Below are 57,671 nucleotides of genomic sequence, written 5' to 3' on the forward strand. Positions count from 1 at the left end.
GCAGCCTGCGGGACAACGGATAGTGAACTTCGCCAAAGTGGTTATAGCGCATCTTATATTCAAGGTTTTCATGATGGACGCCATAGCGGCATGCAAGAGGCGGGCAATGATTATGAAGATTACATCAAAGATCAGTTACGCTTTGACAATGATGCAGATTACCAGCGCGGTTGGCTTGCTGGTGAAGCAGAAGGCCAGCAACTGCAATCCCAAGCGCACGCCGTGGGCGAAGGGATTGCAACGGGTCTATCTGAGCCTGCGTCCGCTTCTTTTGATGCAGATAAAGCGGCAAAAGAAGTGCTCCATGGGATTGATACATCGACGCTGAAAAATTTAGAGTAAAGATGTGACATATCAAATGCTATTTGCGTGTCTTGCTATTTATGTGCCTTACTATTTGTGTGTCAGACTCAGGCTCTTGAATGTGATAAAGACGCGGCGCATTACAGGACGTTTTGCAGTTACACACGCGGCTTACGCCAATTTGGCTTAATCCGCCACAGCTCCCTTGAATGGGGGCACGCTTAAATATCACGCCAATGGCCATCGAGACCAAAATCAGCGTAAATAGGATGGCCACAATCACATAGATCACTTTGCTCTCCTTGAATATTTATCTGTCCTGACTAAAGTGAGCGGTTCACTGCACGCTCCAATGCACCGCATTTTTGCATATCGGCAGCGAGCTGCTTTCGTGAAATGCATCGGGCTGTGGGTCTAATCGTTACTTGTTCGATGACTTGCCCAAGGGCTTGAACAATTGCTTGTTTAGGGGCTTGATCAACTGCAATGTTTTTGCGTGGCTTAACTTTGTTTGATTTGTTGAAAGCGGCGCGCTTAATAAGCTAGGCGCAGGCTTGCTATCATGATGACAACCACCACAGCTTGAATGGCCCGCTTGATGTTTTTTGGGGATGCGCCCCTCGCTAGCATCTTGAAAAGGCACAAAGGTTGTTTCAAGCAGCCCCCAGTAAGGCACTTTCTGAGCCACTTGTACCACTTCAATGCCAGCTGCCAATAGTTTGCCGAGGGCACGCTGGCCAATATTGCGCACATAAAGGCGCTGAACGCCTTGGGCTTTGAGGGCTTCAATCAGCTTTTTTTTACCCGCGCAGTTCATCTCGCCATTTTGGGCGTGGGTCAATCGTGTGATGGTTTGCTGTTTGGCATTCACCTGTCCTTGCAGCACTGCAATTTCAGGGGCGCGCATAAAGTGATTGGCAATCATATCGCCTTGAATGGGCATTGCGACGATCATTGTTCATTCTCCATCTCTTGGTTGAGCATCAATGCTTGGCCATGGACTAAGCATTGCGCCACTTTGTATCTAGCACTTGCGACAATATTTCCAAATGTCTGTCGTGATACTTGCATCTGCGCTGCCGCGTCTAATTGACTCAATCCTTCTAAATCCGCAAGTCGAAGTGCTTCAAACTCTTCAGGTAGCAGTTGCACCTGAGTCAGCGAATGGGTTGGAACCCCATTGGGTTTAAAGCAGCTGTAGGGTGCACGGCCACAAATGCGGCGGCTTATCTTTGGTCGAGCCATATTTAGGTCCATTATCGGGTTCATTTTTAGCATATGCCAATAATTGTGATTTGGCAATTATTGGCATATGCTAAAAACAAATAAGGATATTGAAATGCGCAGCTATGCTTGCGCAGCGCATATGGCGGTGATTCACCAAGGTAAATCTCTGTAAGTGAATCGCATAAATGATAGGAATAACGACATTCAAATGCAGGTTAGAAATTGCTTAAGCGTGCATAGGGAATCAGGGAGGCGAGGTGTTCACCAAGATCAATGATGACGCGAAGACATGTGCGGCATTAGCACATCGCTATTGCTATGTGTGTGGCCAGAAGAATTGCGCCGCTGACGCATTGCAGCTGCGATTTAAGCGAGTCGATGAGCGCAGTGTAAGTGCCGCGTTTCAGCTGACCCATGCGCACCAAGGTTATAGCGGGCTTGCGCATGGCGGTATGATTGCCAGTGTACTGGATGGCGCCATGACCCACTGCCTTTTTGTCCAGCACATTCAAGCTTTAACGGCTGAGCTAACGGTTCGCTACCATCAGCCGTGGCCTATTGAACTTCAAGGCTGTGTCTGTGCCACCGTTGATAAGGCGCGCCATGGCGTATATTGGTTACACGCCAAAATGACTGCAGATGGCGTGTGTTACGCTAGCGCGCATGCAAAATTTATCGCGCCGAATCCTTTGGTGGAAGTGATTTAGTGTGGCGTTGAATGCGCTGCACCGTTTATTGTCATCCCTAAACCACCGCCTATGGCGGTGGTGATTATTGCTCAATTAGGCATTGCTCGGTTTATCTTTGTTAGATTGGTCATGGCTCGATCGATCATCGAAATATTGACCTTTGAGTGCAGGGCCATAGAGATATTGGCAGCTGAGCGGATAAAAGCCCAATTGACGCAGTGAGCGACAACGATTTTGCATTGGCTGGCGATGGAAAATAATGCCGATGCTCATCAATAGCATGATCAATAAAAACAGGGTGAGCGCAAATAGATAGATGATCATCGTGACTCTCCTATTGATTGCCTTGTTATTTAGAGCTGAATCACCTGATCTTAGTTCATTAAAAATGATTTGGTCGCCGTGTTTGAGCTGACCCTCTGTGCATAGGGCAGCCGGCTCGCGCGAATATTTGCCGGTAACGCGAACAGATATGTCACTCAAATCGCAGGGGATTTTGAGTGACATATTGAAGAAAATCGCAATGGATGATTGGGCTTTTAGGCGAATAATTTTGCGCAAGCGCAATGATATTCAGCAGAAAAACTTAGCGCCTTTCAATGGCTTTGAGTGCCCCAATTTGCTTGAGATGACGAATTTGAGCGTGACTCAGCAGTAGCGTTTCGCTGTCATAGTAGCTGCTCGTATTGGTTTTCCCTTTGCGAATATCTTGGCGAACGCCTTGTACTTTTTCAAAAACCATATTGCCGAGCGCAAACTCATATTGATGATCATCGATATGGACGATGCGCATCGCGGCATATTTATAGGTTCCCTGCACGGCTTCTTGGCCAAGTCCGGATGTAATATCCACGATATAGATATCATGCAGTGCGGGTGCGGCTAGGTATTGTGCTTGATCCAGTTCTTCTTGATGGCCGATATGCACCATACCGGCAACTAAGCAGCAGAGTAAAATAAGCCCCGTAAAAAGGGGCAGGACGCGCCGTTTAGGAAAGAGCATAGGCTTGAGCTGATGACTGATTTCATCAGGAACATCGCGGCCAATCAGGGTGTATTTGCAATGAAGACACTCAAGTCCCACTTGTCTTGCGGTCATCCAAGTTGGAATGGCATAAATATGAAAATAGCGTAATAAACCAAAGCTTTGATGCTGCTGCTTGCCACAATGTGGGCAGGTGACACAATCCACGGCAGGCCCTGCGACCGTTTTCCCCTTGGTGCCAAAGAAAATCATATAAATCCTTTTTATTCATATGGTTAAGTTGTTTGCAGGGATGATGGCAAAAGGATGCAAAGGTTGCGAGACAAAGATCGTGGTTACAAAAAGATACAATCACTTCTTCTGATTCGATCGCATCTTTATATAAAACAACATCTTATCGAATTTTGCGCAGCGCATTCTTATCCATAAGACAAAGTCATTGTTACCCACAAATTAGACCAAGTGACAGGTTGGAAGCTTCTAGACTTGGAGCAATAGCCCAAGTAGGAGAGTGATATGATCAGTCAAGGCCAAGCGATCCCCGCCGCATCGCTGTATCAATTAACCGACAATGGGATTGAGGCGCATGCTACGCAGGCGCTGTTTGCCAATCATAAAACAGTGCTTTTTGCCGTTCCCGGTGCCTTTACGCCAACCTGTTCGGATGATCATCTACCAAGCTACATCATCTATGCCGATGCCCTCAAAGCCAAAGGGGTGACGCAAATTATCTGTGTATCAGTTAACGATCCTTTTGTGATGAAAGCCTGGGGTAAATCGCAAAACACTGAGGCATTAACCTTGCTGGCTGATGGCAGCGCGGATTTTACCAAAGCGTTAGGGCTTGAGATGGACACCGGTTCATTTGGTGGCATTCGTTCACAGCGCTATGCCATGGTGATCGATGATGGCGTGGTCAGTCAGTTATTTGTTGAGGAACCAGAACAATATGAAGTGAGCTCGGCGCAATCGGTGCTGGCGCATTTATAAGCGATAACGGCTGATGGCGACAAACAGAACAAGACAGGTGTTGCGATACCTTTGTTGATATTGTTGGTTGATAGCTTTATCGATATAGCGTTATTGATATAGAAGCCGCGTGATGCGAGGTAAAACGCTTCACGCGGGCTTTGAATCAGGCATAGAGTTTTTAGGACGAGGTCGTTAGAATAGCCGCCCTTGATTTGACCAATAAGCTTGCTTGCTATGCCTGATAATAACGATCCGCAATTTCATCGCTTTGAAAGCGCAATTGATGCCATTGCGCTGCCTTTACGATTTACCTATCCCTTCTATTATCAGCCGCATGCTTTAAGTGAACTTGCTGCCGCGCAGTTACAGCGCTATTTAACGACCCAGCAAGATTGGCAACACAATTTTGGCCTAAACACTGAAGATGATTTAAGCAGTGCGATTGGCAAAATGTTTGGTGTGCTGGTGGTTGAAAATCAGCATGGTGAACTGGGCTTTTTACAAGGGTTTTCGGGCAAGCTTGCCAATCAAAATTTGCACTCAGGCTTTGTGCCGCCTGTGTTTGATATGTTGGTGGAAGATAGCTTCTTTTTACCCGAGCAAACACAAATTAATGCGCTGACCGCCGAGATGGCCGCCATTCAACAGGATGCGACCTTTATCGCTTTAAAAGCGGCACTTGCGCAGGCGCAAAATGAATACGCACAAGCGCTCGCGGCGCATAAACAGGTGATGCAGCAAAATCGCCAGCAGCGTAAAACGCTGCGCCAGCAAGCCGCGCAAACGCCCAGTGAAAGCACCAGTGAGCTGCTTAAACAGCTTAGCCAAGAAAGTGTGCATGACAAGCTTGCGCTGCGCGATTTGAAATTGCATTGGGATGCATTGATTGCCGAGCTTGAGCTGCAAACTGAGGGCTATCAGGCAAAATTTGCAGCGCTAAAAACAGAGCGCGCTGCACGCTCCCATGACTTGCAGCATCATCTTTTTGCGCAGTATCGATTCCTTAATGCCAAGGGCAAGATGTGCGATCTCAATGAGCTGTTCGCCGATTCTGCTTTGGGTACCATTCCAGCTGGCGCTGGTGAGTGCGCGGCGCCGAAGTTGCTGCAATATGCGTATCAACAGGGTTATCGCCCCATTGCCATGGCTGAGTTTTGGTGGGGGCGCTCGCCAAAATCGGAAATTCGACGCCATGGTCAGTTTTATCCTTCCTGTCAGGGCAAATGTAAGCCGATTTTGACCCATATGCTTGAAGGGCTTGAGGTTGATGACAACCCGCTCGCCCATCATTGCAGCGATGATTTTGAAGTGGAAATTGTCTATGCCGATGCGCATATGGCGGTGGTCAACAAACCCGCTGAGTTTCTCTCTGTGCCGGGTAAAACGATCACAGATTCCGTCTATAGCCGTATGCAAGCACGTTTTCCTGAAGCCACGGGGCCATTAATTGTGCACCGTTTGGATATGTCGACGTCTGGTTTGATGGTGATTGCCTTATCGGAGCGTGCAAACAAGCATTTGCAGCAGCAATTTATTCAGCGCAGCGCAGAAAAACGTTATTGCGCCTTGGTTGAAGGTGAGGTGGAAGGCGAGCAAGGCACCATTACTTTGCCGCTTCGTGGCGATCTTTATGACAGGCCAAGGCAGCTGGTTTGTTTTGAGCATGGAAAACCGGCAGAAACCTATTGGCAGGTGATTGCCCGTACGAACAACCGCACTAAGTTATGGCTTTATCCTAAAACAGGCCGTACCCACCAGCTTCGTGTGCATTGTGCCCATCCTATGGGGCTTAATTTACCCATGGTGGGCGACGATCTTTACGGGGTAAAAGCCGAGCGACTCTATCTGCATGCAGAATTGCTTGTTCTGAATCATCCCATCAGCCAAGAGCGCATGACCTTTGAGGCGCCTGCTCCGTTCTAACGTCAGCGTCGTTCTCTATGAGCGTCTGATTAACCGGTCGTCACGGCTTGGTTTACTCTGGCTTGGCATTGATATAAAGCTCATCTTTGATGAAATTTGGAGATGAGCTTTTTTGATGGTTTTTTTAAATGGTGATTCTTTGTGTAGCACGACGTTTAGTCCGTTTATTGACGATGATTTACGCAACTTTACACCGACACTAATCAATCTTTACATCAAGTAACTATATGATGGGCATGAAATAAATGAATCGTCTGCTTTTTATTTAGGGCTGATGATCCTGTTTGTTATTTGGATGATATCAATGGCTCAAAGGATGAAGCCATCTATCAATGGAGTTGATCATGAAGTTGAAAACCCGCATCGTCGGATGCCTTCTAAGCGTTTTTTTGGTCGGTTGTGATAGCGAGCAGCCACCACTGGAGGGGGTCTATCGCAACCTAGAAACACCAGGGATCTATTTTTTTATTGAGAAGCAAAATGGTGAGTATTTTGCACAGTGGCCTTTTTCGCGTGACCCCATTTATATCAATAAAAATTCTTCACCGATTATTGTTGCGCCTCACGGGACGATTCGCATCGACTTTGTCGATGAGAATCGGGTCGATCTGATTTTAGAAGGTCGTCGATATCCGTATATGCGCGAAAATAAAGCGGGCGATCCGCTAGAGATTTTGTTCGATAATCCAGAAGTCATTAATATCGCGCAGCTTTCTCAATGTGATTTGGATTACAGCACGCAACCGCTAGCCAATGTGGCGCCACATCCTGAGAAAATTGATGCGTTAGTGAAAACCATTTCGCAAAGACAATCGCCGTATCAACAAGTGAATAGCTTGCTGATTTTGAAAGGCGACAAGTTGGTCAGTGAAAATTATTTCAGAGGTTGGCATCGTCAATTGCCGCATCAGGTGCAATCTGTGTCGAAGTCCGTGACGGCACTGCTGTTTGGTATGGCGCAAAAAGAGGGGCATTTTAGTGATATGAATGAGCCCATCGCCAATTATTTACCAAGCTATCAGGCACATTTTTCTGGCGATAAGCGTAACATTACCCTCGATCATCTATTAAGTATGCGTGCAGGACTGGCTTGGAACGAGACGCAGCTAAGTTATAACGATCCACAAAATGATCGCTCTATTGAATCGACCAGTGCGGATGGCATGGACTACACCTTATCAAAACCGCTTCAGCACGCGCCTGGCGACGCTTTTTATTACAATGGTGGTTTAGTCACCATCACCGGCGAGATTATTGCCAAGGCCACCGAAGAAGATAATGTTGCTGATTATGCGAAATATGGACCGATGACCGAGCTTTGCCTTAAAAATGCTTATTGGCTGTTGCAATCGGATCGCTATCCTAATGCCGCTGGTGGACTCTTCCTTCGTCCTATCGATATGGTCAAATTGGGACAATTAGTCCGGGATGATGGTCAGTGGCAGGGGCAAACCTTAATTCAGCCATCATGGCTTAAACAAGCGCTTAGCGGCAAAGTGGACAAGGCTCTAGGGGATCTTGACTATGGTTATTATTGGTGGAAAGACAGCTTCACCTACCAAGGCCAAAGTTATGAAATCGATTTGGCATGGGGCTGGGGAGAGCAGCACATTGCGGTGGTAAAAGCGCTTGATTTAGTCGTGGTGCAAACCGCGCAAAACTTTCAGCAAGCGCCAAGTTTTGAAACCATGCTTAAGGAAAAAATTCTGCCAGCTTTTATTGAAGAACAAGTTGGCGAGAAGCATTAGAGCATGCTGCATTTGATATCCGTAAAAAGAGAGCCTTGGCTCTCTTTTTTTATGCGGCGAGTTTTCGCAGATTGCGTATGTGATGAGCTTATCGTTCCCCGGTGTCGATGGCTAAAGACGATGATTGAAAGCGCGCTTTGCCGCTTTGTCTCACACTCTTTAGATTTTTTGCGCTTGAATTGTGAACCTGAAGTGAAAATGCGCTTGGCGCACGTCTTTTTAAACATCATCCCGTTACACTGATTTTCATCGCTAGAGATTTGAGGGAACAAGATGGCAATGAATCAATTGAGTGACAAGGATGTATATCGCCAAGCGCCATTAACCTTAGTGACTGAAAAAACGACTAAAAACATAGAGCCGCTCAGTGAAATTATCGGTCAGGACAGAGCCAAGCAGGCAGTGGCATTTGCGATGTCGATGCCCGATCGTGGTTATAACATTTACGCTGTAGGCGACAATGGATTAGGCAAGCGCACTATGATTTTGCGCTATCTCAATCGCCTAAAATCCAATGGGAATGGTCGATATGATTGGTGTTATGTCTCCAATTTTGCAGTGTCTCGTGAGCCCAGTTTATTGAAATTGCCTGCAGGGATGGCGCAGACATTTAAAAAAGATGTGGAAAATTGGATCGCCAAGTTGGTGAAAACCTTGCCCATCGCCTTTGAGAATGAGCGGTATTATCACAGTACCGAGCAGCTTAAAGCCCAGCTATCGGAGCAGCAGGCCGAAGCGGTCGCAACAGTGAGCCAGCAAGCAAAAATTGCGGGTGTTGCACTGAGCATGACCAATGAGGGCGAATATCAATTTGTGGCGATGAATGGCGAAGAGCCGCACACCGAAGAGAGCTTTATGGCGCTTTCTAGTAAGGAACGAGCGGCCATAGAGTCTTGCATTAGCAAGCTTGAGCTTCAACTGCGCGCAGTGATCCGTGAAATGACACAGTGGGAGCAAGATTATAGTGATGAGATGCAGCGCATCAACGAGCAAACTGCACAAGTAGTGGTGCAAGCGCAGCTCACAAAGTTGCTGAAAAAATATCAAGATCACGACAATCTGGTGGCCCACCTGCAAGCAGTAGAAGCAGATATCTATGAAAATCTAGAGATTTTCCTTGATGACAGCGATGCACAAACAGAGCTGTCCTACGCCACACTGGATAAAAGCCTGCCGCGCCGTTACCAAATCAATGTGATGGTTGCCCATGATAAAGATGAGATGCCCATCGTGGTCGAGGAGAACCCCAACTATCCCGCGCTCTTTGGCTATATCGAGAATGCTACTTACAAAGGCACGGTGTTTACTGACTTTTCGTTGATTCGCAGCGGCAGTTTGCACCGAGCCAATGGTGGTGTGCTGCTGATGGATGCGGTCAAAGTGCTTGAGCGCCCCTATGTGTGGGATGGCTTAAAGCGAGCGCTGCGCGCCAATGCGATCAATATGAATGCGCTTGAGCGCGAAGTCAGTTTGTCGGGCGGGATCTCTCTTGAGCCGCAACCTATGCCGCTCAACGTCAAGATTATCCTCTTTGGTGATTATCACACCTACCGATTGCTGCAGCAGTACGATGCCGAGTTTACTGAGCTGTTTCGAATCACCGCTGATTTTGAAGAGGAGATGGTTCGCAATGATGAAACCGAGCGGAGTTATGCGCGTTTTATTGCACGCATTTTACAAGAGAGTGAGATGCTGCATTGCGATCGCCCAGCCATGGCTCGTGTGATTGAGTACAGCGCGCGCCAAGCGCAAAATCAAAATCGTTTGTCGCTACACTCTGGCGATATTGCCAATCTATTACGTGAAGCCAACTATCAGGCAAAAGAAGCGGGCGCGACCAAAATTGGTGCCGGCCATGTGGAAAAGGCACTGGCCACCAAAGAGTATCGTGTCAGTCGTGTGCGCGATTCGGTGCTAGATGGCTTTCGTGACGGTGTCACTTTAATTGATATCAAAGGTGAGGTGGTTGGCCAGGTCAATGCGCTGGCGGTCATGGCCACTAATGATCATAGCTTTGGTATGCCTAATCGTATTACAGCCACAGTGGCCCATGGTGAAGGCGAGTTTTTAGATATTGAGCGCAAAGCCAGATTGGGCGGTCAGATCCACTCCAAAGGGGTGATGATTCTCTCGGCCTATCTCAGTGCGCTCTTTGGACAGCATCAAACGATGCCGCTGAAAACGCATCTCACTTTTGAGCAGTCCTACGGCGGCGTTGATGGTGATAGCGCCTCAATGGCTGAGCTATGTGCCATTGTTTCTGCAATGTCAGGTATTCCAGTGGCGCAACATTTTGCGATCACAGGCTCAATGAATCAGTTTGGTGAAGCGCAGCCCATTGGTGGGGTCAATGAAAAAATTGAAGGCTTCTTTGATGTCTGTACCCTGAAAGGGCCGATGGCGAATCAAGGCGTCATAATTCCGCGCAGTAACCAGCAGCATCTGATGTTACGAAAAGATGTGGTAAGTGCCATTGAGCGCGGTGAGTTCCACATTTATGTCGTTGATCATGTCACGGATGCCATTGCGCTATTACTCCAGCGTCCAGCAGGTTTAGAGCAGCATGATGAGCAAATCAGCTTTGCCAAGGGCAGTGTTTATGCGTGCATTGCCGAAAAGTTTGAGCAGCGCTGGCAGTGGCTCGCGCAACATGCAATACACAAAGCGTCGTCGTGTTGATGGTTTACTAATATGTAGCGCGTTCACCTGAAGGTTCGTTACAGGTGTTCAAACTTGGTGTTTAAAATGGATAAAGCCCGCGAAAGCGGGCTTTTTGATGAGGTAGCCTGGCTTATTTCACTTTATTGAGAATCAGCAATAGCAGTTTGATTCTCTGTTTGAGCGGTGATGGCACGGCGTCCAATTGGTCACTCCATTGCAGCGCTTGCCAAGGTTTAAAGCGGCTTGCGACTTTTGTTTTTTCATCCGCTTTGTCCTTTGGCGCAGGTTTTGCCAACGCGGCAATCTCTATATTGGCACCTAAATAAGGGGCGATGCAGTGACTCAGCGATTGGCCTTGTAGGCCTTCAAGTGCGCGGTTGATGTCATCATTGCCGCGAGATTGCATCAATGCAATGAGCAGCTGGCCGCCGACACTTTGTTCATCAATTTGTGTCACCAAAAGTGCGCGCTCATTGGCGTTGAGACTTTTCACATCGCTTAACGCAGAAGCTGAAAGCGGTTGATGAATATTCTGAAATTGCGCAACAAGCTGATTCAGTTTGTGTGCTTGTTGAGGATTAATGCCAAATCCTGCGTTGAGATATGTAATGCTGTTCATGGCAACCCAACCGTGTTGCGTGCTGACTGAGTGATTTATCAGAATACAGAATCAATGGCTGAATTCAATGAATTCTGTACTGAATCGTGAGACTTAAGCAAAGATCGCCCATTTGGGCGATCTTTTTGAGGGGATTGAGTCAATTATCGACTATTTTTTCAGCGCGTTGGCTTGTTGCAGCTGCAAACGTAGATAGTAATCCTGCATTAGACGGTAATCTTCAGCGGGGTTATTACCTTGATAAGGTATGGTTTGCATTTGTGATTCGATGGCTTGTACATAGTCAGGTAGCGCGCCATGGCTTTGTTGCCATGGGTAGAGCGTTTTCGCATTTTGACTGTTATAAGCACCGCGTGCATCCATGCTGCGAATATTGTTATAGCCCATTTGCTCATAATGCGCTGGGGTCAGCATATTTTTACCGCCCAGACTCATATAGTCAGCATCAGACAGGCTCATGGCATAGAGAGTAGGGAAAATATCTCGGTGTGAGCCAATACGCGTCGCATCATATTTAAAGGGCACCTGCGCCAAAATTTGCTGCGGCACATAAAGATAAAATGGCACCATCATGGAGAGTGCAAATTCATCTTTCGCCTCGATATTCAGATAACGGACCCGGTGATCGCCAGATGCCGCAATGATGGTGCGCTGACCTAAATCACTGGCTTTGATATCCGAAATAAACTGGCCGAGAGCGTTGTTTGCATACTGATAGGCTTGCAATAGATTGGTGCCCTCATCACTCAACGCGCCCAGACGTTCATTTAATCGCGCACTCACCTGCACTGGTTTTGCATGATAGTTTTTCGGTGCGCGATAGGGTGAATGGTTGGTGACCGTCAGTACATAGATAAAGGTCGGTTGGGTCGCCTCAGATAAAATCTTCTCTGCTAATGCAAAAGCATAGGCATCGGGCGCACCCCATGTATCTTTCAGCTCACGCGCCTCAGGAAAATTTTGATAGATAGTGTTTTCATCAAGCACCTGATCAAAGCCCTGATAGGGTAGATAATTGGCGATATTGCGCCACATCCCATTGCCTGCGGTAATAAATACTGTGTGATAGCCTGCACGTTTGTAAGGTAGAACGGCAGCACTTGGCAGCGCGACTTTTTGCATGCTTGAGTGGCTAATAGTGGGCACATTGCTGTGCACCAGCATGGCCATCAAGCTATCGATGGTGGCGGAAGTGCCAGCCATAAATTTGGTGAACACAAAGTCAGACTCAAAATGCGGACGCAGTGCGCCAAGCAAGTCATTGTTTGGCATCTTGTCTTCAATGAGGACGTTGGTGCCCATCCCTTCCATGAGCGCCATCACCACATGTGGCTTGTGCGTTTCCAAATAGCTATTTTTGGCTGTATGAAACTCAGGGGTTGGCTGGCCTAGTACGCGCTCAAAATGTTGGGTGACAGTTGCTGGATCGACTGGCGCAAATTTGAACTGTTTTTTATAGTCAGTTTTTGCCCAGTCTAGCGCCATAAAGGCATTCGGCGTCACGATATTGAACGGCTTGTAATCAGACACCATGGCGGCGTAGCGATTGAGGGGAAAGGTTCCCCAAGAGCCGCGCGCAAGTGTGATATAGCCCAGTAATGATACAACGACTACGACAGTGGTTAGCCAGGTACGATAGGGACGAGTCTGAGTCGGTGCTCGATTCAGCGTTTTTTTCGCGCATCGATACCCCAGATAACCCCATAGCATGCTGACTAAAACGCAGCGAATGATGGGGTAGTCTTCCCAAGCATTGGTAAGTACAGCACTGGTGTCATCATCAAAGAGCCCAAAGACAAAGAGATCAATGTGATTACCGTAGGTCACGTAATAGTAAAAGTTCGCCAGCGCCATGCCGACCAATAAAAAGAGGATCACGCCTGCGTAATAGGGTGTGATTTTTTTGACCCAATGAAAAGCGCGATCAAATGCCGCGCAGCCCAGCGCCGCGAGAAAGAGTGGTGCAAAGCCAATGCTGATCACTTTGAGGTCAAAGCGTGTGCCCATCCAGAATGTTCTGGCGAGATCGACGCCTCGACCAAGGAGCTGATCACTCTCAGTAATTTGTGTCAAAAATAAAAATCGGCCAATCAATAAGGACAGCGTTGAAAACGCAATTAGCCAAAATAAGGTGCGTAGAAATACGCGGATATTTTTAGAAAACATGAACAATACCAATTCAAATCGCATCGACCTGCTGTGCGAAACGCTGCTACCTTGCCCTGAGTTGAACAAGACTGCAATTTTTTGATGAATAAAATTGAATAAGCGTAAAAAATGAGCGGAATTTGCGACGGTTGTTGCTAATTTTATGTGCTGATATCGCCCACTTGTCTCATGGCAGTTTGTTACCTTTTTCACAAATTGACGTCATGGTGATAACGTCGCGTTTGAATCTTTGATTGTGGCTTCCTGTGGTGATGCATAAAAAGGAGCAAGTTATGCCCTACATTCACCATGAGATGCAGTGAAAATGACTGTTGCCCTAAGCGCTACACTGAGGTGGTCACAGTCATTGTTGATTTGTCTTGGTTATCTTTTGTGCTAGCGTAGAGAGATAGTATCTACCTATTCATTTACACGAGACGATTTAGTTGAACCCATCGATGTCCATTTCACGCCTGCATGTACACGTCCTGATGGTCGTGGCCCTGCTCGTGGTCGTGATCTACGCGTCGCCGTAGTGGGTTGAACTGAGCAGTATCTCAAACCCCCTTCGGTGACACGCCGAAGGGGGTTTTTTTATGGTCAAGGAGAACACCATGAAATTATCTGGGGCAGAAATATTAGTACAGTTATTGATGGCGCAAGGCGTCGAAACCGTGGCAGGGATCCCCGGTGGCGCGAATCTGCCGATTTATGATGCGCTGTCAAAAACGCCCATTCGTCATATTTTGACGCGCCATGAACAAGGCGCTGGCTTTATTGCGCAGGGAATGGCTCGCGTCACTAGCCGCCCGCATGTGTGTATGGCTTGCTCAGGCCCTGGCGCAACCAATTTGGTGACTGCGGTGGCTGATGCCTATATGGACTCAGTGCCACTGATTGCGATCACAGGGCAAGTGGCCAGTGCGTTAATTGGCACTGATGCCTTTCAAGAGATTGATACCTTTGGTGTGATGCTGCCGATTACCAAACACAACTATTTGATTCGTGATATTCGCGAGCTCTTCACTGTGGTACCAGAAGCCTTTGCATTGGCGCAAAGTGGTCGTCCAGGCCCAGTTTCCATTGATATTCCTAAAGATATTCAGCTGCAGCAAATTGAAGTGACGCACTGGCCGAGCGTTTTACCTATGCCGCCATTGCCGCAGCCTTCTTTGCCACACCTGCATCAATTTGCAGCTTATCTGCGTCGTGCTAAGCGCCCCATGGTGATGGTTGGCGGCGGTGTGATTCAAAGCGGTGCGTCTGATGCTGCGCGCCAATTTATCGAATATATCGATGCACCCGTTGTGAGTACATTTATGGGGCTGGGGGGGATTGAGAGTCGCAATTCACGTCATTTGGGTATGTTGGGGATGCATGGCTCGCGTGCAAGCACTGAGCTTATGGCGGAATGTGATTTGCTGATTGCGCTGGGCGTTCGCTTTGACGATCGCGCTACAGGACGTATCGCTGAATTTTGCCCGCAAGCTCAGGTGGTGCATGTTGACATTGATGCCAGTGAGCACGACAAAATTAAAGTGGTGGATTTGCCGATATTGGCAGATGTTGGTGCGACGTTGACTGGTGTGATGGCGCATATAGAGCCGTTAAATCATTCAGAATGGATGGAAAGCGTATATCAGCGCGCGCAAACTGCAGGCTTACATCGCTTGGGTGAGGGGGATTGCCATCGCCCATTGGGACTGATTGAAGCCATTGCTGAACTTGCGCCCGATGCCTATATCGTGACGGATGTGGGTCAGCATCAAATGTGGACGGCGCAATATTTTCCCTTTATTAAACCGCGTCAATGGGTGAGTTCTGGCGGCGCTGGAACCATGGGCTTTGGTTTGCCCGCTGCTATTGGTGTGGCGCTGGCGAAGCCCAATGCCACTGTTGTCTGCATTAGCGGCGATGGCTCTATCATGATGAATGTACAAGAGCTGGCGACGCTGGCTGAGCTGCAACTGAATATTAAAATTGTGGTCATGGATAATCAGCACTTGGGGCTTGTACGTCAGCAGCAATCATTGTTTTACAACCAAAATTTCACGGCGGTGAAATTTGCTGGGGTTGATTTTAAAGCTTTGGGTATGGCCATGGGTATTCAATCAGAGCGATTGGATCAGCAAAATGGTCAAGCCACCTTGGCTTCTTTGCTGGGTTGCAAAGGACCTGCATTGATACAAGCACCCATTGATCCCAATGAGATGGTTTTACCTATGGTTCCTCCGGGCGGCGCGAACCATGAATTAATTGAGGAGGCACGCGCATGAGCCAGTCGAATACAAGTCATTCAATGCATGATGATCAAACTGTGATTTTAAAGCTCACGGTTCGTAACCACCCAGGGGTGATGTCCCATGTTATCGGTTTATTTGCACGACGAGCCTATAACGTAGAAGGCATTTTATGTGTGCCTGAGCACGATGGCTTGACCAGTCAAATGTGGTTGTTGGTGCATGCGCAGGAAAAACTCGACCAAATTGTGGCGCAAACGAAAAAGTTGGTGGATGTGTTGTCGATTACGGTCCATGCGGGCCAGCTGGCTCAGTTTCAACAACTGTCTCGCTCTCTAAGCATTTAATAACTTAAAAAACATGTAGATAGTCTTTTATTTTAGGCTCAAAAAAAACGAGACGAGTGTAGCGAAAAAGTTGCAGATACGTTGCTATTCTCGTCTCGCTATGATGAGATTGCCTTAATTCATCGACAGGTGTTTTCTCAATGCAGCATCGAGCCTATCGCGACTATCACATTATTTTAACCTTTTTCACGGCTGTTATTTTTGTCTTCTTTGCCTATTTTGCAGAGAGGCAAGTCGTTGAATTTGAATTGCAATCCGATCTTAATCGGGTGGTTCGTTATATTGCTGATAACCGTCGTCGCGATCTTGAACTGATTGAGCAAGTGCATCAGTACGCCAAAACAGATCCATGCCCAGAATCCCTGCAAGCCTTTTTGAACCAGAAATCTGACGAAATTTATTACGCCATTGAAGTGGGCGTGATGGATATGAATGGTCGAATTCTTTGTCGCAGTGAGCCCATTGTCGAAACACCGCCTTTTCATCAGTGGCGGGTGTTTAAAAATGCCAAGGGATATATTCAAGGGATGACTGCGCTTCCTAAATCAGGTCAGATGGGGCAGGTGGTGCTTGGTCGCGCTTACCCGCAAGATGGGATTCAAGTGTATACCTTAATGCACAATGCACTTGAATATGATCGCTGGTGGTCCTTTGATTATGCAGGTAATGGTGGCGTGTATATATTTGTGGGTAAAAACAAACTGCTGAGCGCGCAAACAGGTGATGTGCCCTATGCCAGTGTGGCCAATGGTTTGGTCGTCGTCTTTCAAGATAAAACCGGCTTTTATGATATCCACATCGCGGTAAATGAAGATTACATCAAAGAGCACAGTGGCTTTTTCTTTTGGCCTGCTTTGATTTTATCGATTATCCTGATGTCGGCCATTATGTTGGGCTATTGGCTGCGCAATAGTTCGCTATTTCGCCCCTTAGATGATCCGCTGGATAGTTCACTCGACAGCGCACTTGATAGCGCGATGGATGATGATTATCTCTATGATGCACTGCAACAGACCAAAAAAATCGACAGATAATAGGTCAGCTATCTCGACGCTAGTAATGAGATGAATTCTCAATTATGATTCGTTATCGATAATTATTCCTATTTATGAATGTCAAAACTGTTTCTCATTGGCTTTTCCCACCAAGACACCACATCTTTATTACCGACACTGCAACTTTGCTTTGAGGTCACTTGCCTTGAGCTGCAAGAAGCCAGCTTACATACGACACTCGCAACATGTGCAAAGCAGCAACCCATCGCTGTGCTTTTAAATATGCAGCATGCCGCTGCATCAGCGTTACTAAAACGTTTATCTCACTGTTATCGTTTACCCATTTGCGCAGTTGTTCGCGCAAGTTCTCGAGATTTGTATTTAGCCTATCGGCAAGGTGCCGATCATGTGGTGTACGCTGAGCATGATGGAACTGAGCTGCTGTGCCGGCTAGATGCCATGATCCGCGCTCGCACTCAGCCTTCAACTGGGTGTCAAAGAGTAGCAGAGGCCACCCGAACGACCTATTGGCACCAGCAGTTGCATCATTTCACGCAAACCGAACAAGCATTACTGACACACTTAGCGCGTTATGCAAATCAAGTGGTAAGCAAGCAAGATCTGTATGCCGCAGTCTTTCAGCGTGAATTAGCAGCGCATGATCGTAGCCTTGATGCGCATATCAGTAATATTCGTAAGAAGATCACATCGCAGGGACTTTGTAAGCGTTTGATTAAAACGATACGCGGTGTCGGTTACAGCTACATCAACTAACAAATATGTAACATAAGTAAAGAATGCAAAAAACATTCAAACGATAACGCGTATCATTTACTCTGCTGCTGAATTTTTTATGGACAAATTTTCAGTGGTTTAGAGAGAAAGAAGATGTTTAAAAAACACCCGTTATCAGCCTTATTATCCCTGCTATTGGTGACACCTGAAGGGCATGTATTTGCCAATGAACACGATGCAGTGGTCGTGACTGGGCAGACGACCAAATATGTCAGTGAAAACCAAACGAGCATGCGCATGGACGCAGCGCCGCTTGAGACGCCAAATCAGGTGACAGTAATTGATCACGCCGTGATTGAAGAGCAGCGTGCCATGACCCTTGGTGATGTACTGAAAAATGATTCAAGCATTAGTAACGATAGTTACCAGCGAAATCGTCAGGCATTTACTTTGCGCGGTTTTCCACTTGGCAGTGACAGTGGTTTTCTTCGCGATGGCAAGCAGCATTGGTCGCATTATCGCCAGCCCATTGAAATTCTAGAAAGTGTTGAAGTGCTCAAAGGGCCTGCAGGTTTGCTGTATGGGAAATCGTCGCCCGCAGGTTTGGTCAATATGGTGACCAAAAAACCAACGGCAGAAACCCAAGTTCAAGTAAGCCAAGATGTGGGGCAAAACAATTTATCGCGCACCATTGTGGATGTTAGCGGCGCTTTAAATGATGACCAAAGCCTACGCGGCCGTGCCATTGTGTCGAAACACCACGAAGAAAATTGGCGCAAATATGCCGATGGTCAAAGTGCTAATACTGACCGTTTTGTCGGCGCTTTGATGCTTGAATATGATCTCAATGAGAATGTGACGGTTTCAGCGCATTATGACAAAACGGATGATCGGGGCAATGTAGATAGCGGCTCTCCGCTTGATGCCAATGGCGATCCGATTTGGCGCGATAAAATTTTGGATGCCTCTTGGTCTGAAATCCACAATGTGGTGGAGAACTATGGTCTAGGTCTACGTGCTAGCTTACCGGCAAACTGGTCGCTCAATACGGGTTACAACTTCCAAGATTTTAACCGCCGAGATACTGAAAGTTTCTACAAACTCAATGCTGACTCGCAAGCCACAGGGATTTATCAAACCATGGGTTACGATCGCAAAGATAACTGGCAGTTCCAAACCGCTTTTGCCGATTTTACCAATGATTTTGATGCGTTGGGTGTTAATCATCAGGTGCTCATTGGTGCCAACTGGCTTAATTATTACTATCACAGACAAGATGCGAAAACGGCCTATACCGACACGCAACTTGGCCAACCCATTGCTAAACCGAATGTTCACTACAGCACCGGCAAAATTCGTGAATATGAGCGTGACTCATACGGCATTTATGCGCAGAACTTAATGACGTTGACGCCAGCATGGCAGGTATTGGCAGGGGTTCGTGTGGATTATGAAGATGAGCAAACCAAGGGGCGGGAATACCATCAAACCCATGTGCTTCCAAAAGCCGCGGTGATTTATCATCCAGCAGAAAATGGTTCAATTTACCTGACTTATTCTGAAAGTTTTCAGCCGCAGTCGCCAGTGGATGATGTCACCGATCTGAATAACGGCAAAGCGCTTGATCCGGTCAAGGGTGAGCTTTATGAAATTGGCAGTAAATGGGAGCTGATGGATAATCGCCTGCTGCTTTCAGGCTCGGTGTTCCAAATTACCGAAAAGAACTCAAAGATTGTTGAGGACTATACCTGTACAACGCCAGGTTGCACCATTGATCAAAAAACCACGCAGGCTGGTAAACGTGAGCACAAGGGCGTGGAATTTGCTGCCACGGGCCAAATCACGGATGCATTCTCTGTGTTTGGTAGTGCGACTTACTTAGATGCTGAATATGTGAAAACTGAAGATCCAGCCTTAGAAGGGAAACGTCCGACGGATGTGCCAGAATGGTCCGCTTCAATCTGGACGGGTTATGATTTTATGCAAGGTACCATGGTGAACGTCGGCGCTATTTATGTTGGCGAGCGCTTTGCCGATGATGCGAATACTATTCGTAAAGATGCCTATATCCGCTTTGATCTCGCCTTATCGCATCATCTTCGTTACGACCAAGATTTAGATATCTACATGCAAGCGACCGTTGAAAATCTCTTTGATGTTGATTATCTCGGTGGTACTGGCGGCCATGGTTCAAATGCTGCTGGCGCTTCGGGAACTGAGGTAGGCGCGCCGCGTCAATTCTTAGCGACATTACAGCTCAAATACTAAGTTGTATTCCGATAGATAAATCGATAGAAAATCCGAAATATAAAAGAGCGCATAAGCGCTCTTTTTTTGTCACGGTTTATTCATCCTCAATGAGGTGAACAGTTTATTCGTAAACCTGCGTTTCTAAAATTTCCATGCCATATTTCGTTCCTTTGATTTCCATATAGCCGTTGGAGGAGTTGAGCATCATCCAATCATTGAGTGGCTTTGCTTCATCGCCCATGGCTTCAAGAGGAGCCATCAGCTTTGCTTCATGAATGGCAAAGGAGAAGTAACCATTTTTATCTTGGGCGGACTCTTTCGCTAGCTGCTTAGCTTGTTTGCTGCCATTTTTACCTGCGTAAAATACGATATGATCGCCAGCAAACTCTGCATATACATCGTTTTGAATGAACGGCTTGATCATCGGCAAATGTTCACTGATGTTGGTGGTTTTACCCGTTTGCAGCGGTAGCATCACGCCAAGCATGGGGTTGATATCGAGAATTTGCTGGTAAAAACCCTGAATATTTATGCTTGAAAGCGAGATAATGGCATCAATTTCAACGCCTTCAATTTCATTTTGTGAGTTAAATGAAACCTGGTAGTTAAATAGTGCGCCGGCAACGCCGCGCAAATCTGCAAACAGCGCTAGTGCCTCCGTATCTTTATCGAAATCTTGCTGCGCTTTGATTTCTGCGTGTCCTTTTTGAAAGGATTGCGCAATAGCGCAGCTAAATTTTGGTGTTGTAACCGCCTGGCCATAGGCATCATAGAAATCCATAAATGCATTGATATCTAAACCAAAGCCAATGGCGAGTGGGTGGAACTGCTGGGTATAGCTTGGGATAAATCCCTGCATGGATTGAAAATAGGGCGCTAGCGTCGGATGAGAGCTTTCAACAATCAAGCGAGCCTGACTTTGAATTGGCTGGCTATCGCTGTAATCAAAGGTCATCACAGTTTTTGGCCATTTTGCGAAGATCGCATGCAACTCATTTTGACAAGCGGTCGATTCAATTAGCGCAAAATCCTGCACATCATGCTCATTGCCATAGTGGCGAACCAAGGTTTGAATATCTTGATTGAGCTGATTTTTCGTTTTGCCCGTGAGTGCATCCACGATGCCGAGGTGATCAATATAGCCAAGCGATTGGCTATCGAGTGCAAATTGGTTTTCGATTTGTTCAAGGCGCTGGCTTGATAACAAGCTATTTGTTGGTGCTTGTTGCTGCAATACCATGGGCAACTGAGATGGTAGAAGCGCGCTTTCTAGGGTCATGGTGACCATGTTGGGCGCAAGATGGATGATTAAGTCGAGATCATCGTTTTGGCTACCTTGATAGACAGCGTAGCGACGTACTTGGGTATCACCAACAACTTCCTTGGTGTGTTGATACTGACTTTTTTCTTCCGCGTCATCCAAAAACTTCGCAAATGCTACGGCGTCTTCAATTTCAAATTTTAAGACGGGCTGTGCGCCAATCAGATAGAAGTAGCTTCGTGTTTCATCGGCAAGACCAAGGGTGGCCATAAATTGGTCGGTATGGTGGCTGTTTTCAAGTAATTGATTGGCAAGTTCAACGACAAATCGTTGCCCCCCTTTCGCAGGCACATCGTGATTGAGCATTTGCTTAAATTGCTCTAAATCTACGGTTTGTAGCTTATGGATATATTGGTTGAATAGGGCTTTACTTGGCGTTGGTTCAAATTGCCCGATAAAGAGGACGGTATCTGCGGGCACATAGCTTAAAATCTGCTGCTTTTGTTGTTCGCTTTGATTTGTAGCGCAGCCTGAAAGCGTTAGTAGGCCGGAAAAAATGGACGCGGCGATAAGATTTTTTTTCACGGAAATTCCCTATTCATCTAATAAATCATTGGCTTATGTTGTGCTTGATTCTATCAATAAGGCGCAAGTGTTTGAATCGAAAAGGGAAAAAACCTGATTCATTGTGAGGAAGTGTGAGCAAAGCAACATGGCATTGCAAATGGGTGGTGAAAAAAAAGCCGATGCAATGCATCGGCTTTTCAATATCAAAGTCACAATTAGTATTGCGCTTTGGTATCCATTTCAATACCACGTTCGGTGATTTTTAGATCCGCAGAGCCCTTGTACTTATAAGCTTCAAGCATTTGTAGCTCATCTGGAAGCTCTTGGCCTTGTGCTTTGACTGCTTTGATTGCTGGTGCAAGCAATGCATCGTAGTCCATACCAACGCCCATGAATGCGTTGTTTTGATCCACTTTTTCTTTGCTGAGTGCATCGGCAGTTTTTTCACCTTTATCACCTGCGTAGAACACAATGTGGTGACCTTTCAGTGCCACATAGATATCGTTGCTGATGGTGCTGCGTAGGTCAGGCATCGCTTCGCTAAGGTTGGTTGCTTTACCATCTTCAGAGATTGGGATCATCATCTGAATCATTGGTTGGAAGCCAGCGATGGTGTTGTAAAGCGCCATTGGATCTTCAGCAGAGATTGCAAAGAGACCGTCTAGGGTAAATTGCTCTGGGTCGCCCCATGAGTTCACAGTTACATCATAATCAAACAAACCAAAGCTAATACCTTTCAGACCGCTCAACATGCCAGCCATGCCTAGTGCGCTAGTATCTGTGGTTGCGATATCACTTTGCATTGTTGCCAATATAGGACACTTGAATTGTGGTGAAACAAGCTCTTTCAGGACACCGTTGGCGCCTGATGCAAGGTTACCTACATCAAGACCTAGGCCAAGAGATAGCGCGTTAGGTTCGGTTACGTATGCAGGGACATAGCCTTGAATTTTGCCGAGCGCGTCAACCATAGCTTTGTTCTTACTATCGATCACCATAGTGGTGTTGGCTGCAACTTTGTCGCCATCCACTTGATAGTCGAAGCCAAAGATAGTTTGAGGCCAGTTTTTAGCAATGCCATTGAATTCAGAGGCACATTGCTCAGTTTGCATCATTTCAAGCATGGCGTTGAATGATGGATCCTGCGCTTTTGATGCTAGCATCGCAATTTGTTTGCCTAGACGATTGCTATCTTTTTTGGTCAAGGCTTCAATCAGTGCGACGTGGTTGATAAAGCCAACGCCTTCACCGCTAAGTTTGAACTCTTTGACAAGTGCTTCAATTTTGCCTGATTCAGCCAGTGATTGGTTTGGTTTTTCTAGACCAAGCGCCACTGCCAGTGAGTTGTCAGCACCTGCATCAAGGGCGATGGTCGCCATGCCATCTTTCACAAGGATGGCAACATCTAGGCTAGTGCCATCTTCATCTTTGACGATGTTGTAGTTACGGTACTCAACATCGTTGATTTTCTTCATGGTGTGCGTATAGGCACTTGTTTTTTCAGCTTTGTCGAAGAAAGCCCAGAATGCATTAGCGTCTTTTACTTCCATTTTCATGACTGGCAATGCGCCAACGGTATAGAAGTAGCTGCGACCTTCATCAGGTAGACCGAGTGATTTGATAAATGCATCTGGATCTTTGAGATTCTCGACTGTTTCAATCAACAGCTCAGTTGCAAAGCGCTCGCCACCCGTGGCGGCTTGTGCTTCTTGCTTCAGTTCAGCAATTGCCGCATCCATCGATGGGCCTTGGAATTGAACCGCATAAGATTCAAGTGTTTTCTTTGTTGGTGCAGGTTCAAACTGTCCGAAAAATAGGGCGGTTTGGGCTGGAACATAAGCCAATACATCAGCGCCCTGAGCGACTGCATCGGATTTATTTGAATCACAAGCGGTGATGGTAAAGCAAGCTGCGGCAATGGCACCTGCTAGAATAGTCTTTTTCACAGACCCTCTCCTTAATTGGGGGAAAATTCAATCAAATCATGATTTTAATGATACTTTAGCTATGCTGCAATGAGCCAATCGTTTCCCTTTGCAAATATCCTGCTAAATGTGACATGCATCTCATTGCATTTTGCGCCTCAGTGACGGCAGATGCCAGTGCAAAAGGGAGCAAACTCTCACTTCTTTATGATGTTCACCGCAGGATTACTTGATTCTGTGCTTTAGCAATAATAGTGATAAAAAATAATGGCTGAGTTTTATTCAATCTCTTTTCAGCCTCTTTTGACTAGGGATAATGGTTCATGCTTCGACAACTATAGGATTGGATGGATGAATCGCAAAGCTGCAAAAATTGTGCTTTTCTCGACGCTCTTTGGCGCTCTGGTGATTGGTGGTGCGCTGAGTTATGGATTTTTCAATCAAGGGCTTGATCGCGAAACGCGCTTAGCGCTTATTGCTCAATTAAAGCAGCAAGTTGATGACACCATTACTGTGGTTGCAAGTGCTAGAGATGAGCAGCAATTGCCACGTCTTGCCAATCAAGCGATGGTGCTCGGGTCAGGTCTTAATGTTGATCTGGTCAATGGTTATCCATCCCGAGAGTCGATTGTTTCCCTGCTTCGTGAGATAAAAGCGCCATCGAATGCAGCAACATCGGCGCAAAAGTGGGGCACTGATTACGATGTGAACCTAGAGCGTAAGATGGTGCAATTTGTTGTCGATAAAAAAGCTGATAGCACTTATTGTTACATTAAGTATTTTGAAGCGCGCCCCTATGTCGCGCCCATTGTTGTTGTCGATACCAAAGGCTGTTAACGGCGAAAGCCCAAACGCTGTTCAACATCTCGAAAAGCAAAAAATCGCATCATGGATGCGATTTTTTTGTGTCTGTTATCAATGCAAGTCGCCACAGTTGCTGAGGGCATTCACACAAATAACAGGTATAAAAAAAGCGTGCTAAGCACGCTTTTTATCTACTTTAATTCAGAGAATTAAAGTGCAACAACGTTTGCAGCTTGTGGGCCTTTTTGACCTTGTTCGATGTCAAAAGCAACCTTTTGACCTTCTGCTAGGGTTTTGAAGCCTTCAGTTTGGATTGCGCTGAAGTGTACGAATACATCGGCACCGCCGTTGTCTTGTACGATGAAGCCAAAACCTTTTGATTCGTTGAAAAATTTAACTGTACCAGTTGCTTTAGACATGATTGTCTCCTGAATATTCATCTAAGTTATGCGCTGTGCGCGAATTAGCCGAGGTATTTATGAAGCTAACGAGAACAAAGACGTCAGGCTGTAAGCAAGAGGTCAGATGGTAGTACCAAACGTTCAAAAATTATCTTTGCCATAAATTAGACCAAAAAGGCTGAGCCGATACTAGCACAGCACCAGACTTGGTAAAGCTTTATTTCGCTTAATTCGCTTATTTTTGATTGTTGCTCACGGACTGCTTACGCAGTATTCGACATTTGTCATTCTCTTTAGGTGTTTTTGCGTGATTGTTTCAAGCCGACATGAAACCTAGCGCACAATATCTTGTGGGTGTTGCCAGTTAAAAATGGTCCACTCATATTGCTCAGCGTGCAGGGCAAGTGTGGGCTCTGGATTGACGGCAAAGGGTCTGTCCATTTTTTTTAACCAATCAAGGTGTGCGGCTGATTCGCTATAGCCTGATGTTGAAATATTGGCATTGGGTTGCGCCGCCAACCATAATTTGAGCATTAAGGCTTTTTGTTCGTAGTTTTTGCTTTGCTCATATAAGCGGCCAGTATATTGCCCTTGCTCGCTTTGTAGCTCTGGTGCAAGTGTTAGCGCATTAGGAATGTGGCTGACGATTGCGTCAACAACAACGTTAGGCAGACTGCTAAGGATCACGATGAGATCGCCGCGGCGTTGGTGCCAGTGAATACGTGTGATGGCATCGGGTAAAAATCCTTGCGGAAAATACTGATGGCTTAATTTTTTGGCAAGCGCGATAAGGGTCGCGACATTTTGACCTTTGAGCGCAGCTGCTTGCGCTTCAATATGATGGGCGGTATCGCCAGGGATATGCGCATGCGCGACTAAGTAGTCGTGCCACAACTGATGTAGTGGGTGAATACTGAGGGTCTGGTCGAGGTCAAAAAATGCAATGTGCTGATGGTTTATCTTGGTCATCGGTTCTCTATATCATCTTATTTATCATTCATATGCAGCTTAGTTGCTATCGATGACGATTCGGTGACGCTTTGGTGTCGGTTATATGTCATCTACCTCTCATTTATTGATAAAATTCACAATGTATAGCAAAGATGAGACAGAGTTCCCCTTTTTCACAATGCGCATCATCTATAAGGTATAAAGGTCGTCTGGACGATTTTATAGTTGGAGTGCCCCTGTTTTATGTCGAACTGTGCCCATACCCAAATGGCAGATATACACGAGATGAATAGCCAGATGGAGCTGTTTAGTGTGTTTCAGCCTATTTTGGACCATCATTTTAATGTGATGGGGTATGAAGCATTGCTGCGCGGTCGCATTGAAAATCAGGTGTTTCTGCCTTCCTCTATCTTATATAACCAATCTCATTCCTACGATATTGCGCTTGAGCTCAAAGCCATCGCTCTGCACCTTGCCAATTTTGCAGCGCAAAAAAGCCCAGCAGTACTCTTTATCAATGTCAGTCCTGAGTGCCTGTTACATGGCTTTGATACCATGATGACACACTTATCCTATGCAATTGCACAGGGTAGTATCCAAGCAAAGCAAATCGTCCTTGAGGTGCTCGAGCATGCCGTATGCTGTGAAGAGCTACTTTGTATGCGCTTGAGTCAGTTAAAAGACGCAGGATTTCGCATCGCGCAAGATGATTTTGGTAGCGCTGATTCCAATCAGGCACGCGCGCTTCGCCTTGTGCCTGATGTCATTAAGCTTGATCAATCATTGTTGGTTGCGGCGAGGCAAGGGGATTCCAGTTTGCTTGAGGCCGCTGCAAGTGCGGCTAAACAGATCAACGCACAAGTATTGATCGAAGGTGTGGAAAGCCACGCTGATGTGATGCTACTCAAACAGTTCAAAATAGATTTTTGGCAAGGTTACTGGTTCGGTAAACCGACACCTCTTCTTGTTGTCCCTTCTCAAATGTGATCTTTATCTGTTGTCGATTTGACCACATTTCACGGATCCTTCAGTAAAGTCTCTGGTTGCAAAGGCTTTTATTCATCAATGCCATTTTTTCATTTGCATTCGTTTCATCGATGAAATGAGGAAGCAAAATCACGATCGCTTCAAGATTACGCGGTTGTTTTTAATTCATGATCTCGATCAATGTTTTCTCCGCTATTTTTTCGCTTAATACCCCACATCTTGTATTCGGCACTAAAATAAATAACAACATTTAGTGTTTGACAAGAAGCCAGCCATTTTGATAAAGGAGCCTTAAAGTGAAGCCTGTAGTGATTAAACGCGATGGATATCGTGTGCCTTTTGATACGTCACGCATTCGTGATGCAGTTCTTGCTGCTGCAAAACCTTTTGACGCACTGGATGCGGAATACGCGCAGACGGTTGCGGATCTTCTACAGGCGAAGTTTAGTGGTGCCCATGAAGTTGAGATCCATCAGATCCAGCGAGCCGTTGAAGAACAACTGATGGCTGGCCCACATCATCAAGTGGCGCGTGCTTATATTGAATATCGTCACGATCGTGATGTGATTCGCGAGAAAAAAAGTCGCTTAAACAATGATATTCAAGGCTTGGTTGAGCAAAGTGATGCTGAGATCTTGAATGAAAATGCCAATAAAGACAGTAAAGTGATTCCTACTCAGCGTGATTTGCTGGCAGGTATTGTGGCGAAGCACTACGCAACCACACATATGTTGCCTCGTGATATCGTGCGTGCGCACCAAATCGGTGACATTCACTATCACGATTTGGATTACTCTCCTTTCTTCCCAATGTTCAACTGTATGTTGATCGACCTGCGTGGCATGTTAACCCATGGCTTTAAAATGGGTAACGCAGAGATTGATACACCGCGCTCTATTTCGACGGCTACAGCCGTGACTGCGCAGATTATTGCTCAAGTTGCTAGCCACATCTATGGCGGGACCACGATCAACCGTATTGACGAAATTCTTGAGCCATACGTCAAGGTGAGCTACGAGAAGCACCTTGAAGTGGCGCAAGAGTGGGGCATTGCAGATGCAGAAGCCTTTGCTTTGTCACGCACTGAAAAAGAGTGTTATGACGCATTCCAATCCTTGGAATATGAAGTGAACACCCTGCACACCGCAAACGGTCAAACCCCATTTGTGACCTTTGGTTTTGGCCTAGGTACCAGCTGGGAATCTCGTTTGATTCAGCAGTCCATTTTGCGTAATCGTATTGCTGGCTTGGGCAAAAACCGTAAAACAGCGGTCTTCCCTAAATTGGTTTTTGCCATTAAAGATGGCGTGAACCATAAAGCGGGTGATGTGAACTATGACATCAAGCAACTAGCACTTGAGTGTGCAACCAAGCGTATGTACCCAGATATTCTCAACTACGAACGCGTTGTTGAAGTGACTGGTTCATTTAAAACCCCTATGGGTTGTCGCAGCTTCTTGGGTGTTTATGAAGATGAACATGGCGAGCAAATTCACGATGGTCGTAACAACCTTGGTGTTGTGAGCTTGAACTTGCCACGTATCGCGATTCGCGCCAAAGGCGATGAAGCCAAGTTCTTTGAACTGCTTGAAGATCGTCTTGAGCTTTCTTATCGCGCATTGCAAACCCGTATCGATCGCCTCGAAGGGGTGAAAGCTCGTGTGGCGCCAATCCTTTATATGGAAGGTGCCTGTGGTGTTCGTTTGAAAGCGGATGACAATGTGTCTGAAATCTTCAAAAACGGCCGCGCTTCGATTTCATTGGGCTACATCGGCTTGCATGAAACCATTAATGCGCTGTACGGCACTGAGACACATGTGTATGACTCACAAGAGCTACGCCAAAAAGCGCAAGCTATTGTTCAGCGTCTGCGTGACGCCACCGAGCGCTGGAAAAAAGAAACGGGTTATGGCTTTAGCCTTTACAGCACACCAAGTGAAAACCTATGTAGCCGTTTCTGTAAGCTTGATGCCACTGAATTTGGCGTTATTCCAGGGGTGACAGACAAAGGTTACTATACCAATAGCTTCCACTTGGATGTTGAAAAGAAAGTAAACCCATACGACAAGCTTGATTTTGAGCAAGCCTATCCATGGATCGCCAATGGTGGTTTTATTTGCTACGGCGAATATCCAAATATGCAAAACAACATCGAAGCCTTGGAAGATGTGTGGGATTACTCATTTGAGCGCGTGCCTTACTACGGTACCAATACGCCAATCGATGAGTGTTACGAATGTGGTTTTAATGGCGAGTTTGATTGCACCAGTAAAGGCTTTACTTGCCCAAGCTGTGGTAACCATGACTCATCAAAAGTGTCTGTGACTCGTCGAGTCTGTGGCTATCTGGGTAGTCCTGATGCGCGTCCGTTTAACTTCGGTAAGCAAGAAGAAGTGAAACGTCGCGTGAAGCATCTATAGGTTCGATTGTGAATTACCATCAATATTATCCAATTGATGTCGTCAACGGTGAGGGGACGCGCTGTACCCTCTTTGTTGCTGGTTGCGAACATCAATGTCGTGGTTGTTATAATCAATCCACTTGGCGTTTAGATTCAGGTGTGTTGTTTGATAAGGCGATGGAAGATCAAATTATCGCCGATTTAAATGACACACGCATTAAGCGCCGAGGCTTGTCCTTATCGGGCGGCGATCCGCTCCATCCTGCCAATGTGGCGGACGTGATGCGCCTTGTCCTTCGTGTGCGTCAAGAATGTCCGGGCAAAGATATTTGGCTGTGGACGGGCTACACCCGTGGTCAACTCACGCCAGCACAGCAAGCTGTGGTTGCCCACGTGGATGTGATGATTGATGGTAAATTTGAAAAGGATCTTGCAGATCCGCGTTTGAAATGGCGTGGTAGCAGTAACCAAGTGATTCATCGTTTGGCTGATGAGCGAATTGAAATTCGCCAAATCGATGTAAGTTAAGTCCTTAGCGCCCTTCTATTGATAATCACGCAAGTTGATCAAAACGCAGCCAATGGCTGCGTTTTTTATGTGTAAAACAAGCGTCAAAGTCTCGCGAAAATATTGATTATTTAGTCGAAATATGTCGTTAAATGCGATAAAAAGCCGGTTAAATCATCAAATCCTAAAAATTTAACTTCCTGTTTTAACAGCACATAGCAGATTGCAAGGACGCTGTGTTTGTTTCCTGTCAATTAATGTGAATCGGTGAGTTTACTTCATCACATTGTGGAATATTTCCGTGTTACAGATTTTGTTGTTGAGCGATGGGGAAGTTTCACTTTTGTTCAATCCTCGAAATAAACCCTTCGACATAAAATCTCGATGATCACGAAAGTGATCACTCGCACAGTTTGATTCTTTCAGACAAGGAACAACAAAGGATGAAAAAACTAACCAAAGTCGTGATGATGCCGACCGTTTTGGCGCTCAGCATTAACGCGGCAATGATCGCAACCGCGCATGCCGGTGAGATCCAATCATCAGCGACCGTGATCGGCGCTGAATCGCAGTGGTGGAACAACTACACCATTGATATCGCAAATGTGGCTAGCACAAGTGGCACGCCTGGCGCGATTGATATGACTGGCACCACTATTACTTTTAATTCTGACGTACCACTGACCACGCCTGCGTGGAAAGCGGACGGTCTAAGCTATCCCAAACTAAGTTTCACTAGCAAAGCAAGTGGCGCTGGCTATGTGAACGTATTGGAAATTGGCTTTGATGCAGGGAGCTGGATCAAGACCGACCTGCCTGAAGGCGGTGCAATCACACTAACCTTTGGTGTCAGCGGCCAAATTGGTATAGATACCGTCAATCAGTCACTCAATGTTCAGGTGCCATCACTGCCGTCAGGTGAAGCGCCAACCGTTACTGTGAGCAATCCGCAAGCGGGCAGCATCTATAACCGCGGTGATGTGATTGCTCTTGCTGCTGATGCCGCAGATAAAGATGGTCAGGTCGCAAAAGTTGAGTTTTTCGCCAACGCACAAAAAGTGGGTGAAGATCTAACTGCGCCATATACCCTAGATTGGACTGCGAATTTAGAAGGCGCGGTTGCAATTACTGCAAAGGCAACTGACGATTCGGGCATGTCAGCAACCTCTGCTGAAGTCGCGATTAGCGTGAAAGCGGTACCGTTGCCACCATTGGCGCCTGAAGTGGCCATCCTTTCTCCGAAAGATGGGCAAACTGTGTTTAATAGTGGCGCAGTGCAAATTACCGCCAATGCGACTGACAAAAATGACGATCTCAAGCAGGTTGAATTCTTTGTTGATGGGCTTTCAGTGGGCGTTGTAACGCAAGCACCATTTGTTGCGAACTGGCAGCCAGCAGCCTTGGGGCAAGCGGTGATCACCGTAACGGCCACCGATGCTGGCGGTCTTTCCACCACAGTCAATGCAACCGTTGATGTCAAAGAAGCCGGTCAAGGCAATCTGACCTGTGATATCAAGCAGGTATATCGCGCTGATGGTTCTGAGTGTATGGGTGATGATCACCCGCGTCGTATCATCGGTTACTTTACATCTTGGCGTCATGGCCAAAACGGTTTGCCTTCATACCTTGTGGGCGACTTACCATGGGATAAACTCACCCATATCAACTACGCCTTTGCGAGCGTGAATCCAACTACCAATATAATTCAGGTGGATGACACTGCAACCAAGATGACTTGGGAAGGTGTACCGGGCGCAGAAATGGACCCAAGCTTTAGCTATAAAGGCCATTTCAACTTGCTGTCGAAGTATAAGAAACAGTACCCAGATGTGAAGACGCTGATCTCTGTGGGTGGCTGGGCTGAGAGCCGTGGCTTCTATAGCATGACCACTGATATTGGTACCTGTGGCGTGAACATGGCCGGTATTGAAACCTTTAACGCCTCTGCCGTTGAGTTTATTCGCCAGTACGGCTTTGACGGTGTGGATATCGATTATGAATATCCAACCTCAATGACCGGCGCGGGTAACCCAAATGACTTTGATATTTCAGATAAATGTCGTGGTCAGTTGTGGTCTAACTACATGGTGATGATGGAAGATCTGCGCGTTAAATTGGACGCTGCTGGTAAGCAAGATGGTCGCAAGTATATGTTGACTATCGCTGCACCTGCTTCTGGTTACCTGCTTCGTGGTATGGAAGATATGGCCATGGGCGATGTGCTCGATTATGTGAACATCATGTCCTATGACTTGCATGGCGCATGGAACGAATATGTTGGTCCACAAGCGGCACTCTTTGACGATGGCAAAGATGGTGAGCTTGCCGCGGCGGGTGTGTATAGCACAGCGCAGTACCAAAATATTGGTTACTTGAACGTTGCATGGGCTTATCACTACTTCCGCGGTGCCTTTAACCCAAGCCAAATCAACATCGGTGTGCCTTATTACACCCGTGGTTGGCAGGGCGTTTCTGGTGGTACCAACGGCATGTGGGGTAGTTCAGTGCTGCCAGCGCAAGCTGAGTGCCAGCCAGGTACTGGTGTCAACACGCCATGTGGTTGGGGCGCAACTGGTATCGATAACATCTGGCATGACAAAGATGCACAAGGCCGTGAAATGGGGGCAGGTTCAATGCCAATGTGGCATGCCATGAACCTTGCTAATGCCACCAAGTTGGGTATTAACGTCATGCCAAGCTATGGTCCAGAGTGGGGGCTTGATGCCAACAATCCAGATCATGTACTGCAGGGTGAATACCAACGTCATTGGGATGATGCAACAAAATCTGCATGGCTATGGAATGCAACGAAGAAAGTATTCCTAAGCATTGAAGATGCAGATTCATTGATGCCGAAATTGGATTACATCATTGATAATGGCATCGGCGGTATGATGGTTTGGGAAATGGCTGGTGATTACGGCTTTGATCCTGTGGCCAACGAATATACCTTTGGTACCACGATGACTGATTTGGCGTACAACAGCTTCTTGCAAGCAACGCCAATGGATATGAAGCACAACGATCTCCCAGCACCAACGCAAGTAATTGATTTGGATATTTATACCACTGAATGGCCAGCTGGCGATCAGAACTATCCAATCAATCCGAAAGTGGTATTTAAGAACAATTCAGCCGTGGCGATCCCAGGTGGTTCTACGATTGAGTTCTTGATGCCAACTTCAACGGGCGATCTGGTCTCTGACTGGAATGGTGCAGGCATCAAAGTGGTTGAAAGCGGTCATACTGGTTCAAACTTCTACGCAACTGGTCCGAAGAAGATGTTCCACAAGGTGGCAATCACCTTGAAGAGCTATAACTCGATTCCAGCGGGCGGTGAGTTCTCATTTGATATGGTTTACTACGTACCTGTATCGCAAGTGATTGTTTCACCTCGCGTGGTGATGAACGGCCAAACTTATGGCATTAAGTCAGAGTTTCCGGCATTGCCTGAAGTGAAATAAGAAATGAAACAAAAAGTGATGAATTTGTCATCACGATCTTGAAAAGAGGGGTCTAGCCCCTCTTTTTTTAACATACTCATTTTTAAGATTAATTTTTGCGCATACAATACACAGCTCGGATAAATTCACACAATGTTGACACGATTGTAGATTCCCCTGATAGACTTCGGCCATGCGTAAAATCTTCACACTGATGCTCTGTTTTATCCCCCATATCGCCTTTGCTTCGATGCCTGAACGGGTCAAGTTGTACTGGCAGGATCTGGGACGTACGGATGCAATCGCTTACTATGATTTAAGGGATATCCAAAGCCAATATCCAGTGGCTTTGCTTGACCCTGCGATGATCTATCCGCAGACATCAGCTTATCCGCTCAAAGATTTGAAGTGGCTCTACAGTTACGCCCAGCAGTGCAAAGGCAACCTACCTATTGGTCCTTTAGTGACGCAGCCTTTGGTCTTTTCTCGCGCCATGTGTAATGGCACACAGCTGCCTAAATCTTGGTTTACGCGCGCCGGTTATATTCACCCTGGCGGCGGTAGTTATGCACTGCGTTATATTGAAAAGCACCCCAAGCAAAAAGTGGCGCTTGATGCCTATTTACACATTAAAGAAAAACCGCTGGCTCAGCCTGATAGTTTACTTGGCCGACTTCAGCGCTTAGATCACGACGCGCTCAATAGTTTGCTCAGTGGTTCAGACTCATTACTCAGTGGTGATGAGCTATGGCTACGTGATGGCAACATCTATCGCATTTATGAACGTACGCAGTGGCAACCCAAACTTGCCCAATATGATATTTTTCTCGAAGCCAAGCGGCCTGATATTTTCTGCCAATTACAAAAGGGCAATGTGTGTTGGCAAGAAGCACAAGGCTATAACTACACCAATTGGATTATTGCATTTTTGCTGGTGGCTAATTTAGGTTTGCTACTTGGCTGGTTGGGTTATCGGGTTTGGGTAAAGCGCCGCGAAATGCAGCAACGTATGGTAGTGCTTCAAATTCTTACGCATGAATTGCGTACACCGATCGCAAGTCTTGGGATGACTGTAGAAGGCTTTCGTCGCGAATTTGATAAGTTACCTGACGAATTCTATGATGAATTTCGTCGATTATGTGAGGATTCGACTCGTTTAAGGCAGTTAGCAGAAGCGAGTAAGGACTACCTGCAATCACATCAAGACGGCATGAAAAAAGAGCATGTTGAATCGATTAATGAATGGCTAACTATGTTGTGCGAAGAACTCGATGTGCCTTGCGAGTTAAGTGAGGATCGCAGTGCGATGATCAGCACCTATTGGTTAGCTACCTGTATCGATAACTTGGTGCGCAATGCAAAGAAATATGGCATTCCGCCAGCAACAGTACGTTGTTGGAGCAAAGATAATAAGTTGCTTATTGCAGTATGTGACAACGGGAAATTACAAGCCAAAGATTGGATGCGAATTAACAAGCCGTTTGTAAGCGAACGTGGCCTAGGTCTTGGTCTGACTATCGTTGAGTCTATGGTTCAACGGATGGGGGGTAAGATCAAACTTCAAGGGCCACCGACGCAATTTATTTTGGAGATACCTTGTGAATAAAACGATTCTGCTCGTCGAAGACGATACGAATTTGGCCGATGGCCTCATTGCCAGTATTGAACAAGCGGGATATGACGTTTTGTATGCCGCAAATGCTACGGACGTTGCAGCGCTGTGGCCTAACGCAGATATGGTGATTCTGGATCGCCAACTGCCAGAAGGTGACTCGCTGGAGCGCGTTGCTGATTGGTTTGCGCTAAAAACGATCCCAGTGATTATGTTGACCGCCATGGTATCGGTACGCGATAAAGTTGCCGGACTTGATGCAGGCGCCATGGATTATCTCACCAAGCCTTTTGCCGAAGCTGAGCTATTGGCGCGTATTCGCGTGCACCTTCGCTCGCCAAACAGTCAAGATGACGATAACCGCGTGGTACTACCTGGGGTAGAGATCGATGTGATCACCCGCACCGTGACCAATGCTGGGGTGGATGTGGTCTTGACGCGTACTGAATTTGATTTACTGCTGTTTCTTGCGAAAAATCCAGGTCGTGTTTTTACCCGTGATGAGTTGCTTGATCAGGTGTGGGGTTATAATCACTTCCCAACAACTCGAACCGTGGATACGCATATTTTGCAGCTGCGTCAAAAGGTCAATCAGCTTGAGATTGAAACCTTGCGTGGTGTGGGTTACCGCCTCAAGGCTTAATCAATGAAACGTCGTTTTTTTGCACTTTGTTTGACTCTGCTGGCTTTGCCGGCTCAAGCCGATTGGTTTATTGGTAATGAACCGCTGGTGGAAGCGCACAAAGCCCTGCTGGCCAATGAGACCGAAAAAGCCTTTGATGCCATGGTGGAAACATGGCAACAGCAGCCCAGTGATACGGTGAAAGAAAACCTCGCCAATTTGTTGAGCTCGGCAATCACGGATGATTGCGGGCGTAATTTATCTAAATTACCACTGCCCATTTGGCTTACTGAAATCACCTTAGTGCGCGAAACGGTGCAAACACCGAGTCGTCGTTACTATCGTGTGGCGCTGAAAGGGCAAAGCGAGCAACCCATTGAGCGTATTATATTGCTGCGCTGGCCTCACCAACGTCTGCTTGATATGCAACCTGCGCTTGATGAGCAAGGCCGCTTTGAAATATTACAAAATGAAGTAGGCGCGCCGCTTAATAAGGGGTTGTATCAACTGACTTTGCTCAGTGAGTCGGGTGAGTCATGGCAGACTTGGATTCTGATCACCAATCCACCGAAAACGCAGCGCATTGCTTGGGCGAGCGAAAATAGCTGGCATTTACGCCCTGAATTACCACGAAAAAGCTGTCCAGGTGATCGACTGCTTTTAGAGATCTTTACCAAAGAGCACTATCACGGTCCTGCGCTTTGGCAGCAAAGTTACGCCCAAGGCGATATGCCAACGACCTTGCCAAAAACAGAGCTTAGCTCTGGGCGTTATTGGGTCACTGCGGGTTTATACAAATCACGCTGGCAAGGTGCGATACAGTTTCAAGAGGTGCAGCGTATCGCTCGACCTTGGGTGCTCAATGAAATCTCTCCGTCCTCTGAATTACCGGAAGGGTCGCTGCTTTCAGAGCAAGCGCGTGAACCGCGCGGTGAAGAGGTGACAACCCAGCCCTAAGTCACTACAATACGCGCTCGATTTGAGGAGAGCTTATGTTTGACGAATTAACCCTCACCCACGCGGAGCAACAAGTTGCTGTAGAGCGTATTCATGCACTCATGGCACAAGGTATTAGTAGTGGGCAAGCCATTGCCATGGTTGCAAATGAGCTGCGCGAACAAGCGCAACAAAACACAGATCGAAAAAAGGCTGATTGATTCAGCCTTTTTTTTCGCCGAAAGCTATGCTTACTGCATCGATTGGAAGAAATGAATGAACAATCAGTAGGTAAGCCATGAATAATCGCTATATCAAAGCTCGCACTTTTGCTCGAAAACGCCATGAAGGACAGCGCTATGGTGATTATCCTTACTATATCCATCTTGATGCTGTCGCCAAGCTTGCCAGTCCCTTTGGCACCGATGCGATGATTGTTGCGCAGTTTCACGACATTTTGGAAGATACCAAAACCACCCGCCAAGAAATTGAAACCGATTACGGTAAGATTATTTCGCGCGCTGTTTGCTATATGACCGATGAGGTGGTGAGCGGACGCGATGCACGAAAAGCCGTGACGCATCAACGTTTTCAGCAGATTGATCAGCTTGAAGAGTCTGGTCGTTTAGCGCTTATTGTGAAAGTCTGTGACCGATTGGCCAATGTGCGCGCAGCAAGACGCAATCAACCCAAGAAATTTGCGCAATATAAAAAAGAGCATGATGGCTTTAAACAAGCGACTTATCGGCGCGGGTTGTGTGAAGCGTTGTGGTGGGAGCTTGATATGTTGATTGAGCGGATGTAACGACGCGACAACGTTTTAAAACGTGCAACCAAGATAAAGAAAAGATAAAAAAAGGCGCCTTGGGCGCCTTTTGGGTTTGAGTGTGAGCCAATCAAATCGAAAAGATGATTGCTTAAAGCGCCTCATCATCATAAATGGTTGGAATTGGTTGGCGTTTATGTTCGGTGCGCAGATAAATCTGGATCAGTTTTTCGCTGACCTCTGGCGCTACCGCTTTACCTTCGAGGAAGTCATCAATTTGCTCATAGCTCAGTGCCAGCGCATCTTCATCTGCTTTTTGTGGGCTGAGTTCTTCAAGATCTGCGGTTGGTACTTTTTTCACTAAATGTTCAGGCGCACCAAGGAATGCAGCAATTTGGCGGACTTGGCGTTTGTTGAGGCCATAAAGCGGTGCTAAATCGCAAGCACCATCGCCAAATTTGGTATAAAAACCCGTGATATTTTCAGCGGAATGGTCGGTGCCAAGCACCAAACCTTGGGTTAGGCCAGCAATTTCATATTGTGCCATCATGCGTGCGCGCGCTTTGACATTACCTTTCACAAAATCAAGTAAGTGCGCGTCATTTGGAATTAAATCAGTATCAGAAAGCGCATGTAGCGTTTTTTGATGCATACCATCGACACTGGGCTGAATATTCACGGAAACACTATGAGTTGGCTGAATAAAGGCAAGGGCCGCTTGCGCTTCATCTTCATCTTGTTGCACGCCATAGGGCAAACGCACTGCGATAAATTGATAGCGATTATCACCCGCTTGTGCGTTTAAATCGTCGATGGCTAATTGCGCGAGGCGGCCACAAGTGGTGGAGTCCACACCGCCGCTAATCCCCAAGACTAAGGTTTTGCAATGGGAGGCCAGCAAACGCTTTTGAATAAATGTGATACGACGGTTAATTTCAAATTGCGGATCGATGCTTGGCAAAACACGCATCACTTGGCGAATGGTTTGTTCCATAGCTGCTTGTAACCTTCAGACGAAATAGAGAATTGAGGTAAGATAGGGGCCATGATGCGTCATTCGCTGGCGTGAATCAATCATTGCGCTTGATGCGCACCGATGCAGCAAGGAAATATCGTGAAAATTGCAGTTTTTGGCAGTGCTTTTAACCCACCGACTCGCGGCCATCTTTCCACTTTGGCGCGTTTGACGCATTTTGACCAAGTACTTTTGGTACCGAGCTTTTCTCATGCATGGGGGAAATCAATGCTGCCATTTGCAACGCGCTGCGAACTGGTGTCGTGTTTTATTGAAGATGCAAAACTTACCAATTTGTCACTATGCACATTAGAGCAAACCTTAGGGCAAAGTGGTGACGCCGTCACAACCTATGCGCTTTTTTCAGCGTTGGAGCTGCAATATCCAGATGCAGAGCTGACTTTTGTATTAGGGCCTGACAATTTACTCAATTTTTCGAAATTTTATCAAAGCGAGGCCATTCTCAAACGCTGGAGTATTTTGTGTAGCCCTGAAACATTGACCGTGCGCAGTACGCAAGTTCGAGAGGCGATTTTAGCAGGACAAGATGATCTGAGCCCATGGCTGACCCCATCTGTGGCCGCCATGGTCAAAGCGATGGCACTGTATCTTCATCAAGATTGATGGCAGTGCTTTACAGCATTTGATTGAAGATGATTGCCTCAAATAGACGCATAGTTCTGGCCAAATTGCCTTTGGCATAGCGTCTCAACGTCTGCTTCAGTGAGATTAAGTTCGGCACTGACCACAGACAATTTTTGCCCTGAACGTTTTGCACGAAAAGCCATACGGGCTAATAGTACTTGTTGTGTTTCTGAAGTGAGGGTTGCGCTTTGCTTGGTTTTTTCGAAATCGCCCATGGCGCGGCTGAGATTGAGTTTCTTTGTCGCTGGTTGAATGAGGGTCATCGCTGAGTCAACCAAGATTTCCGCCAAGAGATTGAGCGCTAAACTCTGCGCTTTTTCATTGAGATGTGGGTGATTGGTTTGAAGCGCGTCCAGTAAAGACAGCGTCAATGGCGATAGCGAGACAAAACCGGCTTGGCTCGGACGTGGCGCTTGAACGCGAGGTGACAATTGTACCCATTGCAACTGACAGCCAGGGAAACAAGTCAGTGCAGCTAGGCAATCAAAGGGCAGCCAAAACATCTCATTGGCCTCAACCATCCACTCTTGTTTACCAAGGCGAACCAAGGCTTGGCCAGAAAGCACGCGGTACAAAAAGGCATAGGGCTGCTTTTTGCGTGCGCCAATAGATAGGTGATGATGGTGTGCTTGTTGGCATTCGATAAAATGTTGCATAAAACCTCGCTAAATAACGGCGACAGTGTGTCACAGCGCTGAATTTGGCTCAACTGATTTGCCTTGCGAATAGCACTTAAGGTCAGACCTCTGTCCTTCAAGCTTTATAAGCAAAACATTATGTCATCAAGGAGATAACCACGTAGAATGACCGCGAATTCAAACTAACTCATGATAAAGCTGTGTCATCTACCGATCCTTATTTCGATATTCGTCCATTTCATGATGATGAAGTCCCTGCGGCCATTGAGCGCCTCATCGCAGATAAAGACTTTACCAATGCCATCATCAAGTCTCGTTACCCGAAACTTCAGCACCAGCTCGGTTGGTTGCTGCGCCCTTTGATCCGTTTCTATCTTGCGCGTAAATGGAAAAAAATCCGTAGTGTGCGCGATGTTCAAGATCAAGTGCGTCATTATATGGATGCGGGCTTGAAGCAAACCAGTGACGGTGTCACCTATAGCGGTTTAGATAAGCTTGACCCAAATCAGAGCTATCTGTTTATTTCTAACCATCGCGATATCGCTATGGATCCCGCATTAGTGAACTGGGGTCTTTACCACGATAATCGCGATACAGTGCGCATTGCCATTGGTGATAATTTGCTGCGCATGCCTTGTGCGACTGATCTGATGAAACTGAATAAAAGTTTTATTGTGAAGCGCTCAGCAAAAGGGCCTCGCGAACTCATGAAAGTGTTGGGCCAACTTTCAAGTTATATTCGTCATTCGCTGGATGAAGGTCAGTCGATTTGGCTGGCACAGCGAGAAGGGCGCGCGAAAGATGGGAATGATAAAACCGATCCTGCGATTTTAAAAATGCTGCACGTCGAAGGTCGTAAGCAAAAAGTCGATTTTGGTGATTATGTTGCCTCACTGCGCATTGTGCCTGTATCTATCGCCTATGAAAATGACCCATGTGATCGCGCTAAAGCTAAAGAGCTTGCGGCCGTCGCTAACCATGGCTTTTATGAAAAAGGCGAGTTTGAGGATATTCAAAGCATTATCCATGGCATTGTGGGCGAAAAACGCCGCGTGCATCTTCACTTTGGGGATGTCGTGGGTAATCAATTTGAAACGCCAGAGGCATTAGCTCAAGCCTTGGATCAGCAGATCATGGGGAACTATAAGCTCTACCCTGTGAACTATATTGCGGCTGAGCAGCCACATCCGCTGATCACCGATGAAGAGCGCAAGCGTTTTGCACAAAAACTGGATGGGCTTAGTGAACAAGAACAGTCTATTTTGAAAGCTATGTATGCCAATCCGGTATTGAACCAAGCAAACGCGACTCGCGCGTCGCATTCTGTGAGCTAGTCGGCAATCAAAATGCGCAGACAAAAAAGGCAGCGGATGCTGCCTCTTTTGATTAACCCTAATGCACTATAACTAATTGGGCTGAATTTTGTTTAATGAATAATCGCGTCATCTTCATCAAGCTTATCTACATCAACGAGATAATCGTTGTGGAGCCAATCTCGGCCAATCAGTAGTTTGTATTTCATTTTGCTGCGATCACGCAAGTTCACAATCAGCTCTTTTGGCTGACCATTCCAAATTAGCGTCAGGGCCACACCGTAGCGCTTCTCAACCCCTTGGGCGTTGCGAATTTTGCTGACTTTAACAATGGTTTTTTCCAAAGTGACCTGCTCACCAGCGGCGTTGACTGTCGTAAAGCGTACTGGCATGCCGATATGATCGTGCATATTGTCATCAAGATCAGAGCCTAATACCTCAATATCAATGGCGTGAATGCTCGTTCGCGCGGCGCCCGTGTCGATTCGCGCAAGATAATCAAGATTCGCATCTTGTACTTCAATGGTTTCAAGTTGGCCGACAATGGCACGTTGATCCACAGGTTTAGCGGATAAGGGAAGGGAAAATAGTAGGCAAAATGATAATAGTAAAAAAGGCTGCTGATAGATTCGACGCATTGAATGTCCTCTTATTTTTTTATATGGAACCTTAGCAATCGCAGCTGAACCGATTCTGAGCAGCGAGGTTGGTTCCTTCATTATCGTGGTAGCAAGCAATAAAAATGCCAAGCTCAGGGGCTTGGCATTTAAAACATAGGCAAAAATAACGATTAATCCAAGCGTTTTTTAAAGCGCAGTGTCGCGATCACTAAGCCCACCAAACAAAATCCCAGTAACCAAATTGCATCCGGGCTGAGGATGCTGGCATCAATCCCCCGCAAAACAACACCACGAATGAGCCGCGTAAAATGGGTGTTGGGTAATAGTTCAGCGATAAACTGCGCCCCTGTTGGCATGGCTTCAAGTGGAAACATAAAGCCAGAGAGTAAAATTGACGGCAGCAAGATAAACACAGTCATCTGCATCGCTTGCATTTGTGTTTGCGCCACGGTTGAAATAATGAGCCCTAAGGTTAGGCTTGCGCAGATAAAATAAAAGCCAGCCAGCGCAATCTGCGTGAGATCGCCGCGAATAGGAACGTCAAAAAGTAGATGCCCTAGGCCTAAAATTATTCCAATTTGCACATAGCCAATAGCAATGTAGGGCAAAATTTTGGCGATCATCAGCTCCAAAGAGTGCATAGGCGTGGTAATCAGCAGTTCTAAGTTACCGTGCTCGCGCTCTCGCACAATGGCAACGGAAGTAAAGAGAACCATGGTCATGGTGAGGATCACCCCAAGTAACCCGGGCACAATATTGACGGCGCTGCGCCTTTCCGGATTATAAAATAGCACCATTTCAAAAGGTGGTGCACTTTGCGCGGCATCACCGATAGGCATTTGTTCAAGTGCCAAAATCGTATTGGCGACCATGGTATCTGAGCCATCTATAATCCATTGTCCAAGCGGTTTTTGCTGTAATGCTCTGCGTGTTAAATCGCGCGGTAAGAACAGTGCCGCGCGGATCTCGCCTTTAGCGATGGCCTTTTCTGCAGCAAACGTATCGGGATAGCTGGCGATTACATTGACGACCTGACTGGCTTGCGCTTTGGCGACAATTTGCCGCGATAAATGCGTTTGGCTTTGGTCCACAACACCGACATGAACGTGGCGCACATCCGTATTAATGGCATAGCCAAATAGACATAACTGAATCAATGGGATCATCACGACCATGCCAAAGGTGAGGCGATCGCGGCGAAGCTGGCGCAGCTCTTTCAATGCAATGGCTTGGATGCGCCTTATGGATTGAAGCATGGATTGCCCCATGGATTGATGCTGAGACTGATTCATTGGCGGCCGGCTCCTGTCGCAGAGACAAAGACATCTTCCAGGCTGGGTCGGGTGAGATTTAAGCGATTTGCATCTAAGCCTTGCGCGGTTAAATAGCCAATGGGATCGGCGCATTGCTTATCCACCAAGATACGTAGTCTTGCGCCCAATTGGGCAACGTTTTTGACCGCAGATAGCATGAGGATTTTAGCTTTTTGCTGGCGTAAATTTTCACCCTCCAGCTCGATAATATGTGCGCCCATTTGCGTCATCAATGTTTCGGGGGCCCCCACCGCGCGCATATGACCGGCTTCCATAATGGCTAGCTGATGGCAGCGCTCTGCTTCATCCATATAGTGGGTGGTCACCAAAATTGTGGTGCCCGAGTCACTGAGATCGAATAGCTTCTCCCAAAAATCACGGCGATTTTCCGGATCAACAGCTGAAGTTGGCTCATCCAGTAAAAGCAATTTGGGATGGTGTAAGGTTGCAGCTGCTAGCGCTAAACGCTGTTTTTGCCCACCGCTTAGACTGCCCGCACGCTGTTTTGCAATGCCATCAAGGCCATAGGTATTGAGCTGTTCAGCCAGTCGCTGCTTTAAATCGCGCGATGAAAAGGCATAAATTTGCCCGATAAACTGTAGGTTTTCCTGCACCGTGAGATCATGGTAAAGCGAGAATTTTTGCGTCATATAACCCACTTGCATACGCAATTGCTCTGCTTGTTTGGGGATCGCAAAACCCAAGACATCAATTTGTCCCGTAGTTGGGGTCAATAGACCGGTGAGCATGCGTAGGGTGGTGGATTTGCCGCAGCCGTTTGGGCCTAAAAAGCCAAATATTTCCCCTTTACTAACGGATAAATCAAGTGCATGAACCGCAGTGAAATCGCCAAATTGTTTCGATACTTGCTGAGCGTGAATGGCTAAATTAGTCATGATTTACCTCAGGGAGTTGCAAGTAAATCGCCAATCCTGAGGGAATATCTTCAGTTAGCGAAACTTCCATCAGGTAGCTTAAGCGCGCACTGTCTTTTTGATTGAGCGCATAGTAGGGCGTAAAACTTGGCTGAGAAGCAATCCAACGAACCTTACCTTTGAGCATTTGCTCACTTTGCGCAAGGGAGAGTTGTACAGCTTGTCCCAATTGAAACTGTGTTACATAAGGCGCAGGAACATAGATTTGAGCATAGGTCGATTGGGGCAGCGCTAAATCAAGCAAAGGTTGGCCGATTTGACTGCGCTCACCTTGAAACACAGGGATTGACTCAACGACAGCGGCACTGGGTGCATGAAGGGTTAATTCATCTAACCCGTGCTGCGCTAAGCGAAGCTGCGCATCAGCTTTTGCAACGTTTGCCATTGCGGCGTCAATTTCCTCAATGCGTGTACCAGCGGTGAGTTTGTCTAACTGCTGCAGTGCGCTTTGGTATTGACCGGATGCATCTTCAAAATTAGCTTTTCGACGGTCAAATTCGGCTTGGCTGATCAAGGCTTGGTTTCGTAGTGATTGTGCACGGCGATAGTTTTTTCTCGCTTCGGAGAGCATGGCTTGGCGGCTCGCAAGCTGCGCTTTGGCACTGGCGATATCTTCAGGACGCTCGCCATTTTGTAAACGCGCTAAATCTGCTTTTGCATTGGCAAGCACGGCCAATGCCATGTCTCGCTCCGCTGTGGCATTTTGTGCATCGAGCTGCAGCAATACCTCGCCTTGATTGACGCGCTGTCCTTCCTTGACGGCAATTGACGTAATTTGCTCATTAGCGGGTGCGCTAATGGTGACAACGTCACGCTCTACGGTGCCATACAGGCGGTGAGTTTCATCTTCACAACCGGCAAGGAACAGCAGAAAAGAAAGGGCGGTAATCTTCAGGTAAATATTCATCAATGCGCTCCATTCTCGATAGTACTGCTAGCGATTTTGTTTAAATCAAAAATACCTTGGCTAAGTAGGCGTAGGTTGTGATCCACTAAGGCATCATGTTGCGCATCGGATAAATCCAAATGCTGCATCGACAATACTGTTTTTGAGGCGATAAATGGAAACACCATCAAGCTGACCATGGACAGCTGCGCCAAATCAGGATCAACACCATCAGCCATGGCAAACTCCAAGGGTTTGGTTGAAAAAATCGGCCAAGAAACAGTATGTAAGGTGCGTTTCATTACTTTTCGCATGATGGCGCTTGCTGCGTTGGTCTCATCTAAAAGCAGTAAACGCACCATCATTTTGGGCAGCTGTGGGTTCTTGGTCATTAAGCTTTTGTGTTCAAGCATAAATTGGCGCAGATTTTGAAAAGAGAGTGGGCCGTTTGCGCTGGCAAGGGCGTGCTTTAATGGCTCAAAAAGGGCAATGAGCACACTTTCAAAAAGGGCGGCTTTGTTTCCGAAGTAGTAGCGAATGAGCGCCGGATCGACATTCGCTTGGCGAGCAATCGCGCGCACTGATACGCGGTCATAGTCTTGGCTTAAAAAGAGGGATGAGGCTGCCAAAAAGAGTCGCTCACGCGCGTTATGTTCATTGCTTTCTTTATCAATGAAGGTTGGAACTGCTGTATTTTTTTGCTGTTCGATCTTTTTTTGCTGACTCATATTTGCGCCTTTCTACAAGTGATGAATTGATTATAAAACCCTCGAAATATGCTGCAATACGCTTTGTTCCCCATTTTTCAACACTTGTAGAAATAGGAGAGCTAACCGTGAATTTGCTGCGCACGACGTACTTTCTTGCTAGGATCAGCAAAAATTGATTGATGAGTGATTTTGATGAGCGATAGCCAACTCGTATATTCAACCGAAACTGGACGCATTGTTCCTGAGAAAGCCAAACCTGTGCGTGAAAAGGGCGACGGAATTGTTCGCATTCAGCGTCAGACAAAAGGTCGTAAAGGGAAAGGCGTTTGCCTAGTGACTGGTTTAGATTTAGACGATACCGCCTTAAAGTTAATGGCGGCAGAACTCAAAAAAGTGTGCGGCTGTGGCGGCGCGGTGAAAGATGGTGTGATTGAGATTCAAGGTGATAAGCGCGATCAGATCAAAGCCTATCTTGAGAAAAAATCTTACACCGTGAAATTAGCCGGCGGTTAAGCTAACTGTTTCGCCCGAACTGTTTCACTCGAAATACTGTTTAAGTTGAAACAAACCGCGCTCCAGATAGTAAAAAATCCCCAGTAGGGGATTTTTTATTATCTGAAAGTCATCGATGATGATTTGGCAATTACGCCGTTACGCGCTGGCGAACCAACGGCGCAATATCTTGCGCCCAAAGGGTATACGCTGACGGTGTTAAATGGACGCCATCATAGGTGTGTCTTGCGTTTAGAACTTTTTGTGGACAGAGATTACTTGCCACATCGACATATTGGAAATGATAACGGCGTGCAAGCTCGGCAAGCCCTTCATTGAGTAGCGTGACTTGCTCGTTGAGCGCATCAAATTGTGCGCCACAATAAAGTACGGATTGGACATGAACCGCTAGACCTTGTGCGTGCCAGTATTTGAGGATCTCATCATAATGTTCAATCACGCGCATCACACTTGCGCCTTGAATCAAATCATTAATACCAGCCATGACCAATACGCGGGCTGGTTTAAGGGCAGGAACGCGATGCATGCGGTGACGCATATTAGCGACGGTATCACCCGCAATACCTAAATTGACCAGTGAGACTGAACCAAACTGTTCATGCCACTGGCCCCATTCTGTTAGCGAGTCGCCAAAAAGGATGATGAGTTGATCTTTTTCCATAGTACTAGCCATTCCAATTAAGTTAATCCATGGGTTCTTATTGATGATAGCTGTTCCCAATCAATTTGCTTGTGGTTGTCCTCTCAAGTTTCATGACAATGTCCAACTTTTTGATAAATGTCAGGATCTTGATCTTCCGATCAAGATCCCACTTTGCCAATTTGTTCACGACACGTAAAAATAATTATTAAGAACAGCAACATAAATTTTATGTTAAGCAATACGTCAATAACCTTCATCGTGGGATAGTGCCGTCTCAAGGTTGTCCGCCTTGAATGTTCGTAAACAGAAATTTTTACGTCACATTACCCTTTTAGCCCTCTTTTGAGGGCTTTTTTCTAGATATTCGCCGACGTTTTTATATTTTGTCTGTAACGAATCCACAAGGAATTGCTCAGAAAAACAACCATCAAAAAAACAACCAAGGAATGACATGGAATACCTCGCATTGCTCGCTCAATACCAAAATCTTCAAGAAAATATCGCTCATATTCTGTTTGATCACGATCCCATGGGGATCGCTCATTTAGGCCAGAGCGACGCATATCAACCAGAAGCAGAAGCGCTTATCCCTTTATTGACCTCACTACAAAGTAAAGAGGAGCTAGCTGCTGTGATTTATCAGGTTTTCTGTGATTGGTTTGAGCCGGCGATTGTCCCTTTGGTCGACTCAGCGATAATGCAGCAGATAGCGGATGCAATTTGGTTGTTTTGGCAGCAACAAGCGGCCAACTGATATGGCCATATGAGATTGGCTCGTGCTGCATTTCATTCGGCATCTATAATCGCAGCATGATGGTGTATGAACAGGCGAGTGAAAGGATATCGTCTTGAATAAAAAGGCTTCGCCGCGATTCCTTGTCTATATTTCAATCCATAAGATGAGGCTCGTGTTGGCAGATATTCGATGAGCTTCATTTAATCAATTTCGCAGCTATCCATGGGCGAGTAGCAATGATCAGCATAAGGAACATGATATGAAAAAGGGTTTTTTTCTACTTTGTTGTATATCTATGACAGCGCAAGCCGATTCTGTTGCTGTACGCACAGGTCCACATATTAAATATTCCGATAATCATCAACTCATTATTGTGTCCCCCCCTGAAGTGATGTTAACGCAGGGGAAAATGCTAAAGCTTGAGCGCTACCAACCGATTCCAATTGACCCGAGTTACAGCGTCACCTATCAGTTGTTTGATGATGGGACACATAAAGAGCAGTGGCGCATTGAAGTGCAGGGCGATGAATATCCGGTACATTTATCCAATGATGGTCAATACCTGATCACGGCTGGCGGCTGGGCATCTGGTTGCGGTGCCAATCAATATCCTGCGGTGGCGTTTTTTAAAAATGGCCAATTGCTCAAACGCTATGCAGTAGAAGATCTGATTGAAAATAAAAATAGTGTTGAATGCACGGCAAGCCACTATATTTGGCGGTCCAGGGACCACAGCTATCCGCAAATTTCCAATAACGTATATGCTTTGAAAACCATTGAAAATCGCGTGATCCGCTTTGATATAACCACAGGGAAAATACTCAACGCGATATCAGCAAAAGATAACCGTTACCAGTAAAGTTAACTAGAGAGTCGATTGCACTGCTTAACATTTGTGTAGCATCTCGCAATTCATTAGTTTTCATCTCTTGTTATTAAATCGGTTCTTAAGAAAGTGCGCGGCTTATCTACTTTTTTATATATGTATTGATTGTATGATTTTTATATAGATCATCATGTTAGATGACTAGTACGTCTTGCTCTGTATCTCTCGACTGAAATGATCAACGGAATAAGGAGTCACTATGGATTTAATCGATAAACTGCATGAACTTTCGAGTCGTATTCAACGTCAGAAAGCCTCAGTTCAGACTGAAGAAGCAGCAAAAACAGCATTTGTACTACCTTTTTTGCAGGCATTGGGATATGACGTTTTTAATCCTTCGGAGGTGATTCCTGAATTAAATGCAGATCATGGCGTCAAGAAAGGCGAAAAAGTGGATTATGCGATTAAGTTAGATGGAAAAATTGTTATTCTGATTGAGTGTAAGCCTGTTGGCGCAGAGTTAGAGAAAAAGCATGCTGCTCAACTTTACCGCTATTTTTCAGTGACTGAATCGCGCTTTGGCGTCCTAACTGATGGGATTCGCTATCTGTTTTACAGTGATCTTGAAAAAGATAATTGCATGGATGACCGACCTTTTTTCGAATTTAATTTACTTCAATTTGGTGAAAATGAAGTCGAAGAGCTTAAAAAATTCAATAAAAATTCGTTCGATCTCGACACCATCATCAGCACGGCGAGTAACTTAAAATATCATAAAGCGCTTGTATCTGAGATTCGCGCTGAGTTCGAACAACCATCAGAAGATATGGTCAAGCTCTTAACAAGTCGAGTCTACAATGGACGTATCACTCAACAGGTAAAAGAACAGTTTAGTGAATTAACCTTAAAAGCAATGAAAGATTATGTGCGTGCTCGGGTCAATGAGCGACTTAAATCTGCGCTTGATACTGATCTAGTTGAACAACACGCTGTAGAGATAAATACTGACTCGGAAGATATCGCGGTAGCAGAAAGTCCTGATTCGTCAGGTATAGAAACAACTTCAGATGAATTGGAGGGTTTTCGAATTGTACGAGCGATTGGTGCAGAGTTTGTCGATCCAGAGCGGATCGTTATGCGTGATGCTAAGAGCTACTGTGCCATTTTGCTAGATGATAACAATCGAAAACCAATCTGCCGTCTGCATTTTGGTAAGACTAAGATGTCAGTAACCATTTTTGCATTAAATAATGAAACAAAGGTCGAAATTGAGAAGGTAACTCAAATTTATCAGTTCCGATCATTAATTCAAGATGCAATTCATCAGTACGAGCAAAAAGAAGAATTTGCATAATAGGGCAGTTAAATATTTCCAGTATAACCTCATGTGATGATCAATCCCTGCGTTTTATGCAGGGATTTGTTTATGGATGGCATATGTTTGAAATAATTTTATTACTCATTGTTGGCGGTTGCGTTCTATTACTCGTTCCCAAAAAGAAAGGCCATCGCATTTCGCGGATTGTTCAACAAGGCGAGCATGATGATGGTAAAAAATTCATTGTCGGCGAATCGAACCCACATTCAGTACCACACACAAAACAGAGTCATCTTGCGACGCCGAATGAGCAAAATTTTCATCAAGCACTTCGCCAAGTACTGCCGCCTGAATATAGTATCCATTGCCAAGTATCTCTGATGGCCTTAGTCAAACCAGTTCATTTTAAAGACAACTCAAAGACCTGGTCTAAGCGCATGGATTTCGTCATCGCTGATGCGGATACTAAAGTGCTCGCAGTCATTGAACTCGATGATTCATCGCATCAAAAACTCAAACGACAAGAGCGAGACCATTATGTTAATCAAGCGCTTGAGGGTCATCATCCCTTAGTGCGTTTTAGTAGCAGGCAATTTTATGACCCAGCATACATCGCCAATGCATTAGAAGGTCAAACAGATATCAAATGCAGTCAGAAGATTGAACTATCTTATAGCTAAGATCGAATGCATCATAAATCGCCCTGATGAACCTCATGTCTAACTTAAATTGGTATTAATCCGACAAAATCTTACTTCTGGTAGGTACTGTATATAATTCAAATTAGAGGATTCTTCATCGGGACTTAATCTCTAAATCAAAGCGCGCATTACAAAGCGTTAAGTTAAATCAGTCACTTAGAGCGCACACAGTGAGAAACTTCGTATTTTACGGAGTTTCGAAGGAATGCAGCGCATGATTACCGATAATTGGCTTTTTCGTTTTTATACCTGTGGTTTATCGGTAGAACAGACAGCTAAACTTTGTTGTCGAAGTGTGAGGACGGTCAAAGAATGGGATGCAGGAAAACCTATTCCTACAGAGCTTAAAAAGTTGATGGCACTCGATTCTGGTCGTGATCTTTCATATTCGCATGTTGATTGGAAGGGATGGCGAATACAGCGTGGTATGCTCATTCTGCCTTGTGGCAGAACGGTGCGACCTGATCAAATTGAACACGCTCTAGATGTTGTGCGGCTTGGTTAATCTTTCTCCCTCACTCTCATGTGGGGGATTTCACGTTTAGTCTTTAGGCATATGAGACCTCGTGAAATACGAATGCTCACTTTTACATTTCAATATCGATGCTATCGCGCCAGTTAGTGATCGAACTCGATGAAATCAATCAAGTTTTGTGGCCTTATGACTCAAATACATCAGTCTGGTTGCAGTACAAAGCGGATATGCAGCCTAATACGATGTTATGTGTATTCGGAGGTTTTATGACAACTAGCAGTAAAGATTATGGTGCAATTCTAGTAGATACTTCTATTTTTGATGCGCATGGTTTAAGGCTTGAGAAAGGATTTTTAGGTAAACTCCATCAGTTTAAAGATAGTGAAATTGAGTATTTATTTCCTGATGTAATAAAGAATGAAGTCCAAAACCATTTGGAAAAGAAGGTAAAAGTATCTCGAAGTGCGTTAGAGAAAGCGCTCAATGATGCAGGTGACCACCTGTTTTTTGATGGCAGTGAATTAAATGATGCCAAATCTCTACTAATAGACAGCAAAGAAATTGAAGGTATTGCAAAAAGTAGAGTTGACAACTTTATTTCTAACTCTGGTGCATTGGTTTTAGAATGTGGCGAGTATGTGTCAGTTTCTGATTTGCTGCAGAAGTATTTTAAAAACGAATCCCCATTTGCTGCCACGGGCAAGAAGAAAAATGAGTTTCCTGATGCCATTATTTTAATGGCAGTCGATGCTTGGGCTGAAGAACATGGAATAGAAGTTTTGGCTGTAGCTAAAGATGGTGATTGGGAAAATTATTGTAAAGATTCTGAATACATTGACTACACGGAAGATTTTTCTGATGCCCTGAGTAAGTTCAACAAAGCCACAGCTCCATTTGCATTTTTGTCCACTTTGATTGAAGCGTGTGATAATCATGAAGCTGGTGAATTCATGGAAAAGATTCGTGAAAGAGTATCGGCATACTTTGATGGTTTTACTCCCGACCAAGAGGCGGATTCATTTTTATATTGGGAGCCAGAAGGGTGTAATGGGTGGTTAAGTGACTTTGAGCTAGCTGACTCAAATTTCAAAATCGTAGACCACGACGAGGATTATATAGTTTTAGAAGTTAGCGCAAATATCACTATTGAAGCCGAAGGTGAATTTTCATTTTCTCAATACGATTCAATAGATCGTGATTACGTATACCTAGGTGGGGTAACAGCAACTGCTGAGGAAGAGTTTACATCAGAGATTCTAATAACAATCACTGGTGATTTAACTGGAGAGTTATCTGAATTGGATATTGATGATGTTGAAGTTGTTGACCCAATTAAATCCATCGACTTTGGAACAATTGAACCAGACTATGGTGATTACGATTAAATACACATAACAAACGCTTTAAGAGGGACACCCAACGCATGGCATTTTTTCTATGCGTTGGTTATTGTGATTGCGGTGTTAGGTGAAAACCATGTTAAATAAAGAACGCACACTAGAGGTGGTGAACAATGAAGTCTGAATGGTTTGATCCCCATAAAAGTTTTTTAAGCCTTAGAATAGTTTGGGTGACGGTTTTTATTTTGTCGGTCATATCTATTTCAAGTTCTTCTATAATCGTAGTTTACTCTGATCTTGAAATAGATTTATCATACTCTGGATTTAATTACTTTATTACAGTGTTTAAGTTCCCATTAGCTATAGCTGCACTAATTATACCGATTGTGGCTTTGTTGGCGGCTAATCATCGTTCTGAGCAAACTAAAGAGCAAATTAGGGTAACTAATTCTCAAAATGTTTTTTCAAACTACTATAAGCATATTGAAGAATTTACTAAGTATTTGGAAGGCCGAGTTGATAAAAGTGTTGATTTGAGGTTCGCCCATAACAACCTTTACCCTAACGCTTCTCACGGCGACTACAATATTTCATCAAAAGTTATCGCGTTACTTTCAGCGCTAGATAATGTGACCTTAGATGCTCTTAAGTGCTACCCGACTGATATACACAAGCCATTAGATGCTGATTTGATGAATAAATATTATGGCATAATCAATAAAATTTACACTTTTCTCTATAGAAATGAAGACGACTTTCAAAAGCATATAACTTATGCAATGCCAGCTGACCATGGTGGCAGTTACCTTTTTAGAACTAAATCACTTATTCTGCATTCACTTGTTGCTGTCAAAAATATAGAAGAGGCGTGTAAATTCTCAATTGAATACATTAGTCCAGTTAAGTTTTTGCATTTTAATGCAGATGAACTCAGAAAAGTATATGTGTATAAAAAGCCGGAAACCCAAAGGACATTAGCAGTTCAGGATCAAACTAAAGAGCAAACTTTTGAGGAAGCTAACGATAAATTTATTGAATTTTTGAAAAATAATGTAGTTAGTGCTGAGTGCGTTAATTAGAACGATTCGAAGGCGGTAGAAATCATCAATGAATGGATACCGTAGAAAGATCACAATGCAGTGAAAAAGCATTTAGAACATCACGAGCCGAAAGCTCGCTTGGTCTGACAGGAAGGGGGATTGAGCATGAATTGTAGTCATGTGACGCCGTCACGAATTGTGAGCGAAGAAGGTATGCAGCTATCGCGGTGATAGCTGCGCTATCAGGCTTGGTATGGTTCGCGCGCTCACCATGGCCACTGAACTCGTTAGATGAGTGGCATTCGCTCAACATAAATTAGTACAGTCAAATCTCGCGTTGTCGCAGACTCGGATTCAGAGCTAAACAGCACACCAAGCAAAGGGATATCACCCAAAATCGGCGTGCTGTGATCTGCTTGCTTGTTATCCGTAGAAACAAGGCCACCCAATGCAACGGTTGAACCAGAGCGCATTTGCAGCTTGGTTTCAATTGAACGCTCGCTGGTGACAATGTCACTGGCTTCTACAGACTTATCAACGCTGCTCAGCTGCTGCTCAACACTTAGCGTGATCACATCATTTCGACCGACGAAGGGTTTCACCGTCAGGAACAGGCCAACGGGTAGGCGTTCAATGGTCTGAAATGGTTTATCGATACCTTCACCATCAGTGCTATAGCTTCCCGTTAGAATTGGGACTTCTTGACCAACTGAAATCTTGCCTTCAAAGCCATGCTGAATCAGCAATTCAGGCTTTGAGACAATCTTGACCTTTGAATTTCCCTCAAGCCATTTCACAACCGCTTTAAAATCACTGGCCGTATTGATGAACGAGAAACCATCGGAAGGCGAAAGCGCAACGCCAGTGCCATCAAACCCCACAGATGCAGCACCTGCGCTGAGCTGAAAATCAACGGTCAATTCACTAAGGCTGGTATCAACCGTTTCAATGATGACGGCGCGCACGAGAATTTGAGGAATTGGATCGTCAATGCTCTCAATGATCTGTTTTACATCTGCATGCATGGAAGATGGCGCGGTAATCATCAAAGCGCGGCCACCAATCACAGGGAATACATCGGTCAAACCCGACAAACCATAGCGGTTTTCATAGCGTGCAAGGGCATTGGCTAAGGGCTCAACTAGCTCATTACCATCAATATGATTGAGGCTATAGGTGCGGGTAATGATTTTATCTTCAGGGCGAATCTTGTTCTTTGGATATACCCGAATCACTTTCTTGGTTTCGACATAGTAGAGACCATGCGCGCGAATCACTGAAAACCACACATCACGAAAGTTGCTGCTGTTCTCGGGTTGAAAGACCTTCACAGAGCCATCAATCGACGGGTCTGCGACGATCGTTTTGCCAAAGACATTGGAAGCCACAATAAAGAACTGGTCGAGGCTTTTTCCTGTCATGTTCACACGCACTTCATCGGCTATTACTGAGCAAGACAAGAACGCAAGAATGATGAAGATCCTTTTCATTATTTACCTCCGGTAGAAATCACTTGGCCGCCAACGCGTTCAAAGTCTGAATCTAATTTCTGAGCGAATGGGTCAAAGAGGCCGCCACGGGCAATGGTGCGACAGTTCTCTAGCTCAAGATGGGTATAGGTGCCTTGTTGGGTGTAACAAGCGCACTTGGTTTGGGAATCGATACACACTAAATCGGGATAGTTAAGCGGCTCTTTGGTGAGCTCGTCATAGATGGGTGCAGACCAAGGCAGCACAGCAAAACGCGCTTGATAGCGCTCGATATATTGCAAGCGATCGTCAGGCTTGGAGTCTTGGCTAACAGCACTTGTTTGAACGCTCGGTTGCTCAACTTGCTGCGCTGTATCTTGACCGCCTTCAGTAAAGCGGGCATATAGCTTTGAGCCACTATAGGCAATAAGCGACAAGCCAAATGCACCGAGCATCAGCATTTTCCGTGTTTTGGCGGTGAGTTTGAATTTGTGGGTGTGCTTGATGGAGCTTAGATACACACCAAAGAAATGTTTGTTCAGTTGCTTTGAGTCAGAGCCAACCGCTTTTAATGCGGCATCATTCTCGGCGGCAATGAATTTGTTGGCTGAAAATCGCTTAACATTGGAGCCAGTGACAGGCTCGAAGTGGACAAAGCGACCCATGCGGCGACGAAGAAAAACGTCACAATCACCAAAGTTTTGAGAGACATAATAGAGATCCCATCCTTTGTGCCGGTGCTCAGCTACTTCCTCAACGGCTTGAGGAATCTTGGCGCCAGCGGCGCGAGTCGGCCAGATATTTTGCACCTCATCAATCATGATGAGGGATTCATGCGGCAGCTCAAACCACTTGTTTGCATCGTCGAAACGATTCCAATGCAAGTTCAAATGCTTGCACTGCTCAAAGGTGAGTGCGGCTTCATCAACACCTAAGACGGCAATGCACTCGTCGAGTTTCTTGAGATGCTCACGGGTATAGCAGCGGCGAACCCAATAGAGCCAAAGCTCCATGGGCTCGAATTTCTCATATTCGCTTTGCAGATAGGGGAAATCATCTAACTCAGCGAATCGGTCTTGGTCATGCACCTTTTTCAGCACACGAAGCAGGGCGCTGTTACCTCGGTTTTTAAGGAAATAGACCCCGTAAAACCATCCGGTAAATGAGCGGCACATTTCGTAATCGAGCAACAGCACAGGAATGCCGTGATAGAAGACTTGGCGGCCTGCATAGTCACCATTGCTACAGATATCGACCACACAATTGAGTGTTTTGCCGCTCCCTGGCAATCCAGAATATCCAAATAACATGAATTAGGCTTCCATATAACCAGTGCCGGGCTTTCTCCATACAGGGTGATAACGCTTACCTGCACCTTTACGATTGATCCAACCTTTAATCATCGCACCCCAAAAGATGCCACTAATCACGATATTAATAACGACATCTAAGCCGAGCATTTGTGCAATTGCAGCCACATCGGCGGGAATACCTGACATATTGGCTTGAACGTAAGAAACAAGCTTATCGGTCATCGCAAACATGCCAACAGACAGAGCAACCGTGAAACCAAGTGATACAGCTGCGTGAACGACTAAGGAGCGAATCAGACCCGCGCCAACAAGTGAGCCGATAAAACCAACGAGAAGTGGAGGCATGATTTAAGTCCTTATGCAGTTACGGCGCGGCCAACAATCAAAATTGCCGGCAGCCAACCAAATATCAGGATGAAAATAGGGCGGATGCTTGTCGCGATATGACAAACAGGGGCGTAATCAATGGTGTATGACGCGCCAGAAAGGCCAATCGTTTTCGGCGCAGGACAACCGCCAGCGCCAAGCTTTACACCAGCGCCGTTTAAATACTTGGGGTCAAGATTGGAAAGGTCATGCTCTTCACCCATGGCCTCGCCATCAATTTGGTCATAAGGCGTACTTTCAAGCATGGCGTCAATGCTTCCGCGCAAAGCCGCTAGCTCAGGTGAAATACAGGAATTTTCATACATGAGTTTGAGTTGAGCGCAGGCTACAGGGTCTTCTTCTGAATCACATGAAAACTCAACATCACAAGAGCCAGATGAACCACCACCAGAAGGTGGCTCAGTGCCGCCGTCAATCTTATCGCCAAGGCTATCGATAGCCGCAGTAATGGCATCACCTTGTTGGCTTACTGCATTCGCTACCGTCACCGCGCCATCCACAACAGCGCCATGCATACGGTCATGCTGGGCGACTGACAGTGATGTTTCACGGTCTGAAATACCTTTTGCCTGTTTCATTTGGTCATGCAGCAGGTCATTGGTTGTTTCGGTTAAATCATTATTTTTATGCTGCGCATCCAAACTCTTTTTAGCATTTGCATTGAAATCTTTATGCAGCGCATTCAGCGCTTCATTGATATCGCGATTGAGCCCAAGAATGGTATTGATGATATCTGTTGAAGTGGAATCCTCACCAGATGGCTTATCAGGGTCAACATCTGGCGATGGTGGCGTTCCTGTCTCTGGCGTGTCTGGGTCAGGCGTAGGCGCAGGCTTGTCAGGGTCAGGCAGTGGGTCAGGGTCTGGTGATGGCGTTGGAGGTGTTGGCGTACTTTGACACGTAGCACCTGTATATTTTGAATCATAAGAACCAGCTGTATCCGGTGTGTCCCACAAGCCACCACTAGGAACAACCTCACAACCCGCGACACATAAATCAGGAATAGATCCTGTATTTGGCCAAAAGCGGCCGCCAGCACTTGTCCCTGCTAACGCCTTGCATGCCTCTGGATTCGGTTTGTCAGGGTCGGGATTTGGGTCGGGGTTTTCACCGCTACATTCTGTCGATGGATAAACAGGCTCTTGGCCTTCAGGACAGTTGCTATAATATGTCCAACGTTTTATAACAACCAAACGGCCGCTATTATCCTCACCCTGAACACAATATGTTCTTCCTCCGTAGCCATCGGGTGGCGTAGCTGCATTTGCCAGCGCTTCAATGTGATATGGCGGTTTGGCATATTCAGGATTATATGTATAAGCCTCTTGAGTTAACGACTCAACATCACAAGCCACATTATTGTGATTGTAATAAGTCACACTAAATGGACCACTCCATTCGGCAGAAAATGACGAACATGAAAAAGTAAAAAAGAATAAAAAAATAAGCTTACGCATAGCATCCAGCCCTCACGTAAACATGATGAAAAATGAAATTACAATGACGATGATGATGAAGGTATCGAGAGTCATAAAAGGTAACGCCGCCAAGTGAAGGCTTGGCGGCGTTCTCCATTACGCAGCGCGTTTCATGTAGCGGAACACGGCGACGACAATACACAAGCCGACCATAGCCCAGCCAATCGATGTAATATCGGCTTGGCCTGCATCAACACCAGCAAGCGCGGTGGTTGCATCAGTTGCCGCAGCCATTGCGTGACCACCAACTACAGCCAGAGAAGCTGCACCAAATTTCACTACTTTTTTGAAGTTTTTCATAACGTATTTCCTTTTACATTTCAGGTTAAGAC

Annotated in this window: 56 protein-coding genes (2 of these 56 cut by a window edge); 31 read left to right on the forward strand and 25 right to left on the reverse strand. The window is 45.9% G+C overall.

Annotated elements, in window-relative coordinates; translation table 11 throughout:
* Positions 1 to 342 carry the 3' portion of a hypothetical protein gene (locus tag L9P36_RS14680; protein ID WP_237468247.1) on the forward strand. 39 nt of this gene lie to the left of the window's left edge, so 342 of the gene's 381 nt are visible here — the last part of the coding sequence; the start codon falls outside the window, past its left edge; the stop codon is at positions 340 to 342.
* Between the two features lie 19 nt (positions 343 to 361).
* On the opposite strand, the gene nqrM is transcribed toward L9P36_RS14680, so the two are convergent.
* The 3 genes from nqrM to L9P36_RS14695 all read right to left on the reverse strand — a co-directional run bounded on the left by nqrM (position 362) and on the right by L9P36_RS14695 (position 1,548).
* Positions 362 to 547, reverse strand: a complete 186-nt coding sequence (gene nqrM, locus L9P36_RS14685; protein WP_354004733.1) for a (Na+)-NQR maturation NqrM — start codon at positions 545 to 547, stop codon at positions 362 to 364.
* A 177-nt stretch (positions 548 to 724) separates the two neighbouring features.
* Complete coding sequence (locus L9P36_RS14690) at positions 725 to 1,258, reverse strand: NifB/NifX family molybdenum-iron cluster-binding protein (protein WP_237468250.1); 534 nt, start codon at positions 1,256 to 1,258, stop codon at positions 725 to 727.
* Positions 1,255 to 1,548 carry a DUF134 domain-containing protein gene (locus tag L9P36_RS14695; protein WP_237468251.1) on the reverse strand — a complete coding sequence of 98 codons (294 nt, stop codon included), beginning with the start codon at positions 1,546 to 1,548 and terminating at the stop codon, positions 1,255 to 1,257. The genes L9P36_RS14690 and L9P36_RS14695 overlap by 4 nt, the downstream gene beginning before the upstream one ends.
* A gap of 239 nt (positions 1,549 to 1,787) precedes the next feature.
* On the opposite strand from L9P36_RS14695, the gene L9P36_RS14700 reads away from it, so the two are divergent.
* On the forward strand, positions 1,788 to 2,237 hold the full coding sequence (locus L9P36_RS14700) for a PaaI family thioesterase (protein ID WP_237468253.1): 450 nt from the start codon (positions 1,788 to 1,790) through the stop codon (positions 2,235 to 2,237).
* A 75-nt stretch (positions 2,238 to 2,312) separates the two neighbouring features.
* Here the strand turns inward: L9P36_RS14700 and L9P36_RS14705 are convergent, their stop codons facing one another.
* Together L9P36_RS14705 and L9P36_RS14710 are read right to left on the reverse strand one after the other, a co-directional pair.
* Positions 2,313 to 2,543 carry a hypothetical protein gene (locus L9P36_RS14705; protein WP_237468255.1) on the reverse strand — a complete coding sequence of 77 codons (231 nt, stop codon included), beginning with the start codon at positions 2,541 to 2,543 and terminating at the stop codon, positions 2,313 to 2,315.
* A 262-nt stretch (positions 2,544 to 2,805) separates the two neighbouring features.
* Positions 2,806 to 3,456: a hypothetical protein gene (locus L9P36_RS14710; protein WP_237468256.1), complete on the reverse strand. Its 651-nt coding sequence runs from the start codon at positions 3,454 to 3,456 to the stop codon at positions 2,806 to 2,808.
* 264 nt (positions 3,457 to 3,720) lie between these two features.
* Here L9P36_RS14710 and L9P36_RS14715 point away from each other — a divergent pair, with 264 nt between their 5' ends.
* The 4 genes from L9P36_RS14715 (at position 3,721) to L9P36_RS14730 (ending at position 10,526) form a co-directional block, all read left to right on the forward strand.
* Complete coding sequence (locus L9P36_RS14715; protein ID WP_237468257.1) at positions 3,721 to 4,194, forward strand: peroxiredoxin; 474 nt, start codon at positions 3,721 to 3,723, stop codon at positions 4,192 to 4,194.
* 216 nt (positions 4,195 to 4,410) lie between these two features.
* A complete protein-coding gene (locus tag L9P36_RS14720; protein ID WP_237468259.1) occupies positions 4,411 to 6,099 on the forward strand; it encodes an RluA family pseudouridine synthase in 1,689 nt (562 codons plus the stop codon).
* Between the two features lie 344 nt (positions 6,100 to 6,443).
* Positions 6,444 to 7,847: a serine hydrolase domain-containing protein gene (locus L9P36_RS14725; protein ID WP_237468262.1), complete on the forward strand. Its 1,404-nt coding sequence runs from the start codon at positions 6,444 to 6,446 to the stop codon at positions 7,845 to 7,847.
* A gap of 273 nt (positions 7,848 to 8,120) precedes the next feature.
* Positions 8,121 to 10,526 (forward strand): Lon protease family protein, encoded by a 2,406-nt coding sequence (locus L9P36_RS14730; RefSeq protein WP_237468264.1) that lies wholly within the window; start codon positions 8,121 to 8,123, stop codon positions 10,524 to 10,526.
* 112 nt (positions 10,527 to 10,638) lie between these two features.
* Here L9P36_RS14730 and L9P36_RS14735 read toward each other — a convergent pair whose 3' ends face one another.
* Entirely contained in the window at positions 10,639 to 11,127 is a 489-nt protein-coding gene (locus tag L9P36_RS14735) for a hypothetical protein (protein ID WP_237468266.1), read from the reverse strand.
* 150 nt (positions 11,128 to 11,277) lie between these two features.
* Positions 11,278 to 13,293: an LTA synthase family protein gene (locus tag L9P36_RS14740; protein ID WP_237468268.1), complete on the reverse strand. Its 2,016-nt coding sequence runs from the start codon at positions 13,291 to 13,293 to the stop codon at positions 11,278 to 11,280.
* Between the two features lie 596 nt (positions 13,294 to 13,889).
* On the opposite strand from L9P36_RS14740, the gene ilvB reads away from it, so the two are divergent.
* The 5 genes from ilvB to L9P36_RS14765 all read left to right on the forward strand — a co-directional run bounded on the left by ilvB (position 13,890) and on the right by L9P36_RS14765 (position 19,860).
* Positions 13,890 to 15,551, forward strand: coding sequence for a biosynthetic-type acetolactate synthase large subunit (gene ilvB / locus L9P36_RS14745; RefSeq protein ID WP_237468271.1), 1,662 nt, complete (start codon positions 13,890 to 13,892; stop codon positions 15,549 to 15,551).
* Positions 15,548 to 15,862 carry an ACT domain-containing protein gene (locus L9P36_RS14750; protein ID WP_237468272.1) on the forward strand — a complete coding sequence of 105 codons (315 nt, stop codon included), beginning with the start codon at positions 15,548 to 15,550 and terminating at the stop codon, positions 15,860 to 15,862. The genes ilvB and L9P36_RS14750 overlap by 4 nt, the downstream gene beginning before the upstream one ends.
* 140 nt (positions 15,863 to 16,002) lie before the next feature.
* Positions 16,003 to 16,896 carry a hypothetical protein gene (locus tag L9P36_RS14755; RefSeq protein WP_237468274.1) on the forward strand — a complete coding sequence of 298 codons (894 nt, stop codon included), beginning with the start codon at positions 16,003 to 16,005 and terminating at the stop codon, positions 16,894 to 16,896.
* A 78-nt stretch (positions 16,897 to 16,974) separates the two neighbouring features.
* Positions 16,975 to 17,631, forward strand: coding sequence for a winged helix-turn-helix transcriptional regulator (locus tag L9P36_RS14760; protein ID WP_237468276.1), 657 nt, complete (start codon positions 16,975 to 16,977; stop codon positions 17,629 to 17,631).
* Between the two features lie 114 nt (positions 17,632 to 17,745).
* On the forward strand, positions 17,746 to 19,860 hold the full coding sequence (locus L9P36_RS14765) for a TonB-dependent siderophore receptor (protein ID WP_237468278.1): 2,115 nt from the start codon (positions 17,746 to 17,748) through the stop codon (positions 19,858 to 19,860).
* A 103-nt stretch (positions 19,861 to 19,963) separates the two neighbouring features.
* Here L9P36_RS14765 and L9P36_RS14770 read toward each other — a convergent pair whose 3' ends face one another.
* Entirely contained in the window at positions 19,964 to 21,688 is a 1,725-nt protein-coding gene (locus tag L9P36_RS14770) for a hypothetical protein (RefSeq protein ID WP_237468279.1), read from the reverse strand.
* A 197-nt stretch (positions 21,689 to 21,885) separates the two neighbouring features.
* Positions 21,886 to 23,616 (reverse strand): hypothetical protein, encoded by a 1,731-nt coding sequence (locus L9P36_RS14775; protein WP_237468281.1) that lies wholly within the window; start codon positions 23,614 to 23,616, stop codon positions 21,886 to 21,888.
* Between the two features lie 330 nt (positions 23,617 to 23,946).
* On the opposite strand from L9P36_RS14775, the gene L9P36_RS14780 reads away from it, so the two are divergent.
* A complete protein-coding gene (locus tag L9P36_RS14780; RefSeq protein WP_237468283.1) occupies positions 23,947 to 24,432 on the forward strand; it encodes a hypothetical protein in 486 nt (161 codons plus the stop codon).
* A 176-nt stretch (positions 24,433 to 24,608) separates the two neighbouring features.
* Here L9P36_RS14780 and cspE read toward each other — a convergent pair whose 3' ends face one another.
* Complete coding sequence (cspE, locus tag L9P36_RS14785; protein WP_237468285.1) at positions 24,609 to 24,818, reverse strand: transcription antiterminator/RNA stability regulator CspE; 210 nt, start codon at positions 24,816 to 24,818, stop codon at positions 24,609 to 24,611.
* A 315-nt stretch (positions 24,819 to 25,133) separates the two neighbouring features.
* Positions 25,134 to 25,769 (reverse strand): HAD family hydrolase, encoded by a 636-nt coding sequence (locus L9P36_RS14790; RefSeq protein WP_237468286.1) that lies wholly within the window; start codon positions 25,767 to 25,769, stop codon positions 25,134 to 25,136.
* A 225-nt stretch (positions 25,770 to 25,994) separates the two neighbouring features.
* On the opposite strand from L9P36_RS14790, the gene L9P36_RS14795 reads away from it, so the two are divergent.
* From L9P36_RS14795 to L9P36_RS14835, 9 genes are all read left to right on the forward strand, one after another.
* Complete coding sequence (locus L9P36_RS14795) at positions 25,995 to 26,738, forward strand: EAL domain-containing protein (protein WP_237468287.1); 744 nt, start codon at positions 25,995 to 25,997, stop codon at positions 26,736 to 26,738.
* Between the two features lie 296 nt (positions 26,739 to 27,034).
* Positions 27,035 to 29,158, forward strand: a complete 2,124-nt coding sequence (gene nrdD / locus L9P36_RS14800; protein WP_237468289.1) for an anaerobic ribonucleoside-triphosphate reductase — start codon at positions 27,035 to 27,037, stop codon at positions 29,156 to 29,158.
* Positions 29,159 to 29,166: 8 nt separating this feature from the next.
* Positions 29,167 to 29,667 carry an anaerobic ribonucleoside-triphosphate reductase-activating protein gene (gene nrdG, locus L9P36_RS14805; protein WP_237468291.1) on the forward strand — a complete coding sequence of 167 codons (501 nt, stop codon included), beginning with the start codon at positions 29,167 to 29,169 and terminating at the stop codon, positions 29,665 to 29,667.
* Between the two features lie 449 nt (positions 29,668 to 30,116).
* The gene (locus tag L9P36_RS14810) at positions 30,117 to 33,110 is read left to right on the forward strand and encodes a glycosyl hydrolase family 18 protein (protein ID WP_354004734.1); all 2,994 of its coding nucleotides are present in this window, start codon (positions 30,117 to 30,119) and stop codon (positions 33,108 to 33,110) included.
* A gap of 172 nt (positions 33,111 to 33,282) precedes the next feature.
* On the forward strand, positions 33,283 to 34,695 hold the full coding sequence (locus tag L9P36_RS14815) for an ATP-binding protein (RefSeq protein ID WP_237468295.1): 1,413 nt from the start codon (positions 33,283 to 33,285) through the stop codon (positions 34,693 to 34,695).
* Complete coding sequence (locus tag L9P36_RS14820; protein ID WP_237468297.1) at positions 34,688 to 35,344, forward strand: response regulator transcription factor; 657 nt, start codon at positions 34,688 to 34,690, stop codon at positions 35,342 to 35,344. Before L9P36_RS14815 ends, L9P36_RS14820 begins: the two co-directional genes overlap by 8 nt.
* 3 nt (positions 35,345 to 35,347) lie before the next feature.
* Positions 35,348 to 36,280: a DUF2861 family protein gene (locus L9P36_RS14825; protein WP_237468299.1), complete on the forward strand. Its 933-nt coding sequence runs from the start codon at positions 35,348 to 35,350 to the stop codon at positions 36,278 to 36,280.
* 35 nt (positions 36,281 to 36,315) lie between these two features.
* Positions 36,316 to 36,480 (forward strand): YoaH family protein, encoded by a 165-nt coding sequence (locus L9P36_RS14830; RefSeq protein WP_237468301.1) that lies wholly within the window; start codon positions 36,316 to 36,318, stop codon positions 36,478 to 36,480.
* Between the two features lie 77 nt (positions 36,481 to 36,557).
* Entirely contained in the window at positions 36,558 to 37,064 is a 507-nt protein-coding gene (locus L9P36_RS14835) for an HD domain-containing protein (protein WP_237468302.1), read from the forward strand.
* A 112-nt stretch (positions 37,065 to 37,176) separates the two neighbouring features.
* Here L9P36_RS14835 and nadE read toward each other — a convergent pair whose 3' ends face one another.
* The gene (nadE, locus tag L9P36_RS14840) at positions 37,177 to 38,019 is read right to left on the reverse strand and encodes an NAD(+) synthase (protein WP_237468304.1); all 843 of its coding nucleotides are present in this window, start codon (positions 38,017 to 38,019) and stop codon (positions 37,177 to 37,179) included.
* 102 nt (positions 38,020 to 38,121) lie between these two features.
* Here nadE and L9P36_RS14845 point away from each other — a divergent pair, with 102 nt between their 5' ends.
* Complete coding sequence (locus tag L9P36_RS14845) at positions 38,122 to 38,664, forward strand: nicotinate-nicotinamide nucleotide adenylyltransferase (protein ID WP_237468306.1); 543 nt, start codon at positions 38,122 to 38,124, stop codon at positions 38,662 to 38,664.
* A gap of 38 nt (positions 38,665 to 38,702) precedes the next feature.
* Here the strand turns inward: L9P36_RS14845 and L9P36_RS14850 are convergent, their stop codons facing one another.
* Positions 38,703 to 39,341: a hypothetical protein gene (locus L9P36_RS14850; RefSeq protein ID WP_237468307.1), complete on the reverse strand. Its 639-nt coding sequence runs from the start codon at positions 39,339 to 39,341 to the stop codon at positions 38,703 to 38,705.
* 182 nt (positions 39,342 to 39,523) lie between these two features.
* On the opposite strand from L9P36_RS14850, the gene L9P36_RS14855 reads away from it, so the two are divergent.
* Positions 39,524 to 40,657, forward strand: coding sequence for a 1-acyl-sn-glycerol-3-phosphate acyltransferase (locus L9P36_RS14855; RefSeq protein WP_237468309.1), 1,134 nt, complete (start codon positions 39,524 to 39,526; stop codon positions 40,655 to 40,657).
* 92 nt (positions 40,658 to 40,749) lie between these two features.
* On the opposite strand, the gene L9P36_RS14860 is transcribed toward L9P36_RS14855, so the two are convergent.
* The 5 genes from L9P36_RS14860 to L9P36_RS14880 all read right to left on the reverse strand — a co-directional run bounded on the left by L9P36_RS14860 (position 40,750) and on the right by L9P36_RS14880 (position 45,118).
* A complete protein-coding gene (locus L9P36_RS14860) occupies positions 40,750 to 41,274 on the reverse strand; it encodes a putative ATP-dependent zinc protease (RefSeq protein ID WP_237468311.1) in 525 nt (174 codons plus the stop codon).
* 152 nt (positions 41,275 to 41,426) lie between these two features.
* Positions 41,427 to 42,512: an ABC transporter permease gene (locus tag L9P36_RS14865; RefSeq protein ID WP_237468674.1), complete on the reverse strand. Its 1,086-nt coding sequence runs from the start codon at positions 42,510 to 42,512 to the stop codon at positions 41,427 to 41,429.
* Between the two features lie 32 nt (positions 42,513 to 42,544).
* Positions 42,545 to 43,465, reverse strand: coding sequence for an ABC transporter ATP-binding protein (locus L9P36_RS14870; protein ID WP_237468313.1), 921 nt, complete (start codon positions 43,463 to 43,465; stop codon positions 42,545 to 42,547).
* Positions 43,458 to 44,411: an HlyD family secretion protein gene (locus tag L9P36_RS14875; RefSeq protein ID WP_237468314.1), complete on the reverse strand. Its 954-nt coding sequence runs from the start codon at positions 44,409 to 44,411 to the stop codon at positions 43,458 to 43,460. Before L9P36_RS14875 ends, L9P36_RS14870 begins: the two co-directional genes overlap by 8 nt.
* On the reverse strand, positions 44,411 to 45,118 hold the full coding sequence (locus tag L9P36_RS14880; protein WP_237468316.1) for a TetR family transcriptional regulator: 708 nt from the start codon (positions 45,116 to 45,118) through the stop codon (positions 44,411 to 44,413). The genes L9P36_RS14875 and L9P36_RS14880 overlap by 1 nt, the downstream gene beginning before the upstream one ends.
* A 174-nt stretch (positions 45,119 to 45,292) precedes the next feature.
* On the opposite strand from L9P36_RS14880, the gene yciH reads away from it, so the two are divergent.
* The gene (gene yciH / locus L9P36_RS14885; RefSeq protein WP_237468318.1) at positions 45,293 to 45,613 is read left to right on the forward strand and encodes a stress response translation initiation inhibitor YciH; all 321 of its coding nucleotides are present in this window, start codon (positions 45,293 to 45,295) and stop codon (positions 45,611 to 45,613) included.
* Positions 45,614 to 45,743: 130 nt separating this feature from the next.
* On the opposite strand, the gene L9P36_RS14890 is transcribed toward yciH, so the two are convergent.
* Positions 45,744 to 46,274 carry a GDSL-type esterase/lipase family protein gene (locus L9P36_RS14890; RefSeq protein WP_237468319.1) on the reverse strand — a complete coding sequence of 177 codons (531 nt, stop codon included), beginning with the start codon at positions 46,272 to 46,274 and terminating at the stop codon, positions 45,744 to 45,746.
* A 433-nt stretch (positions 46,275 to 46,707) separates the two neighbouring features.
* Here L9P36_RS14890 and L9P36_RS14895 point away from each other — a divergent pair, with 433 nt between their 5' ends.
* The 7 genes from L9P36_RS14895 (at position 46,708) to L9P36_RS14930 (ending at position 52,731) form a co-directional block, all read left to right on the forward strand.
* A complete protein-coding gene (locus L9P36_RS14895) occupies positions 46,708 to 47,010 on the forward strand; it encodes a hypothetical protein (protein WP_237468320.1) in 303 nt (100 codons plus the stop codon).
* Between the two features lie 241 nt (positions 47,011 to 47,251).
* Positions 47,252 to 47,851 (forward strand): hypothetical protein, encoded by a 600-nt coding sequence (locus L9P36_RS14900; RefSeq protein ID WP_237468321.1) that lies wholly within the window; start codon positions 47,252 to 47,254, stop codon positions 47,849 to 47,851.
* A 226-nt stretch (positions 47,852 to 48,077) separates the two neighbouring features.
* Positions 48,078 to 49,172: a type I restriction endonuclease gene (locus tag L9P36_RS14905; protein WP_237468323.1), complete on the forward strand. Its 1,095-nt coding sequence runs from the start codon at positions 48,078 to 48,080 to the stop codon at positions 49,170 to 49,172.
* A gap of 83 nt (positions 49,173 to 49,255) precedes the next feature.
* A complete protein-coding gene (locus tag L9P36_RS14910) occupies positions 49,256 to 49,816 on the forward strand; it encodes a DUF2726 domain-containing protein (protein ID WP_237468324.1) in 561 nt (186 codons plus the stop codon).
* Positions 49,817 to 50,051: 235 nt separating this feature from the next.
* Positions 50,052 to 50,342, forward strand: a complete 291-nt coding sequence (locus L9P36_RS14915) for a DUF3653 domain-containing protein (protein ID WP_237468326.1) — start codon at positions 50,052 to 50,054, stop codon at positions 50,340 to 50,342.
* 236 nt (positions 50,343 to 50,578) lie between these two features.
* Entirely contained in the window at positions 50,579 to 51,697 is a 1,119-nt protein-coding gene (locus tag L9P36_RS14920; RefSeq protein WP_237468328.1) for a PIN domain-containing protein, read from the forward strand.
* Positions 51,698 to 51,825: 128 nt separating this feature from the next.
* Positions 51,826 to 52,731, forward strand: a complete 906-nt coding sequence (locus tag L9P36_RS14930; protein WP_237468329.1) for a hypothetical protein — start codon at positions 51,826 to 51,828, stop codon at positions 52,729 to 52,731.
* Positions 52,732 to 52,979: 248 nt separating this feature from the next.
* On the opposite strand, the gene L9P36_RS14935 is transcribed toward L9P36_RS14930, so the two are convergent.
* The 6 genes from L9P36_RS14935 to L9P36_RS14960 all read right to left on the reverse strand — a co-directional run.
* Positions 52,980 to 54,182: a secretin GspD/PilQ domain-containing protein gene (locus L9P36_RS14935; RefSeq protein WP_237468331.1), complete on the reverse strand. Its 1,203-nt coding sequence runs from the start codon at positions 54,180 to 54,182 to the stop codon at positions 52,980 to 52,982.
* Positions 54,182 to 55,471 (reverse strand): zonular occludens toxin domain-containing protein, encoded by a 1,290-nt coding sequence (locus L9P36_RS14940; RefSeq protein ID WP_237468339.1) that lies wholly within the window; start codon positions 55,469 to 55,471, stop codon positions 54,182 to 54,184. The genes L9P36_RS14935 and L9P36_RS14940 overlap by 1 nt, the downstream gene beginning before the upstream one ends.
* Before the next feature lie 3 nt (positions 55,472 to 55,474).
* Positions 55,475 to 55,819 (reverse strand): DUF2523 domain-containing protein, encoded by a 345-nt coding sequence (locus tag L9P36_RS14945; protein WP_237468341.1) that lies wholly within the window; start codon positions 55,817 to 55,819, stop codon positions 55,475 to 55,477.
* Between the two features lie 11 nt (positions 55,820 to 55,830).
* Entirely contained in the window at positions 55,831 to 57,240 is a 1,410-nt protein-coding gene (locus L9P36_RS14950; RefSeq protein WP_237468343.1) for a virulence factor TspB C-terminal domain-related protein, read from the reverse strand.
* A gap of 195 nt (positions 57,241 to 57,435) precedes the next feature.
* Entirely contained in the window at positions 57,436 to 57,639 is a 204-nt protein-coding gene (locus L9P36_RS14955; RefSeq protein ID WP_237468345.1) for a major capsid protein, read from the reverse strand.
* Between the two features lie 25 nt (positions 57,640 to 57,664).
* Positions 57,665 to 57,671 carry the final stretch of a hypothetical protein gene (locus tag L9P36_RS14960; protein ID WP_237468347.1) on the reverse strand. It continues 194 nt past the right edge of the window, so 7 of the gene's 201 nt are visible here — the last part of the coding sequence; the start codon falls outside the window, past its right edge; its stop codon occupies positions 57,665 to 57,667.

The organism is Vibrio stylophorae, from assembly GCF_921293875.1.
In the GTDB taxonomy this organism is placed as follows: Bacteria; Pseudomonadota; Gammaproteobacteria; order Enterobacterales; family Vibrionaceae; genus Vibrio_A; species Vibrio_A stylophorae.

What these genes read in the sequence shown, in the direction of transcription:
- L9P36_RS14955 (WP_237468345.1), bottom strand. Translation starts at nt 57,639, where the DNA reads ATGAAAAACTTCAAAAAAGTAGTGAAATTTGGTGCAGCTTCTCTGGCT.
- L9P36_RS14705 (WP_237468255.1), bottom strand. Translation starts at nt 2,543, where the DNA reads ATGATCATCTATCTATTTGCGCTCACCCTGTTTTTATTGATCATGCTA.
- L9P36_RS14740 (WP_237468268.1), bottom strand. Translation starts at nt 13,293, where the DNA reads ATGTTTTCTAAAAATATCCGCGTATTTCTACGCACCTTATTTTGGCTA.
- L9P36_RS14715 (WP_237468257.1), top strand. Translation starts at nt 3,721, where the DNA reads ATGATCAGTCAAGGCCAAGCGATCCCCGCCGCATCGCTGTATCAATTA.
- L9P36_RS14795 (WP_237468287.1), top strand. Translation starts at nt 25,995, where the DNA reads ATGTCGAACTGTGCCCATACCCAAATGGCAGATATACACGAGATGAAT.
- L9P36_RS14880 (WP_237468316.1), bottom strand. Translation starts at nt 45,118, where the DNA reads ATGAGTCAGCAAAAAAAGATCGAACAGCAAAAAAATACAGCAGTTCCA.
- nqrM (WP_354004733.1), bottom strand. Translation starts at nt 547, where the DNA reads ATGGCCATTGGCGTGATATTTAAGCGTGCCCCCATTCAAGGGAGCTGT.
- L9P36_RS14895 (WP_237468320.1), top strand. Translation starts at nt 46,708, where the DNA reads ATGGAATACCTCGCATTGCTCGCTCAATACCAAAATCTTCAAGAAAAT.
- nadE (WP_237468304.1), bottom strand. Translation starts at nt 38,019, where the DNA reads ATGGAACAAACCATTCGCCAAGTGATGCGTGTTTTGCCAAGCATCGAT.
- L9P36_RS14875 (WP_237468314.1), bottom strand. Translation starts at nt 44,411, where the DNA reads ATGAATATTTACCTGAAGATTACCGCCCTTTCTTTTCTGCTGTTCCTT.
- L9P36_RS14915 (WP_237468326.1), top strand. Translation starts at nt 50,052, where the DNA reads ATGATTACCGATAATTGGCTTTTTCGTTTTTATACCTGTGGTTTATCG.
- L9P36_RS14890 (WP_237468319.1), bottom strand. Translation starts at nt 46,274, where the DNA reads ATGGAAAAAGATCAACTCATCATCCTTTTTGGCGACTCGCTAACAGAA.
- L9P36_RS14720 (WP_237468259.1), top strand. Translation starts at nt 4,411, where the DNA reads ATGCCTGATAATAACGATCCGCAATTTCATCGCTTTGAAAGCGCAATT.
- L9P36_RS14790 (WP_237468286.1), bottom strand. Translation starts at nt 25,769, where the DNA reads ATGACCAAGATAAACCATCAGCACATTGCATTTTTTGACCTCGACCAG.
- L9P36_RS14760 (WP_237468276.1), top strand. Translation starts at nt 16,975, where the DNA reads ATGTCAAAACTGTTTCTCATTGGCTTTTCCCACCAAGACACCACATCT.
- L9P36_RS14780 (WP_237468283.1), top strand. Translation starts at nt 23,947, where the DNA reads ATGAATCGCAAAGCTGCAAAAATTGTGCTTTTCTCGACGCTCTTTGGC.
- L9P36_RS14755 (WP_237468274.1), top strand. Translation starts at nt 16,003, where the DNA reads ATGCAGCATCGAGCCTATCGCGACTATCACATTATTTTAACCTTTTTC.
- L9P36_RS14830 (WP_237468301.1), top strand. Translation starts at nt 36,316, where the DNA reads ATGTTTGACGAATTAACCCTCACCCACGCGGAGCAACAAGTTGCTGTA.
- L9P36_RS14930 (WP_237468329.1), top strand. Translation starts at nt 51,826, where the DNA reads ATGAAGTCTGAATGGTTTGATCCCCATAAAAGTTTTTTAAGCCTTAGA.
- L9P36_RS14905 (WP_237468323.1), top strand. Translation starts at nt 48,078, where the DNA reads ATGGATTTAATCGATAAACTGCATGAACTTTCGAGTCGTATTCAACGT.
- L9P36_RS14940 (WP_237468339.1), bottom strand. Translation starts at nt 55,471, where the DNA reads ATGTTATTTGGATATTCTGGATTGCCAGGGAGCGGCAAAACACTCAAT.
- L9P36_RS14945 (WP_237468341.1), bottom strand. Translation starts at nt 55,819, where the DNA reads ATGCCTCCACTTCTCGTTGGTTTTATCGGCTCACTTGTTGGCGCGGGT.
- L9P36_RS14860 (WP_237468311.1), bottom strand. Translation starts at nt 41,274, where the DNA reads ATGCGTCGAATCTATCAGCAGCCTTTTTTACTATTATCATTTTGCCTA.
- yciH (WP_237468318.1), top strand. Translation starts at nt 45,293, where the DNA reads ATGAGCGATAGCCAACTCGTATATTCAACCGAAACTGGACGCATTGTT.
- L9P36_RS14750 (WP_237468272.1), top strand. Translation starts at nt 15,548, where the DNA reads ATGAGCCAGTCGAATACAAGTCATTCAATGCATGATGATCAAACTGTG.
- L9P36_RS14735 (WP_237468266.1), bottom strand. Translation starts at nt 11,127, where the DNA reads ATGAACAGCATTACATATCTCAACGCAGGATTTGGCATTAATCCTCAA.
- L9P36_RS14815 (WP_237468295.1), top strand. Translation starts at nt 33,283, where the DNA reads ATGCGTAAAATCTTCACACTGATGCTCTGTTTTATCCCCCATATCGCC.
- L9P36_RS14910 (WP_237468324.1), top strand. Translation starts at nt 49,256, where the DNA reads ATGTTTGAAATAATTTTATTACTCATTGTTGGCGGTTGCGTTCTATTA.
- L9P36_RS14920 (WP_237468328.1), top strand. Translation starts at nt 50,579, where the DNA reads ATGACAACTAGCAGTAAAGATTATGGTGCAATTCTAGTAGATACTTCT.
- L9P36_RS14870 (WP_237468313.1), bottom strand. Translation starts at nt 43,465, where the DNA reads ATGACTAATTTAGCCATTCACGCTCAGCAAGTATCGAAACAATTTGGC.
- cspE (WP_237468285.1), bottom strand. Translation starts at nt 24,818, where the DNA reads ATGTCTAAAGCAACTGGTACAGTTAAATTTTTCAACGAATCAAAAGGT.
- L9P36_RS14810 (WP_354004734.1), top strand. Translation starts at nt 30,117, where the DNA reads ATGCCGACCGTTTTGGCGCTCAGCATTAACGCGGCAATGATCGCAACC.
- ilvB (WP_237468271.1), top strand. Translation starts at nt 13,890, where the DNA reads ATGAAATTATCTGGGGCAGAAATATTAGTACAGTTATTGATGGCGCAA.
- L9P36_RS14710 (WP_237468256.1), bottom strand. Translation starts at nt 3,456, where the DNA reads ATGATTTTCTTTGGCACCAAGGGGAAAACGGTCGCAGGGCCTGCCGTG.
- L9P36_RS14845 (WP_237468306.1), top strand. Translation starts at nt 38,122, where the DNA reads ATGCAGCAAGGAAATATCGTGAAAATTGCAGTTTTTGGCAGTGCTTTT.
- L9P36_RS14765 (WP_237468278.1), top strand. Translation starts at nt 17,746, where the DNA reads ATGTTTAAAAAACACCCGTTATCAGCCTTATTATCCCTGCTATTGGTG.
- L9P36_RS14865 (WP_237468674.1), bottom strand. Translation starts at nt 42,512, where the DNA reads ATGCTTCAATCCATAAGGCGCATCCAAGCCATTGCATTGAAAGAGCTG.
- L9P36_RS14935 (WP_237468331.1), bottom strand. Translation starts at nt 54,182, where the DNA reads ATGAAAAGGATCTTCATCATTCTTGCGTTCTTGTCTTGCTCAGTAATA.
- L9P36_RS14695 (WP_237468251.1), bottom strand. Translation starts at nt 1,548, where the DNA reads ATGGCTCGACCAAAGATAAGCCGCCGCATTTGTGGCCGTGCACCCTAC.
- L9P36_RS14835 (WP_237468302.1), top strand. Translation starts at nt 36,558, where the DNA reads ATGAATAATCGCTATATCAAAGCTCGCACTTTTGCTCGAAAACGCCAT.
- L9P36_RS14825 (WP_237468299.1), top strand. Translation starts at nt 35,348, where the DNA reads ATGAAACGTCGTTTTTTTGCACTTTGTTTGACTCTGCTGGCTTTGCCG.
- L9P36_RS14690 (WP_237468250.1), bottom strand. Translation starts at nt 1,258, where the DNA reads ATGATCGTCGCAATGCCCATTCAAGGCGATATGATTGCCAATCACTTT.
- L9P36_RS14900 (WP_237468321.1), top strand. Translation starts at nt 47,252, where the DNA reads ATGAAAAAGGGTTTTTTTCTACTTTGTTGTATATCTATGACAGCGCAA.
- L9P36_RS14850 (WP_237468307.1), bottom strand. Translation starts at nt 39,341, where the DNA reads ATGCAACATTTTATCGAATGCCAACAAGCACACCATCATCACCTATCT.
- L9P36_RS14725 (WP_237468262.1), top strand. Translation starts at nt 6,444, where the DNA reads ATGAAGTTGAAAACCCGCATCGTCGGATGCCTTCTAAGCGTTTTTTTG.
- L9P36_RS14730 (WP_237468264.1), top strand. Translation starts at nt 8,121, where the DNA reads ATGGCAATGAATCAATTGAGTGACAAGGATGTATATCGCCAAGCGCCA.